Annotated in this window: 50 protein-coding genes and 1 riboswitch (1 of these 51 running past the window's edge); of the genes, 19 read left to right on the forward strand and 31 right to left on the reverse strand. The window is 61.2% G+C overall.

Features of this window, described 5'->3' with window-relative positions; all coding sequences use genetic code 11:
* The first annotated feature begins 78 nt into the window (after positions 1-78).
* From mdtD to yccS, 4 genes are all read left to right on the forward strand, one after another.
* Entirely contained in the window at positions 79-1,506 is a 1,428-nt protein-coding gene (mdtD, locus tag PMI31_RS18965) for a multidrug transporter subunit MdtD (RefSeq protein ID WP_008019881.1), read from the forward strand.
* Positions 1,507-1,611: 105 nt separating this feature from the next.
* Positions 1,612-2,949: an ATP-dependent RNA helicase DbpA gene (gene dbpA, locus PMI31_RS18970; protein ID WP_230853210.1), complete on the forward strand. Its 1,338-nt coding sequence runs from the start codon at positions 1,612-1,614 to the stop codon at positions 2,947-2,949.
* A 129-nt stretch (positions 2,950-3,078) separates the two neighbouring features.
* On the forward strand, positions 3,079-4,257 hold the full coding sequence (locus PMI31_RS18975; protein ID WP_008019883.1) for an NAD(P)/FAD-dependent oxidoreductase: 1,179 nt from the start codon (positions 3,079-3,081) through the stop codon (positions 4,255-4,257).
* 240 nt (positions 4,258-4,497) lie between these two features.
* Positions 4,498-6,690 carry a YccS family putative transporter gene (yccS, locus tag PMI31_RS18980; RefSeq protein WP_008019884.1) on the forward strand — a complete coding sequence of 731 codons (2,193 nt, stop codon included), beginning with the start codon at positions 4,498-4,500 and terminating at the stop codon, positions 6,688-6,690.
* A gap of 139 nt (positions 6,691-6,829) precedes the next feature.
* On the opposite strand, the gene PMI31_RS18985 is transcribed toward yccS, so the two are convergent.
* Complete coding sequence (locus PMI31_RS18985; protein ID WP_008019886.1) at positions 6,830-7,567, reverse strand: substrate-binding periplasmic protein; 738 nt, start codon at positions 7,565-7,567, stop codon at positions 6,830-6,832.
* Positions 7,537-7,746: a hypothetical protein gene (locus tag PMI31_RS30955; RefSeq protein ID WP_162130434.1), complete on the reverse strand. Its 210-nt coding sequence runs from the start codon at positions 7,744-7,746 to the stop codon at positions 7,537-7,539. The genes PMI31_RS18985 and PMI31_RS30955 overlap by 31 nt, the downstream gene beginning before the upstream one ends.
* 78 nt (positions 7,747-7,824) lie before the next feature.
* Here PMI31_RS30955 and PMI31_RS18990 point away from each other — a divergent pair, with 78 nt between their 5' ends.
* Positions 7,825-8,280: a GNAT family N-acetyltransferase gene (locus PMI31_RS18990; RefSeq protein WP_008019888.1), complete on the forward strand. Its 456-nt coding sequence runs from the start codon at positions 7,825-7,827 to the stop codon at positions 8,278-8,280.
* Between the two features lie 93 nt (positions 8,281-8,373).
* On the opposite strand, the gene PMI31_RS18995 is transcribed toward PMI31_RS18990, so the two are convergent.
* Genes PMI31_RS18995 through PMI31_RS19005 form a run of 3 tightly spaced genes read right to left on the reverse strand, consistent with a single transcriptional unit; the run spans position 8,374 to position 11,396 of the window.
* Entirely contained in the window at positions 8,374-8,670 is a 297-nt protein-coding gene (locus PMI31_RS18995; RefSeq protein ID WP_008019889.1) for a winged helix-turn-helix domain-containing protein, read from the reverse strand.
* Positions 8,671-8,720: 50 nt separating this feature from the next.
* A complete protein-coding gene (locus tag PMI31_RS19000; RefSeq protein ID WP_043302499.1) occupies positions 8,721-9,227 on the reverse strand; it encodes a M48 metallopeptidase family protein in 507 nt (168 codons plus the stop codon).
* 45 nt (positions 9,228-9,272) lie between these two features.
* The gene (locus tag PMI31_RS19005) at positions 9,273-11,396 is read right to left on the reverse strand and encodes a putative bifunctional diguanylate cyclase/phosphodiesterase (RefSeq protein ID WP_008019892.1); all 2,124 of its coding nucleotides are present in this window, start codon (positions 11,394-11,396) and stop codon (positions 9,273-9,275) included.
* Positions 11,397-11,719: 323 nt separating this feature from the next.
* On the opposite strand from PMI31_RS19005, the gene PMI31_RS19010 reads away from it, so the two are divergent.
* Positions 11,720-12,388, forward strand: a complete 669-nt coding sequence (locus PMI31_RS19010; RefSeq protein ID WP_008019893.1) for a polysaccharide lyase family 7 protein — start codon at positions 11,720-11,722, stop codon at positions 12,386-12,388.
* Between the two features lie 133 nt (positions 12,389-12,521).
* Here PMI31_RS19010 and PMI31_RS19015 read toward each other — a convergent pair whose 3' ends face one another.
* The 7 genes from PMI31_RS19015 to tkt all read right to left on the reverse strand — a co-directional run bounded on the left by PMI31_RS19015 (position 12,522) and on the right by tkt (position 19,593).
* Positions 12,522-12,959: a hypothetical protein gene (locus PMI31_RS19015; RefSeq protein ID WP_008019894.1), complete on the reverse strand. Its 438-nt coding sequence runs from the start codon at positions 12,957-12,959 to the stop codon at positions 12,522-12,524.
* Positions 12,960-13,218: 259 nt separating this feature from the next.
* A complete protein-coding gene (gene fba / locus PMI31_RS19020; protein WP_007975467.1) occupies positions 13,219-14,283 on the reverse strand; it encodes a class II fructose-bisphosphate aldolase in 1,065 nt (354 codons plus the stop codon).
* 240 nt (positions 14,284-14,523) lie between these two features.
* A complete protein-coding gene (locus PMI31_RS19025) occupies positions 14,524-14,856 on the reverse strand; it encodes an MliC family protein (RefSeq protein ID WP_008019895.1) in 333 nt (110 codons plus the stop codon).
* A 56-nt stretch (positions 14,857-14,912) separates the two neighbouring features.
* Positions 14,913-15,134, reverse strand: a complete 222-nt coding sequence (locus PMI31_RS19030) for a hypothetical protein (RefSeq protein ID WP_008019897.1) — start codon at positions 15,132-15,134, stop codon at positions 14,913-14,915.
* A 35-nt stretch (positions 15,135-15,169) separates the two neighbouring features.
* A complete protein-coding gene (locus PMI31_RS19035) occupies positions 15,170-16,333 on the reverse strand; it encodes a phosphoglycerate kinase (RefSeq protein WP_008019898.1) in 1,164 nt (387 codons plus the stop codon).
* Between the two features lie 24 nt (positions 16,334-16,357).
* Complete coding sequence (gene epd / locus PMI31_RS19040; protein ID WP_008019900.1) at positions 16,358-17,416, reverse strand: erythrose-4-phosphate dehydrogenase; 1,059 nt, start codon at positions 17,414-17,416, stop codon at positions 16,358-16,360.
* 179 nt (positions 17,417-17,595) lie between these two features.
* Positions 17,596-19,593, reverse strand: a complete 1,998-nt coding sequence (gene tkt / locus PMI31_RS19045) for a transketolase (RefSeq protein ID WP_008019902.1) — start codon at positions 19,591-19,593, stop codon at positions 17,596-17,598.
* Between the two features lie 261 nt (positions 19,594-19,854).
* Here tkt and PMI31_RS19050 point away from each other — a divergent pair, with 261 nt between their 5' ends.
* From PMI31_RS19050 to PMI31_RS19065, 4 genes are all read left to right on the forward strand, one after another.
* Positions 19,855-20,850, forward strand: a complete 996-nt coding sequence (locus PMI31_RS19050; protein WP_008019904.1) for an ArsR/SmtB family transcription factor — start codon at positions 19,855-19,857, stop codon at positions 20,848-20,850.
* A gap of 18 nt (positions 20,851-20,868) precedes the next feature.
* Positions 20,869-22,059: a methionine adenosyltransferase gene (gene metK, locus PMI31_RS19055; RefSeq protein WP_008019905.1), complete on the forward strand. Its 1,191-nt coding sequence runs from the start codon at positions 20,869-20,871 to the stop codon at positions 22,057-22,059.
* A gap of 269 nt (positions 22,060-22,328) precedes the next feature.
* Positions 22,329-24,008: an NAD-dependent DNA ligase LigB gene (ligB, locus tag PMI31_RS19060; protein ID WP_008019907.1), complete on the forward strand. Its 1,680-nt coding sequence runs from the start codon at positions 22,329-22,331 to the stop codon at positions 24,006-24,008.
* Between the two features lie 97 nt (positions 24,009-24,105).
* Positions 24,106-24,501, forward strand: a complete 396-nt coding sequence (locus PMI31_RS19065; protein WP_008019910.1) for a DUF1090 domain-containing protein — start codon at positions 24,106-24,108, stop codon at positions 24,499-24,501.
* Positions 24,502-24,630: 129 nt separating this feature from the next.
* On the opposite strand, the gene PMI31_RS19070 is transcribed toward PMI31_RS19065, so the two are convergent.
* A complete protein-coding gene (locus PMI31_RS19070; RefSeq protein ID WP_008019911.1) occupies positions 24,631-25,080 on the reverse strand; it encodes a c-type cytochrome in 450 nt (149 codons plus the stop codon).
* 128 nt (positions 25,081-25,208) lie between these two features.
* On the opposite strand from PMI31_RS19070, the gene mltA reads away from it, so the two are divergent.
* Positions 25,209-26,393: a murein transglycosylase A gene (mltA, locus tag PMI31_RS19075; RefSeq protein WP_008019913.1), complete on the forward strand. Its 1,185-nt coding sequence runs from the start codon at positions 25,209-25,211 to the stop codon at positions 26,391-26,393.
* Between the two features lie 124 nt (positions 26,394-26,517).
* On the opposite strand, the gene PMI31_RS19080 is transcribed toward mltA, so the two are convergent.
* Complete coding sequence (locus PMI31_RS19080) at positions 26,518-26,901, reverse strand: MAPEG family protein (protein ID WP_008019915.1); 384 nt, start codon at positions 26,899-26,901, stop codon at positions 26,518-26,520.
* 49 nt (positions 26,902-26,950) lie between these two features.
* Positions 26,951-27,784, reverse strand: coding sequence for an EamA family transporter (locus PMI31_RS19085; protein ID WP_008019916.1), 834 nt, complete (start codon positions 27,782-27,784; stop codon positions 26,951-26,953).
* Between the two features lie 278 nt (positions 27,785-28,062).
* Between PMI31_RS19085 and PMI31_RS19090 the strand changes: the two genes are divergently transcribed.
* The gene (locus PMI31_RS19090) at positions 28,063-29,232 is read left to right on the forward strand and encodes an MFS transporter (protein ID WP_008019917.1); all 1,170 of its coding nucleotides are present in this window, start codon (positions 28,063-28,065) and stop codon (positions 29,230-29,232) included.
* 139 nt (positions 29,233-29,371) lie between these two features.
* Here PMI31_RS19090 and PMI31_RS19095 read toward each other — a convergent pair whose 3' ends face one another.
* On the reverse strand, positions 29,372-29,773 hold the full coding sequence (locus tag PMI31_RS19095) for an acyl-CoA thioesterase (RefSeq protein ID WP_008019918.1): 402 nt from the start codon (positions 29,771-29,773) through the stop codon (positions 29,372-29,374).
* 198 nt (positions 29,774-29,971) lie between these two features.
* A riboswitch (S-adenosyl-L-homocysteine riboswitch) is annotated at positions 29,972-30,074 on the forward strand.
* A 23-nt stretch (positions 30,075-30,097) separates the two neighbouring features.
* Here PMI31_RS19095 and ahcY point away from each other — a divergent pair.
* The 4 genes from ahcY (at position 30,098) to PMI31_RS19115 (ending at position 35,606) form a co-directional block, all read left to right on the forward strand.
* Positions 30,098-31,507, forward strand: a complete 1,410-nt coding sequence (ahcY, locus tag PMI31_RS19100) for an adenosylhomocysteinase (protein ID WP_007975450.1) — start codon at positions 30,098-30,100, stop codon at positions 31,505-31,507.
* Between the two features lie 158 nt (positions 31,508-31,665).
* Positions 31,666-32,511: a methylenetetrahydrofolate reductase [NAD(P)H] gene (gene metF, locus PMI31_RS19105; protein WP_008019919.1), complete on the forward strand. Its 846-nt coding sequence runs from the start codon at positions 31,666-31,668 to the stop codon at positions 32,509-32,511.
* Between the two features lie 193 nt (positions 32,512-32,704).
* Positions 32,705-33,520, forward strand: coding sequence for a substrate-binding periplasmic protein (locus PMI31_RS19110; RefSeq protein WP_008019921.1), 816 nt, complete (start codon positions 32,705-32,707; stop codon positions 33,518-33,520).
* A gap of 223 nt (positions 33,521-33,743) precedes the next feature.
* The gene (locus PMI31_RS19115) at positions 33,744-35,606 is read left to right on the forward strand and encodes a DEAD/DEAH box helicase (RefSeq protein WP_008019922.1); all 1,863 of its coding nucleotides are present in this window, start codon (positions 33,744-33,746) and stop codon (positions 35,604-35,606) included.
* Between the two features lie 165 nt (positions 35,607-35,771).
* Here PMI31_RS19115 and PMI31_RS19120 read toward each other — a convergent pair whose 3' ends face one another.
* The 3 genes from PMI31_RS19120 to PMI31_RS19130 all read right to left on the reverse strand — a co-directional run bounded on the left by PMI31_RS19120 (position 35,772) and on the right by PMI31_RS19130 (position 38,969).
* Positions 35,772-36,368 carry a YceI family protein gene (locus PMI31_RS19120; RefSeq protein ID WP_008019923.1) on the reverse strand — a complete coding sequence of 199 codons (597 nt, stop codon included), beginning with the start codon at positions 36,366-36,368 and terminating at the stop codon, positions 35,772-35,774.
* A 32-nt stretch (positions 36,369-36,400) separates the two neighbouring features.
* Complete coding sequence (locus PMI31_RS19125) at positions 36,401-36,952, reverse strand: cytochrome b (protein ID WP_008019924.1); 552 nt, start codon at positions 36,950-36,952, stop codon at positions 36,401-36,403.
* A gap of 262 nt (positions 36,953-37,214) precedes the next feature.
* A complete protein-coding gene (locus tag PMI31_RS19130) occupies positions 37,215-38,969 on the reverse strand; it encodes a flavin monoamine oxidase family protein (protein ID WP_008019925.1) in 1,755 nt (584 codons plus the stop codon).
* A 223-nt stretch (positions 38,970-39,192) separates the two neighbouring features.
* Between PMI31_RS19130 and PMI31_RS19135 the strand changes: the two genes are divergently transcribed.
* The gene (locus PMI31_RS19135) at positions 39,193-40,599 is read left to right on the forward strand and encodes an adenosylmethionine--8-amino-7-oxononanoate transaminase (RefSeq protein WP_008019927.1); all 1,407 of its coding nucleotides are present in this window, start codon (positions 39,193-39,195) and stop codon (positions 40,597-40,599) included.
* A 180-nt stretch (positions 40,600-40,779) separates the two neighbouring features.
* Complete coding sequence (locus tag PMI31_RS19140; protein WP_008019928.1) at positions 40,780-41,499, forward strand: 16S rRNA (uracil(1498)-N(3))-methyltransferase; 720 nt, start codon at positions 40,780-40,782, stop codon at positions 41,497-41,499.
* A 93-nt stretch (positions 41,500-41,592) separates the two neighbouring features.
* Here PMI31_RS19140 and trhA read toward each other — a convergent pair whose 3' ends face one another.
* On the reverse strand, positions 41,593-42,210 hold the full coding sequence (gene trhA, locus PMI31_RS19145) for a PAQR family membrane homeostasis protein TrhA (protein ID WP_008019929.1): 618 nt from the start codon (positions 42,208-42,210) through the stop codon (positions 41,593-41,595).
* Between the two features lie 131 nt (positions 42,211-42,341).
* Between trhA and PMI31_RS19150 the strand changes: the two genes are divergently transcribed.
* A complete protein-coding gene (locus tag PMI31_RS19150) occupies positions 42,342-43,256 on the forward strand; it encodes a LysR family transcriptional regulator (RefSeq protein ID WP_008019931.1) in 915 nt (304 codons plus the stop codon).
* A gap of 109 nt (positions 43,257-43,365) precedes the next feature.
* Here the strand turns inward: PMI31_RS19150 and madM are convergent, their stop codons facing one another.
* The 11 genes from madM to PMI31_RS19205 all read right to left on the reverse strand — a co-directional run.
* The gene (madM, locus tag PMI31_RS19155; protein WP_008019932.1) at positions 43,366-44,130 is read right to left on the reverse strand and encodes a malonate transporter subunit MadM; all 765 of its coding nucleotides are present in this window, start codon (positions 44,128-44,130) and stop codon (positions 43,366-43,368) included.
* A 1-nt stretch (position 44,131) separates the two neighbouring features.
* Positions 44,132-44,548, reverse strand: coding sequence for a malonate transporter subunit MadL (gene madL / locus PMI31_RS19160; protein WP_008019933.1), 417 nt, complete (start codon positions 44,546-44,548; stop codon positions 44,132-44,134).
* Between the two features lie 65 nt (positions 44,549-44,613).
* A complete protein-coding gene (gene mdcH / locus PMI31_RS19165) occupies positions 44,614-45,525 on the reverse strand; it encodes a malonate decarboxylase subunit epsilon (protein ID WP_008019934.1) in 912 nt (303 codons plus the stop codon).
* Positions 45,522-46,142, reverse strand: a complete 621-nt coding sequence (locus PMI31_RS19170; protein WP_008019935.1) for a malonate decarboxylase holo-ACP synthase — start codon at positions 46,140-46,142, stop codon at positions 45,522-45,524. Before PMI31_RS19170 ends, mdcH begins: the two co-directional genes overlap by 4 nt.
* Positions 46,136-46,939 carry a biotin-independent malonate decarboxylase subunit gamma gene (gene mdcE, locus PMI31_RS19175; RefSeq protein ID WP_008019937.1) on the reverse strand — a complete coding sequence of 268 codons (804 nt, stop codon included), beginning with the start codon at positions 46,937-46,939 and terminating at the stop codon, positions 46,136-46,138. Before mdcE ends, PMI31_RS19170 begins: the two co-directional genes overlap by 7 nt.
* On the reverse strand, positions 46,936-47,787 hold the full coding sequence (locus tag PMI31_RS19180; RefSeq protein WP_008019938.1) for a biotin-independent malonate decarboxylase subunit beta: 852 nt from the start codon (positions 47,785-47,787) through the stop codon (positions 46,936-46,938). The genes mdcE and PMI31_RS19180 overlap by 4 nt, the downstream gene beginning before the upstream one ends.
* Positions 47,780-48,079, reverse strand: coding sequence for a malonate decarboxylase subunit delta (locus PMI31_RS19185; RefSeq protein ID WP_008001147.1), 300 nt, complete (start codon positions 48,077-48,079; stop codon positions 47,780-47,782). Before PMI31_RS19185 ends, PMI31_RS19180 begins: the two co-directional genes overlap by 8 nt.
* Positions 48,079-48,969: a triphosphoribosyl-dephospho-CoA synthase gene (locus PMI31_RS19190; protein WP_008019940.1), complete on the reverse strand. Its 891-nt coding sequence runs from the start codon at positions 48,967-48,969 to the stop codon at positions 48,079-48,081. Before PMI31_RS19190 ends, PMI31_RS19185 begins: the two co-directional genes overlap by 1 nt.
* Positions 48,969-50,639, reverse strand: a complete 1,671-nt coding sequence (gene mdcA, locus PMI31_RS19195) for a malonate decarboxylase subunit alpha (protein ID WP_008019942.1) — start codon at positions 50,637-50,639, stop codon at positions 48,969-48,971. Before mdcA ends, PMI31_RS19190 begins: the two co-directional genes overlap by 1 nt.
* A gap of 247 nt (positions 50,640-50,886) precedes the next feature.
* Positions 50,887-51,348: a chemotaxis protein CheW gene (locus PMI31_RS19200; RefSeq protein ID WP_008019944.1), complete on the reverse strand. Its 462-nt coding sequence runs from the start codon at positions 51,346-51,348 to the stop codon at positions 50,887-50,889.
* Positions 51,341-57,236, reverse strand: the 3' portion of a protein-coding gene (locus PMI31_RS19205) for an Hpt domain-containing protein (protein WP_008019945.1). 122 nt of this gene lie beyond the right edge of the window; the window shows 5,896 of its 6,018 coding nt (coding positions 123-6,018); the start codon falls outside the window, past its right edge; its stop codon occupies positions 51,341-51,343. The genes PMI31_RS19200 and PMI31_RS19205 overlap by 8 nt, the downstream gene beginning before the upstream one ends.

Here is a 57,236-nt window from a genome sequence, read left to right on the forward strand (position 1 = left end):
GAGCTGGCTTGCCAGCGAATGGGCCATCAAGGCCGCCAAAAGCTTCGCTGGCAAGCCAGCTCCTACAATAGAGGTCCAATGCCCAACCGCCCGCCTCTCGACGCTGTCACCGCCCGCTGGGTGCCGTGGGTCGTCGCCATCGCGTTTTTCATGCAGTCCCTCGACGGGACGATTCTCAACACTGCCCTGCCGGCCATGGCTCGCGACCTGGCCGAAGACCCATTGCGCATGCAGGGTGTGATCATCGCCTACATGCTCACGGTCGCCTTGCTGATTCCCGCTTCGGGCTGGATCGCCGACCGTTTTGGCACCAGGAAGATCTTCTTCAACGCAATCCTGCTGTTCAGTCTCGGCTCGCTACTCTGCGCACTGTCGAGCAGCCTGAGCATGCTGATCGGCGCGCGGGTGATTCAAGGGCTGGGCGGTGCTCTGATGCTGCCGGTCGGGCGGCTGGTGGTGTTGCGCGCTTACCCGCGCTCGGAGCTGGTGCGGATCATGGGCTTCATCACCATTCCCGGGCTGCTCGGCCCCTTGATCGGCCCAACCATGGGCGGCTGGATGGTGCAATACCTGACCTGGCACTGGATCTTCCTGATCAACCTGCCAGTGGGGCTGGTCGGTTGCTACGCCGTGTGGAAATTCATCCCGGACCTGCGCGGTTCTGAGCGCACCCGTTTCGATAGCCTGGGCTTCGTGTTGTTCGGTGCGGCGATGATTCTGATCACCATCGCCATGGAAGGCCTGGGCGAATTGCACCTGCCGCACCTGCGGGTGATGTTGCTGCTGTTTGGCGGCATGGCTTGCCTGGCGGCGTACTGGCTGCGCGCCGGGCATATCGAGAACCCGTTGTTTGCGCCGTCGCTGTTCAAGACCCGGACCTTTGCCGTGGGCATTCTTGGCAACCTGTTCGCCCGCCTCGGCAGCGGCGCCCTGCCCTTTCTGGTGCCGTTGTTGCTGCAAGTGGCACTGGGTTACTCGCCGTCCCAGGCCGGGATGAGCATGCTGCCGCTGGCGGCGGCGGCGATGATCGCCAAGTGGGTGGCGCGGCCACTGATCGAGCGTCTGGGCTACCGCATCGTGCTCACCGGCAACACCCTGGCGCTGGGGATCATGCTGGCCGCCATGGGCCTGGTCAGCGAGCAGACGCCGTACTGGCTGCTGCTGTGCCTGCTGGCGATCCTTGGCGCGATCAACTCCTTGCAGTTCACCGCGATGAACACCGTGACCCTGATCGACCTCGACGACGCCAGCGCCAGCAGCGGTAACAGCCTGCTGTCGGTGGTCGCGCAATTGTCCCTGAGCCTGGGGGTTGCGTGTGCGGGTGCGCTGCTAGGCGGGTTCACGGCGGAGATCGGAAACGACGGTGTAGACACGGTCCTGGGTGCATTTCAGCTGACCTTTGTGACCGTCGGAATCATGGCAATGTTGGCTGCAACTATCTTTTCCCAGCTCTCAAAGCAAGACGGACGGCGTGTCAAACGTCCGGAACAGCACATCGAACCTTAGGGCGAATGGCCACCGGGCTGGTACACTGCGCGACATTTTGTTTTGCAGGCCAGTCCCGTGACCACCATCGCCACCGAATTTAATACTTTGCCGCTGTCCGCCGCCATGCTGGCTAACCTCGACTCCCTCGGTTATGCCCAGATGACGCCGATCCAGGCGCAAAGCTTGCCGGTGATTCTCAAGGGGATGGACCTGATCGCCCAGGCCAAGACCGGCAGCGGCAAGACTGCCGCGTTCGGCATCGGCCTGCTGAACCCGATCAATCCGCGCTACTTCGGTTGCCAGGCGCTGATCCTGTGCCCGACCCGCGAGCTGGCCGACCAGGTCGCCAAGGAAATCCGTCGCCTGGCCCGTGCCGAAGACAACATCAAGGTCCTGACCCTGTGCGGCGGCGTATCCCTCGGCCCGCAGATCGCTTCGCTGGAACACGGCGCGCACATCATCGTCGGCACCCCGGGGCGCATCCAGCAGCACCTGCGCAAGGGCTCGCTGGTACTCCACGGCCTCAACACCCTGATCCTCGACGAAGCCGACCGCATGCTCGACATGGGTTTCTACGACTCCATCGAAGAAATCATCATGCAGGCCCCGGAACGTCGCCAGACCCTGCTGTTCTCCGCCACCTACCCGGTCGGCATCAAGCAGCTGGCCTCGAAGTTCATGCGCAATCCGCAGCAGGTGAAGGCCGAAGCGTTCCACGACGACACGCAGATCGAGCAGCGTTTCTACGAGATTTCCCCGGATGACCGCATGAGCGCGGTGACCAAGGTGCTTGGCCACTTCCGCCCGGCATCCTGCGTGGCGTTCTGCTTCACCAAGCAACAAGTTCAGGAAACTGTCGATCACCTGACCGCCAAAGGCATCTCCGCCGTCGGCCTGCACGGCGATCTGGAACAGCGTGACCGCGATCAGGTGCTGGCGATGTTCGCCAACCGCAGTACGTCGGTACTGGTCGCCACCGACGTCGCCGCCCGCGGCCTCGACATCGACTCGCTGGACATGGTGATCAACGTCGAGCTGGCCCGTGATTCGGAAATCCACATTCACCGCGTGGGCCGTACCGGTCGTGCCGGTGAGAAAGGCCTGGCCATCAGCCTGGTCGCGCCGTCCGAAGCGCAGCGTGCACAAGCCATCGAACAATTGCAGAAGACGCCGTTGACCTGGGATCAGGTGGACAACCTCACCTCCAAAGGCGGCGGCCCGCTGCTGCCGCAGATGAGCACCCTGTGCATCGCTGCCGGCCGCAAGGACAAGGTTCGTCCGGGCGATATTCTTGGCGCACTGACCGGTGACGCCGGCATCCCCGGTGCCCAGGTCGGCAAGATCGCGATTTTCGACTTCCAGGCCTACGTGGCCGTGGAGCGCGGCGTCGCCAAGCAGGCCTTGCAGCGCCTGAACGACGGCAAGATCAAGGGCCGTTCGTTGCGCGTTCGCATTTTATAAACAGTCACTGTGTAGGAGCCGGCTTGCCGGCGAAGGCGGCGTGCCTGGCACACCGCGCTGCTCAATTCGCTGGCAAGCCAGCTCCTACAGGGATTGTGCCTGTAGTGGAATTTGTGTGAGGACACCGTTTTGCGCTCTACCGAAGTCGTGATCATTGGCGCTGGCGCCGCAGGGTTGATGTGTGCATTGACCGCCGCCGGGCGCGGGCGCAAGGTGTTGCTGCTCGACCATGCCAACAAGGCCGGCAAGAAAATCCTGATGTCGGGCGGTGGCCGCTGCAATTTCACCAACATGTACACCGAGCCGGGCAATTTCCTCTCGCAGAATGCGCATTTCTGCAAATCCGCCCTGGCCCGTTACACCCAGTGGGATTTCATCGGCATGGTGGCCAAGCACGGCGTGCCGTATCACGAGAAAAAACTCGGCCAGTTGTTCTGCGATAACAAATCCAGCGACATCCTCGACATGCTGCTCGACGAGTGCGATCAGGTCGGCGTCAGCCTGCACCTGGACACCTCGATCCAGACCATCGAGAGGCTTGAGAAGGGTTACCTGCTGGACACCACAATGGGCCAGATCACCTGCGAATCGCTAGTGATCGCCACCGGCGGCCTGTCGATTCCGACCCTGGGCGCCACCGGTTTCGGCTATCAAGTAGCCAGGCAGTTTGGCCACGAGCTGCTGCCGACCCGCGCCGGCCTGGTGCCGTTCACCATCACCGATCAGCTCAAGGCGTTGTGCACCGAGTTGTCCGGTACCTCGGTGGATTGCCTGGTGAGCTGCAACGACCAGAGCTTTCGCGAGAACATCCTGTTCACCCACCGCGGCCTCAGCGGCCCGGCGATTTTGCAGATTTCCTCGTTCTGGGAGTCCGGCGATACCGTCGAGATCAACCTGATGCCGGATCACGACGTGCCGGACTGGCTGCAACAGCAACAGGCCGAACGCCCCAACAGCGAGTTGAAAACCCTGCTCGGGGAAGTTTTCACCAAGAAGATGGCCAACCTGCTGGCGGACAACTGGTTCGTCTCCAAACCGATGAAGCAGTACACCCACGCCGAACTGGCCGATATCGCGGAAAAACTGGCGAGCTGGAAAGTCGTGCCGGCGGGCACCGAAGGCTATCGCACCGCCGAGGTGACCCTGGGCGGCGTCAATACCAATGAAGTGTCGTCCAAGACCATGGAATCACTGAAAAGCCCGGGGCTGTACTTCATCGGCGAAGTGCTCGACGTGACCGGGCATCTGGGCGGGTTCAACTTCCAGTGGGCCTGGGCGTCGGGGTACGCGGCTGCGCAGTACGTCTGACGCACCGCGTTATCGTTCTTCGCTGGCAAGCCAGCTCCTACAGAATTGCGCTGGACCTGTAGGAGCTGGCTTGCCAGCGAAAGCAATTTATCTGACTCACCGAATTGCATCGTGTGCCAGCAGGCCGGCTCTTAGAACAAGGAAGGAACAGATTTTGCTGTCTGATGTGATCGGCGCCATTGCGTCGGCGTCATTAGTGGCTCAATTTAGCGTCATTGCCTCGGAAGGCCTTCGCATTTCATGTCATCGACTTCGTTCCGCCAGTCTCTGCGTCGCCTTTGGGCGCTGGATAAATTCAGCTACAGCGTGCGGGTATTCATTGCCCTGACCGGCACCATGGCGTTGTGCTGGTATCAGGACGAAATGGGCCTGCTGATCCCGTTGTTCCTGGGGATTATTGCCAGCGCCCTCGCCGAGACCGACGACAGCTGGCAGGGCCGCCTCAACGCGCTGGCCGTGACGCTGGTGTGTTTCGCCGTTGCCGCCCTGTCTGTCGAACTGCTCTTCCCCTACCCCTCGCTGTTTATCATCGCCTTCGCCCTGGCCGCGTTCTGCCTGACCATGCTCGGCGCCCTCGGCGAGCGCTATGGCGCGATTGCCTCGGCGACGTTGATTCTGTCGGTCTATACCATGATCGGCGTGGACCAGCGTGGCGGTGCGGTCACCGACGTCTGGCATGAGCCGGTGCTGCTGGTGGCCGGTGCGGCCTGGTACGGCCTGCTCTCGGTGTTGTGGCAGGCGCTGTTTTCCAATCAGCCAGTGCAGCAGAGCCTGGCGCGGCTGTTCCGCGAACTGGGCTTTTACCTGAAGTTGAAATCCTCGCTGTTCGAGCCGGTCCGGCAGATGGATGTGGAGGCGCGGCGCCTGGAACTGGCCCAGCAGAACGGCCGGGTGGTCGCGGCGCTGAACGCCGCCAAGGAGATCATCCTGCACCGGGTCGGTAACGGCCGACCGGGGTCGAAAGTCAGCCGCTACCTGAAACTGTACTTCCTCGCCCAGGACATCCACGAACGCGCCAGTTCTTCGCACTACCCTTACAACGCCCTGGCCGAGGCTTTCTTCCACAGTGACGTGCTGTTCCGCTGCCAGCGCCTGTTGCGCCAGCAAGGCAAGGCCTGCCGGGCCCTGGCCGAATCGATCCAGATGCGCCAGCCGTTCACCTATGACGCCGGTTTCGCCGAAGCCCTGAACGACCTGGATGCCTCCCTCGAACACCTGCGCATCCAGAGCAACCCGGCCTGGCGCGGCTTGCTGCGTTCACTGCGGGCACTGGCGGCCAACCTCGGCACCCTCGACCGCTTGCTCAGCGATGCGAGCAACCCTGACGCCCTGGCCGACGCCACCGACAGCAGCCTGCTTGACCGTTCACCACGCAATCTCAAGGACGTGTGGCTGCGCTTGCGCACGCAGCTGACGCCGACTTCGCTGCTGTTCCGCCATGCCCTGCGATTGCCCCTGGCGCTGAGCATCGGCTACGCCATGGTGCATTTGATTCACCCGTCCCAAGGCTACTGGATCATCCTCACTACGCTGTTCGTCTGCCAACCGAACTACGGCGCCACCCGGCGCAAACTCGGTCAACGGATCATCGGCACCGCCATCGGCCTGACCCTGGCCTGGGCGCTGTTCGACCTGTTCCCGAACCCGCTGATCCAGTCGTGTTTCGCCATTGCCGCCGGGGTGGTGTTCTTTACCAACCGCACCACCCGCTACACCCTGGCGACGGCGGCAATCACCTTGATGGTGCTGTTCTGCTTCAACCAGGTGGGTGACGGTTACGGGCTGTTCCTGCCACGCTTGTTCGATACCTTGCTCGGCAGCCTGATCGCCGGGCTGGCGGTGTTCCTGTTCCTGCCGGACTGGCAGGGGCGACGCCTGAACAAAGTGCTGGCCAACACCCTGGCCTGCAACAGCATTTACCTGCGCCAGATCATGCAGCAATACGCGGCAGGCAAAAGCGACGACCTGGCCTACCGCCTGGCCCGCCGCAACGCGCACAACGCCGACGCGGCGCTGTCGACCACACTGGCCAACATGCTGATGGAGCCTGGGCATTTCCGAAAGGAGGCGGATGTGGGGTTTCGCTTCCTGGTGCTGTCGCACACGCTACTCAGTTATCTGTCGGGCCTGGGCGCGCACCGTGAAACCCAACTGCCGGCGGACGTGCATGAGCACTTGATCGAGGGGGCCGGAGTGAAACTCGCCGCCAGCATCGACGAGATCGCCCAAGGGCTGGCGAGCAAGTCTTCGATAGCGATTCAGAGCGATGACGAAGAAGCACTGGCCAATGAACTGGAACAGATGCCCGATGAAATCGATGAGGGCCAGCGGCTGGTGCAGACGCAACTGGCACTGATTTGCCGTCAGCTCGGGCCGTTGCGGACACTGGCGGCGCATCTGATCAAGGACACCAGTGAGGATTCCGCTGTCTGAGCGGGCCTCTTCGCGGGCAAGCCCGCTCCCACAGGGTTATCTGGTGGTCACAAGTTTTGTGTTCGCCTTCGCCCACTGTGGGAGCGGGCTTGCCCGCGAAGAGGCCATCAGCAACAGCACAGAATCCGGATCAGTTCACTCACATCCCATGCTGCCGCATCAACTTGTCATAACTCCCGTCCGCCTTCATGGCCGCGATCTCGCGGTCGAAACCGGCGACGATCTGCTCATGCTGCGGATTCTTCAGGCTGACCAGAATGTGCAGGCTGTTCGCGCTCAAAGCCTTGGGCAGGAATTCCACGGCGTTGCGTACCTTGGGTGACTCGCGGGCCAGGTAGTAACGGGCAACGTACTCATCTTCCAGCGTCAGTTTGACCCGGTCGGCCGCGACCATGCGCACGGCCATGGCGAAGCTGTGAACCGGGACTTTCTGCAATGAGTCGTCCTTGTCGAACTCTGGCGAATAGGCGTAACCGCGCACGATGGCAATCGGATACGTGTGCAATTGCTGCAGGTTGTTGAACTCGATGGGCACGTCTTTGCGCTTGAGAAAGCGTACGCGATTGAGCAGGTACTCGCCGGAAAACTGGCCGAGTCTTGTACGCTCGTCGTTGTACCAGGCGTTGACCAGCACGTCGTATCGGCCCTCGCCCAATCCCATCAAGGCCCGTGCCCAGGGCACCTGTTCGAACTCACTGGCATAGCCGGCCCTGGCGAGCGCGGTACTGACAATGTCCGTGGCCAGACCACCGTTGACGAGCGTGGAATCCGTAAAGGGGGGCCAGGCATCAGCGACCAACCGCAGTTTTTCTGCCGCCGCTCCCTGAACCAGCAACAGCAATCCAATCAAGGCAAAAGCTCGATGCAATCGCGGCATGCTAGAAAATCCTTAGCGGGCGGATTGCCCGGCGTGTTTTCAGCCAAAACCCCAAGGCCCCGTACCGGCAAGACCCGGGTGTTAAACATTAGCTCATCGAAGCCATAGCACAGCGCTTCGATCCAGATTACACAAAGAAGACATCCGCGCGAGAAATGAATGATGGCATTTTGGTCCATGTCACAGATTCTTCCGCCATAAAGACTTCTGGCGTAAGTGCGCTTAGTATCGGAACGACGTTTTCAGGGAATCAAAACATGACAGTCGACTGGATCTGCAAACACCACAGCGACCTGGGCAAGGAGCAGTTGTACGCCATTTTGCAGCTGCGCGCCGAGGTGTTCGTCGTCGAACAGAAATGCGTTTACCAGGATATCGATGGCCAGGATCTGGAAGGTGACACCTGCCACGTGATGGCCTGGGACGGTAACCGGCTGGTGGCCTACCTGCGGCTGCTTGACCCGCAGTCACAGGGCGGCGACGTGGTGATCGGGCGGGTGATCATCGCCCCGCAAGCACGCGGCGCCGGGTTGGGGCATGAGTTGATGGAACAGGCACTCAAACAGATCGAGAAATACTGGCCCGGCCTGCCGGTCTACCTCTCGGCCCAAGCGCACTTGCAGGGGTATTACGGGCGGTACGGGTTTGTCGTGGCGGGTGAGGAATATGTGGAGGATGGCATTCCACACATCGGGATGCGTCGTTCCGGATAGCCCCTTCGCTGGCAAGCCAGCTCCTACAGGGATTGTGTGAATCCTGCAGGAGCTGGCTTGCCAGCGAAGACGTCAGCACTGATGCCGCAAATCTCAGGGATACTCCAAGATCGCCTTGATCTGCCGCAGGTTACGCTCGATCCACCCGCGATCGATCGCACCCCACTCGCGAATCCGGTAGCGTCCCGCATGGTTGCGCGCGCCCTCTTCCTGCTCGAATTCACAAATGATATCCAGATCCGCCAACGCCGCGATGGTGTCCTGTGCCGTGCGCCGGGGCATGCCGGTGACGTCGGTCAGCGCCGGGACGTTGCTGGCCAGCCCGCTGTCGATCAGGTACGCCACATACAACCGGCGATAGAAGCTGCTCTTGGTCTTGCTTACGTCCATCCAACGCTCCTGAAAAATCGTCCGGCCGCGGCCCGAGCCTGCGGCAGCTACTACGCGCCGGCAGGTGCCGGCAAATCCCGCCAGGTCAGGTACACCCGCACATCGAATTCCACCTGGTGATAACCCGGCAGCATGTGCTCGCACAGTTTGTAGAAGGCCTTGTTGTGGTCCGATTCCTTGAAGTGCGCCAGTTCATGCACCACGATCATTTTCAGGAACTCGGACGGCGCGTCCTTGAACAGCGAAGCGATGCGAATTTCCTTCTTGGCCTTGAGCTTGCCGCCTTGCACCCGGGAGATCGTGGTGTGCAGGCCGAGGGCACGGTGGGTCAGGTCCAGGCGGTTGTCGAACAGCACCTTGTCGATGGCCGGAGCATTACGCAGGTACTCCTGCTTGAGCTCCAGGGCATAGGTGTACAGCGCCTTGTCGCTCTGCACCCCGTGCTTTTGCGGGTAACGCTGGCTCAGGTAATCGCCCAGCCGACCGTCGGCGATCAGCTGGCGCACCTGAGCCTGCAAGGTAGCAGGATAGGCCTGGAGATATTTCAACACGGTCATCGGGGCGGCAATACACATCACTAAAAGGTCGCCAGTGTAGCGAATTCAGCAAGGCAGCGCGCTCCAGTCAAACGGCTGGACAAACCGTCCGGTGTCTTCGGCCATCATCGGCCGGGCCACCAGGAAGCCCTGCACATATTCACAGCCGTTGGCCTTCAGCCATTCATACTGCGCGACGGTTTCCACCCCTTCGGCAATCACCAGCATCCCGAACTGTCTGCACAGGTCGATCACACTGCGTACCAGCGCCGCATCCCGTACCGACTCCGGCAACCGGGCGATCAGATGCCGGTCGATCTTGAGGGTATCCAGCGCCAGGTCGCGCAAGTGCGACAGGGAACACGGTCCGGCCCCGAAGTCATCCAATGCCACGCGTACGCCCAGATTGTGCAGCAGGCGCAATTGCTTGCGGGTTTCTTCGGGGTTGTGCATCAAGGCCTCTTCCGTGACCTCGACTTCCAGATGATGCGGTTGCAAACCATGGCGCTCCAGTACCTGGCGCAACTCAGTGACCAGGTTGGGCATGCCGAACTGGGTACTGCTCAAACTGACGCCGAGCACCAGGTCCTCGGTAAACAAGGACTCCCAGGCTTTGCGTTGCCCGGCGCTGCGATGGTAGATCCAGCTGCCCAGACGACTGATCAGCCGCGCCTCTTCCAGCAGTGGCAAAAACAGCCCTGGGGGGACATCGCCAACACTCGGATGCTGCCAGCGCAACAAGGCTTCGAAACCACGAATCCGCCCGTCGGCAATCGCAACCTGAGGCTGATACACCAGATTGAAATCCCGGTTCTCGATGGCTGTGCGCACACTTTCTTCCAGCATCAACCGCGAGCGCGCCCGGCCGTTCATATCGTGATCGTAGAAGCGATATTGCTGGCGACCGGCACGCTTGGCTTCGTACATGGCGATGTCAGCCGCGCGCAGCATCCCGTCGAGATTGGCGCCACAATCAGGAAATGTGGTGATGCCGATGCTGGCACCCAGGGCGATATCGAGGCCGTCGACCTGCTGACAGATCGACACTCGCTCGATGAGCTTCTCGGCAATTTTCGCCGCCTGCTCGGGGAACTCCAGATCCAGCAGCGCGGTGAATTCGTCGCCGCCCATCCGCGCCAGAATGTCGAAGGGCCGCAAGCAGGCCTTCAACTGCTCGGAGACCCAACGCAGCACCCGATCGCCGGCATCGTGCCCGAGCGAATCATTGACGCGCTTGAAGCCGTCGAGGTCCAGGTACATCAAGACCCAGGCACTGTCGGAACGCTCACCGCGCAACAGCAGGTTCTCTACGGTCTGGTAGAAACCCCGGCGGTTGAGCAATCCGGTCAGCGGGTCGGTGACCGCCTGAAATTCCAGCTGCTGGTGCAGATGACGCACCACCGACATGTCCAGCACGGTCACTACCATCGCATGTTGCTCGGCAGGCAATGGTGCGCAGGACAAGGCCACCGGCACCTGCTGGCCGGGGGCCGTACGCAACAGGGCATCGTGCAGGCGCAGGGTTTCACCGCGTTTGTATCCGGCCAGCAACTCGGAGTCGGCCCAGATCGGGATATGCGGTTTTTGCAGGTAGTCCAGAAACTCCTTGCCTTGCAGTTCCTGCACCGTGGCATTGAGCAACCGCGACATCGCCGGATTGGCAAAGCGAATCAGGCCGTCCTCACCCAATACCAGAATGCCTTCGGCAGCGTTATCGAGCACCGACGCATTAAAGGCACGAGCGGATTCCAGATCATGACTCAGGCGCTGCAAGGCCCGGCGGTTTCGCTGGTGTTCGAGCAATGCCTGAACCTTGGGCGTGAAGACCTGTGGGTCGAACGGCTTGAACATGTAATCCACCGCACCGCTGGCATAGCCCTTGATCACCGCGTCCAGGGACTGTTCGTTGGCGGTCAGGAAAATGATCGGTGTGAGACGGGTTCGCTGGCTACCGCGCATCAGGCGCGCCACTTCATAACCGTCCATGCCCGGCATCTGCACATCCAGCACCACCAGGTCGATATCGTGTTCAAGCAACAAGCCGAGGGCCTCGAAACCCGAGGCGGCAGTAATGACCCGCCAGTCCTGGCGCTGTAACAACGCGCGCATGCTGATCAGATTTTCAGGGTAATCGTCGACGACTAAGAGGGTTGAGCTGCCTTCTATTGGCGTGGGTTGCGCGCATTCCATGCTGCTTCTCTAATTGCGGGGCGTCAGACCGGCTTCTCGTGAAAACCGGACAAATACTGTGCTTTCACTCTAGACCGGGTTCTGTAAAAGCAGAAGGTGTCAGTGAGCCATCATTTAATCATAGTGTCTTTTTACCGACTAACGGTCGATGGTTCAGGCGATGGAAATCGGGAAATATGGCGTTTCGACAGGATGTTGACGTCAACCACCCGTCAGACAGGCATTAACAAAATCTCCCGCTACGCTTATAAAGGCCGCCACAGAAGGTGCGGGCTAGAGCATCTGGCACGTCCGTGCAGCATGAATCAAGTGGAAGAACCGACATGATCGACCTTGCAACCTGGAACCTCAGCGTCCCCGTCGGCAGCCCGCCGTACACCGTCGAAACCTCCAAGCTGGTGGATGGCTTCAAGGATCAATACTTCCATTCCGACACCGGAACATTGTTTTTCTGGGCGCCCGTGACCGGTTCCCGTACCGAAAACGCGATTTACCCGCGCACCGAACTGCGTGAAACCTACAGCAATGGCACACTGAAAAACTGGTATTACCCGGACGCCGACAACTTGTTGCATGCCACGCTGGCCGTTAACCAGGTGCCGAGCTCCGGGAAAATCGTCATCGGCCAGATCCATGCCTATCAAAGCCAGAAACCGCTGGTGAAGGTCGAATACCAATACAAGACAGGTACAGCCACCGGCAACATCGTCGCCAAAGTCCGGATGCATCCCGATGACGATGTGGGCCGGGTGATCGTCGTGGCGACGGGGGTGAAGCTCGATCAGCAGTTCAACTATCTCATTCACCTCAGCCCCGGTGGAGCCTTGGGCATCAGCGCGGCCGGCTATCAATGGGATACGCAGATCAGCACAACCTGGCGCGAAAAACCGCTGTACTTCAAGGCCGGGGTCTATGTGCAGGACAACACCGGGTACACCAGTGAGGGTGGGAAGGTGACGTTCAGTAAACTGGACATTGATCACGATAAGTAACTTGATTTTACTTCCGTGAGTTTTCTTTGCTTCAAATCAACCGATCTATTACAAAAAAAGGGGCAATCACCGGACTGCCCCTGCCTGAATAAAGTTTGTGGGTGCAGCCTCACAACACTTTTTGCCACTCGGGTTAAACGGGTACATCCTCGTACACAAACTCACCTTCCACAGAACCCGCGTCCTCCAAAGCCGCCTTGAAACGGCCTACTGGATAGGCGCCGTTTTTGGTGAAGAGCAAAAACCCTACAACTTTCTTGGGTGATTGCACTTTATCAAATTCAAATTGAGTAGTTATCTGATCTTGACCTTCTCCGATATTATGCTCGACATTGATATCAAGGTTCGAAGGTGCGCGAACAGCCCAATAAACGTTGTGCGTTTCAACTTGACCATTATTATTTTCGAACACGAAATCGCCACTAACTCTCAAAAAAAATGAATCTTCCACGGGACTACCATAATCCTCTCTCTTCAACTCACCAGTCGTTCCATAAAACTTATGAACCACAGTAGATTTCAGTGTAATAAAAGCTCTTTTCTGTCCATCTTCCTTCTGTTGATCAGTCATTGCTTTAGCCTCAGCAGTTAAATGAAGCTAGAGAGTGCGCGGGCATGACTGCTCAAACAACTGTCATATCTGACAGCCAGTTATATTCTTTTATAATAACTTTGTTTGTTTATATATTTATTTGCCAGTTCCATTCGACGTAATTTCTCAAACAATTCCTCTTAACAACTGCTATTTCTGCCAATCCCAACATGGCATCTGTCAGGTATAAAAAAACCCGCCTGCTGGCGGGTTTTCCTGCGACTTATACGCTCAAGTCTTAGTTAACCTTGGCGTTCAACTCACCCTTCAGATAACGCTGATACATGCCTTCCAGCGAGATCGGCTTGATCTTCGAAGCGTTGCCGGCAGTACCGAAGGCTTCGTAGCGAGCGATGCACACATCGCGCATGGCGGTCACGGTGGCACCGAAAAATTTGCGCGGGTCGAACTCGCTCGGGTTGGTGGCCATCAGGCGACGCATCGCACCAGTGGACGCCAGACGCAGGTCGGTGTCGATGTTGACCTTGCGCACGCCGTGCTTGATACCTTCGACGATTTCTTCAACCGGTACGCCGTAGGTTTCCTTGATGTCGCCGCCGTACTGGTTGATGATCGCCAGCCACTCTTGTGGAACCGAAGACGAACCGTGCATCACCAGGTGAGTGTTCGGAATGCGCTTGTGGATTTCCTTGATGCGGTCGATCGCCAGCACGTCGCCGGTAGGCGGCTTGGTGAACTTGTAGGCGCCGTGGCTGGTGCCGATGGCGATAGCCAGGGCGTCCACCTGGGTGCGTTTTACGAAGTCGGCGGCTTCTTCCGGGTCGGTCAGCATCTGGCTGTGATCCAGAACGCCTTCGGCGCCGATGCCGTCTTCTTCACCGGCCATGCCGGTTTCCAGCGAACCCAGGCAGCCCAGCTCGCCTTCTACCGAAACACCACAGGCGTGAGCCATGGCCACGGTCTGCTGGGTAACACGGACGTTGTAGTCGTAGTCGGTCGGAGTCTTGCCGTCTTCACCCAGGGAACCGTCCATCATCACCGAGCTGAAGCCCAGTTGAATGGAGCGCTGGCAGACGTCAGGGCTGGTGCCGTGGTCCTGGTGCATGCACACCGGGATGTGCGGGAACTCTTCGATGGCTGCCAGGATCAGGTGACGCAGGAACGGTGCACCGGCGTATTTGCGAGCACCAGCCGAAGCCTGGACGATCACCGGGGAGTCGGTCTTGTCAGCGGCTTCCATGATGGCGCGCATCTGCTCAAGGTTGTTGACGTTGAAGGCTGGAACGCCGTAGCCGAACTCGGCTGCGTGGTCCAGCATCTGGCGCATGCTGATAAGTGCCATTGTGTGTATCTCTCCCGGTTGAGGGTCGTTAATCGTGCCAGCCTGCCGTAGCGGCGGCGGCTATTCAAGTTATTGCAGATCGGGGGTTGGCCCGGGCTGCGAATTCGGTCATTGCTCTACAGGTCAACACATCCCTTGTAGGAGCCGGCTTGCCGGCGATGGCGTCCTTTTGGACAGCGCATGCCTCAAGGGCCTCATCGCTGGCAAGCCAGCTCCTACAGGGGTTGCGTCAAGCCGTTGTTATTCGGCCTTGCAACCACGGCCAATCAAATCATTGGTGGCGACCCAGTAAACCAGGCCTTCCTCACCTTTTATGTGAAACGCCAGCATGTCATTGCTGTACAGCGAACCCGATGCACCCGGCTCCTGCTTCAAGCGATAGACCTGATCGGCGCCGCCCAGGCGTACATCTACTTCCTTGCGGCTGTCGTCGGTGTAACGCCAAACCACTTTGGCCTGGCTGTCGCAGGTCCAGGTGGTCCAGTTATCCACAGGTGCGGACGACTGGAACAGGTTCAACTGAGCACAACCCGCCAACAGCGCCAGCGCCGTAACGGCGATAAAACCTTTCATCCGTGTCCCTCGGCTGACGGCACACGCCGCCAGCCCTGAGTAAAGAGTCAGACCCGTCAAGGGCAGCCATGTTCCTTGGCGGGTGCCTGGGTCTCGTATTTGTCCAGGCCCTCGGGCCCGGAGCGCTTGTTGAGCACCGGGTTGGTTTCCGCCTGCCAGTCCGCCTGATAACAGCCGTTGCGTGACGCCGGCGCCTCGGGCTCCGGCGTGGCTTTCGGGCTGCTCCCGCAAGCCGCCAGTGAACCCGCGACGATCAACAGCGCTAACGTCTTGACCATGTCCACACTCCCTTGCCTGGTCAAACGGGCGACCCTCAGGCCTTGGCCCGGCTTTCCAGGACTTCGACGGCTGGCAGCACCTTGCCTTCGACGAATTCGAGAAACGCGCCACCACCGGTGGAAATGTAGGAGATCTGCTCGGCCACGCCATACTTGTCGATGGCAGCCAGGGTGTCGCCACCGCCGGCAATGGAGAACGCAGCACTGTCTGCGATGGCCTGGGCCAGCACTTTGGTGCCATTGCCGAACTGATCGAATTCGAATACGCCAACCGGGCCGTTCCACAGAATGGTTTTCGACGACTTCAGCAGCTCGGCGAAATTCGCGGCGGTCTGCGGGCCGATGTCCAGGATCATGTCGTCGGCAGCGACGTCAGCGATCAGCTTGACGGTCGCAGCGGCGCTTTCAGCGAATTCCTTGGCAACCACCACGTCCACTGGCAGCGGTACGCTGACTTTGGCGGCGATGGCGCGAGCAGTGTCGAGCAGGTCCGGCTCGTACAGCGACTTGCCGACCGGGTGACCGGCAGCGGCCAGGAAGGTGTTGGCAATGCCGCCGCCGACGATCAACTGGTCGCAGATCTGGCTCAGGCTGTTCAGTACGTCGAGTTTGGTCGACACCTTGGAGCCAGCAACAATGGCAGCCATTGGCTTGGCCGGAGCGCCCAGAGCCTTGCCCAGCGCATCCAGTTCAGCAGCCAGCAGCGGGCCGGCAGCAGCGATTTTGGCAAACTTGGCCACGCCGTGGGTCGAACCCTCGGCACGGTGCGCGGTGCCGAAGGCGTCCATCACGAACACGTCGCACAGGGCGGCGTACTGCTGGGCCAGTTCGTCGGCGTTCTTTTTCTCGCCTTTGTTGAAGCGCACGTTTTCGAACAGCACGATGTCGCCGGCCTTGACGTCAACGCCGCCCAGGTAGTCGGCCACCAGTGGCACTTCACGGCCCAGGGCGCGGCTCAGGTAGTCGGCGACTGGCTTGAGGCTGTTCTCGGCCGAGAACTCGCCTTCGGTCGGACGGCCAAGGTGCGAGCAGACCATCACGGCCGCGCCTTTTTCCAGGGCCAGCTTGATGGTCGGCAGCGAGGCCAGGATACGCGCATCGCTGGTGACAACACCGTCCTTGACTGGGACGTTGAGGTCTTCGCGGATCAATACGCGCTTACCTTGCAGATCGAGGTCGGACATCTTCAACACGGTCATGGGTCGCATTTCCTGGGTAGCTGTTTAGAGAGCAGTTTTTTTGGATGAAGCTATTTGCAGATAGTGTTCTGCAACGTCGAGCATTCGGTTGGCAAAACCCCATTCGTTGTCGAACCAGGCCAGGATGTTCACCAGCCGTGGGCCGGAAACTCGGGTCTGACTGGCATCGACGATCGCCGAATGTGGATCATGGTTGAAATCACAGCTTGCGTGCGGCAACTCGGTATACGCCAGCAGGCCTTTGAGCGGGCCGCTGGTGGCGGCTTCGCGCAGTATCCGGTTGACCTCGGTGGCGTCGGTCGCAGTAGCGGTCTGCATCGTGATATCGAGGCAGGACACGTTGACCGTCGGCACCCGTACGGCTTTGGCCTGAATTCGTCCGGCAAGTTCCGGCAACAGGCGTTCAATACCGCGCGCCAGACCGGTGGACACCGGAATCACCGACTGGAACGCCGAACGGGTGCGTCGCAGGTCTTCGTGGTGATAGGCATCGATGACCGGCTGATCGTTCATGGCCGAGTGAATGGTGGTGATCGACACGTAATCCAGGCCAATGGCCTGATTCAGCAGGCGCAGCAGCGGCACGCCGCAGTTGGTGGTGCAGGACGCGTTGGACACCAGCAACTCGTCGCCGGTCAGGCAATCCTGGTTCACGCCATAGACGATGGTCGCGTCGACGTCCGTCTCGCTGGCCATCGGCTGGGAAAACAACACACGCGGGGCGCCGGCGTCGAGGAAACGCTGGCCGTCTTCGCGAGTGTGATAAGCACCGGAGCACTCGAGCACCAGATCGATGCCCAGCGACGCCCAATCGATGCCTTCAGGGGTGGCACTGCGCAGGACCTTCACGCAGTCGCCATTAATATGCAGACAATCGCCGTCGACCTTCACTTCACCGGGGAACCGGCCGTGGGTGGAGTCGAAGCGTGTCAGGTATTCGATACTGGCCATGTCGGCCAGATCGTTGATCGCGACAATCTCGAACCCTGCCTTGTCGCCTCGCTCGAACAACGCACGCAAGACGCAACGACCAATCCGGCCGTAGCCGTTGAGTGCAACTTTGTAGGGACGCGGTTGAGGCATGGGGTTCTCGATAATACGCAGCCAGACGAAATTCTTGTGTGCAACGCAACCCTTGTAGGAGCTGGCTTGCCAGCGAAATGGCCATCAGCCTCAGCATGAATGTTGCCTGGGCGGACGCCATCGCTGGCAAGCCAGCTCCTACAGGGATTGCGGTGGCCGAGGCCACCGCATTCGCGTTTTTAGTCTTCCAGCAGCTCTTCAGCCTGACCCAGGATGTTTTCCAGGGTGAAGCCGAACTCTTCGAACAAGGCCGACGCAGGCGCCGACTCGCCGTAGGTGGTCATGCCAATCACGCGGCCTTCCAGGCCCACGTACTTGTACCAGTAGTCGGCATGGGAAGCCTCGATGGCGATACGGGCGCTGACCTGCAACGGCAGGACCGATTGCTTGTAACCGGCGTCCTGGGCGTCGAACACGCTGGTGCAAGGCATGGAAACCACGCGCACCTTGCGGCCCTGCTCGGTCAGTTTGTCGAAGGCCTGAACGGCCAGGCCGACTTCCGAGCCAGTGGCGATCAGGATCAGCTCAGGCTCGCCTGCGCAGTCCTTCAACACGTAGCCACCGCGGCTGATGTCGGCGATCTGCAGGGCATTGCGGGTCTGGTGCTGCAGGTTCTGACGCGAGAAGATCAGGGCCGAAGGACCGTCCTTGCGCTCCAGTGCGTACTTCCAGCACACCGCCGACTCAACGGCGTCGGCCGGACGCCAGGTGTCGAGGTTCGGCGTGCAGCGCAGGCTGGCCAGTTGCTCGATTGGCTGGTGAGTCGGGCCGTCTTCGCCCAGACCGATGGAGTCGTGGGTGTAGACGTGGATCACGCGCTGCTTCATCAGGGCCGACATGCGCACCGCGTTGCGGGCGTATTCCATGAACATCAGGAAGGTCGCGCCGTAAGGCACCAGGCCGCCGTGCAGGGCAACGCCGTTCATGATCGCGGTCATGCCGAACTCGCGCACGCCGTAGTACATGTAGTTGCCGCTGGCGTCTTCGGCGGTGACACCTTTGCAACCCTTCCACAGGGTCAGGTTGGAACCGGCCAGGTCAGCCGAGCCGCCGAGGAATTCAGGCAGCAGCGGGCCAAATGCGTTCAGGGCATTCTGGCTGGCCTTGCGACTGGCGATGGTTTCGCCCTTGGCAGCGACTTCGGCGATGTAGGCATCGGCCTTCTCGGCGAAGTCGGCCGGCAGTTCGCCGCTCAGACGACGAATCAGTTCGTTGGCTTCGGTCGGGAAGGCAGCGGAGTAGGCCGCGAAACGCTGGTCCCACTCGGCTTCGACCGCGCGGCCGGCTTCCTTGGCATCCCACTCGGCATAGATGTCGGCCGGGATTTCGAACGGACCGTGATTCCATTTCAGCGCCGCACGGGTCAGGGCGATTTCTGCGTCACCCAGCGGAGCGCCGTGGCAATCTTCCTTGCCTTGCTTGTTCGGCGAACCGAAACCGATGGTGGTCTTGCAGCAGATCAGGGTTGGCTGCGCGCTCTTGCGGGCCGTCTCGATCGCAGTCTTGATCTCTTCCGGATCGTGACCGTCGACATTGCGGATCACCTGCCAGTTGTAGGACTCAAAACGCTTCGGCGTGTCATCGGTGAACCAGCCTTCGACTTCGCCGTCGATGGAGATGCCGTTGTCATCGTAGAAGGCGATCAGCTTGCCCAGGCCCAGGGTACCGGCCAGGGAAGCGACTTCGTGGGAAATGCCTTCCATCATGCAGCCATCACCCAGGAACACATAGGTGTGGTGGTCGACGATGTTGTGGCCAGGACGATTGAACTGCGCCGCCATGACTTTTTCGGCCAGGGCAAAACCCACGGCGTTGGCCAGGCCTTGGCCCAGTGGACCGGTGGTGGTTTCTACGCCCGGGGTGTAGCCGAGTTCCGGGTGGCCCGGGGTGCGGCTGTGCAGTTGGCGGAACTGCTTCAGGTCGTCGATCGACAGGTCGTAGCCGGTCAGGTGCAGCAGCGAGTAGATCAGCATCGAGCCGTGGCCGTTGGACAGCACGAAGCGGTCACGGTCGGCGAACGATGGATTGCTCGGGTTGTGCTTGAGGTAGTCGCGCCAAAGCACCTCGGCGATATCCGCCATACCCATTGGGGCACCGGGATGGCCGCTGTTGGCTTTTTGCACGGCATCCATGCTGAGGGCACGAATGGCGTTGGCACGCTCACGACGGCTAGGCATCGCTGTTCTCCTGGGGGCTTGAATAAAACGAAACGGAAAAAAGGCGAGCATTTTCCCTCACCGGGCCGCCTCGGGGCAATGACAGATAGTCATCTGGAGGCGTTTTTCCAATGGATAACGACGTATTAACGTGATGAAACCTTTCTGCTCCGGCTTAGTTGACTGAACCTAACGTCAGGAAGTGCCATCTATCGAGCAATATCAAAACTTTTTGATATTGCTCTTGCGATGCCTTCGGCCCGTGACTAGACTGCCGGCCTTATGAATTTACGCGTGCCCTCCATTCAACATGACGATTGCGATGAGCTGGCGGCCTTGTGCAAGGCTGGCGGCGATCCCCTGCGGTTGAATGTTTTGCGCGCACTGGCCAACGACTCGTTCGGCGTGCTGGAACTGGCGCAGATCTTCGGCATCGGCCAGTCAGGCATGAGCCACCACCTCAAGGTACTGGCCCAGGCCGGCTTGGTGGCAACCCGCCGCGAAGGCAACGCGATTTTCTACCGTCGCGCCCTGCCCCATACCGAACTGCTGGGCGGCAAACTGCACGCAGCCCTGCTCGAAGAAGTGGACAACCTGACGCTGCCGAGCGACGTACAGTCGCGCATCGCCCAGGTTCATGGGCAACGCGCAGCCGCCAGCCAGGACTTTTTCTCACGGGTAGCGGAGAAGTTTCGCGCCCAGCAAGACTTGATCGCCGGCCTGCCGCAATACCGCGAAAGCGTGGTGGCCCTGCTCGACAAGTTGAGCTTCGACAAAGATGCCACGGCCATTGAAGTCGGCCCCGGTGATGGTGCATTCCTGCCGGAACTGGCGCGCCGCTTCTCGCAAGTCACGGCGCTGGATAACAGCACCGCGATGCTCGAGCTGGCGCGCCAGGTCTGCGAACGCGACAAGCTGACTAACGTTAGCCTGCAGTTGGCCGATGCATTGAACGGCGTCAGCCTCAAGGCCGATTGCGTGGTACTGAACATGGTGCTGCACCATTTTGCCGCGCCGGCCGATGCGCTCAAGCACATGGCCCACTTGCTGCAACCAGGCGGTAGCCTGTTAGTGACAGAGTTATGTAGCCACAACCAGAGCTGGGCCAAGGAGGCCTGCGGTGATCTCTGGCTGGGGTTTGAACAGGACGATTTGGCCCGTTGGGCCACCGCTGCGGGACTCGCTCCCGGGGAAAGCCTCTATGTAGGCTTACGCAATGGTTTCCAGATCCAGGTCCGCCATTTTCAGCGACCGACTGGCGACACTCACCATCGGTAAATTCAGGAAAACATCGAGATGAGCGAATACTCCCTCTTCACCTCCGAGTCCGTGTCTGAAGGGCATCCGGACAAAATCGCCGACCAGATTTCCGATGCAGTGCTGGACGCCATCATTGCCCAGGACAAACACGCTCGCGTAGCGGTGGAAACCCTGGTCAAGACCGGCGTGGCCATCGTTGCAGGTGAAGTGACCACCAGCGCCTGGGTCGACCTGGAGCAGATCGTTCGTGATGTGATTTGCGATATCGGCTACACCAGCTCCGACGTCGGCTTCGACGGCGCCACTTGCGGTGTGATGAACATCATCGGCAAGCAGTCCCCTGACATCAACCAGGGCGTTGACCGTGCCAAGCCTGAAGATCAGGGCGCCGGCGACCAGGGCCTGATGTTCGGCTACGCCAGCAACGAAACCGACGTGCTGATGCCAGCACCGATCACCTTTTCGCACCAGCTTGTGCAACGTCAGGCCGAGGCCCGCAAATCCGGCCTGCTGCCTTGGCTGCGTCCGGATGCCAAGTCCCAGGTCACCTGCCGTTACGAAGGCGGCAAGGTTGTCGGTATCGACGCGGTAGTCCTGTCGACCCAGCACAACCCTGAAGTCTCGTACAAAGACCTGCGCGAAGCCGTGATGGAGCTGATCGTCAAGCACGCGCTGCCTGCCGAACTGCTGAGCAAAGACACCCAGTTCCACATCAACCCGACCGGCCAGTTCATCATCGGCGGCCCAGTGGGTGACTGCGGCCTGACCGGTCGCAAGATCATCGTCGACAGCTACGGCGGCATGGCCCGTCACGGCGGTGGCGCGTTCTCCGGTAAAGATCCATCGAAGGTTGACCGTTCGGCTGCCTACGCCGGTCGTTACGTGGCCAAGAACATCGTTGCCGCCGGCCTGGCCGAGCGTTGCGAGATTCAGGTGTCCTACGCCATCGGCGTTGCCCAACCGACTTCGATCTCGCTGAACACCTTCGGCACCGGCAAGATCAGCGATGACAAGATCATCAAGCTGGTCCGCGAAGTGTTCGACCTGCGTCCATACGCGATCACCACCATGCTCGACCTGCTGCACCCGATGTATCAGGAAACCGCTGCGTACGGCCACTTCGGTCGCACCCCGGCAACCAAGACCGTTGGCGAAGACACCTTCACCACGTTCACCTGGGAAAAAACCGACCGCGCCGACGCCCTGCGTTCTGCTGCCGGCCTGTAAGACTTCCCCGCAACACCCGAAGCCCCGCACGGTTCGCGCCCTGCGGGGCTTTTTATTGGGGTTCGCTTTACACCGCGTCGCGGCCATCGCGGGCAAGCCCGCTCCCACAATAGACGGCGGCGTTCTGACTAACTCATAACCCTGTGGGAGCGAGCTTGCTCGCGAAGAGGCCGGCAAAGCCACTAGAAATACCCGGCAAAACACCCCCTCTCTGCGCCAACGGATATTGACCTAGCCTTCACGCACCTCACCGAGCAAGGACGCTCAAGATGCTTCCCGACCTGCGCCTGTTTTTCGCCGCGGTACTGACCTTTGCCCACCTGACCACCAGCGCTGCCGAGTGCCCGGGCTGGCCATCCGAACGCGCCCTGAACGAAGTCGGCAAGCTGCAACAGCAAATCGACCTCTGGGACGACAACTATCACCGCCTCGGGCGCTCACTGGTCGCCGATGAACTCTACGACCAGTCCCGCGCGCGACTCACCCAATGGCGCCACTGCTTCAACCTGAGCCCGTCCGCAGACCCCTTGCGCACTGCACGCGGCACACTGCCTCACCCCATCGCCCACACCGGTCTGGACAAACTGCACGATCGGCCCGCCGTGGAAAACTGGCTGCGTGGCCGGGCGGACGTCTGGGTCCAGCCAAAAATCGATGGTGTGGCGGTGACCCTGGTTTACCGCAACGGCCTGTTGGCCCAGGCAATCAGCCGTGGCGACGGCAAAAGCGGTCAGGACTGGACGGCTCCGGCACGGCAGATTCCGGCCATCCCGCAACGCCTGCCGCAGCCCCGGGACTTGCTCGTGCAAGGCGAACTGTATTGGCGCCTGACCGATCATGTGCAAGCCCAGGCCGGGAGCCTCAACGCTCGCGCCACGGTGGCGGGCCTGATGGCGCGCAAGGTCTTGAGCCCCGAACAGGCCGCCGGCATCGATTTGTTTGTCTGGGACTGGCCCCAGGGGCCGGCGAGCGTGCCCGCGCGTGCCGCGGCACTGAGTGCGCTGGGCTTTCCGGGTACCACGGCATACAGCCAGCCAATCACCTCCGTGATCGAGGCCGAACGCTGGCGTGAACACTGGTATCGCTCCCCCCAGCCCTTTGCCAGCGACGGCATCGTCCTGCGCCAGAACCAACGCCCAGCCGCCGAACGCTGGCAGGCCAGGTCACCTTATTGGGCCATCGCCTGGAAATACCCTTTCGCCCAGGCACTGGCCGAGGTCCGCCAGGTTCACTTCAAAATCGGTCGGACCGGGCGGATCACTCCGGTACTTGAACTGACCCCGGTGAAGCTCGATGACCGGCAGATCAAACACGTCAGCGTCGGTTCGCTGCAACGCTGGCAGGCATTGGACATCCGTCCGGGAGATCAGGTCGCCATCAGCCTGGCCGGACTAACCATTCCCAGGCTAGATAGCGTTGTATTGCGCAGCAGCGAACGCGCCGAAGTGAACGCACCGCTGGCGGCGGACTTTCATTTGTTGAGTTGCTGGCAACCGACTCCGGGCTGTGAGGGCCAGTTTCTCGCGCGCCTGACCTGGCTCAGCGGCAAACAGGGGCTGGCGCTGCCCAATGTGGGTCCGGGCACTTGGGAAAAACTTCTTGCATCAGGTCGCCTGAACGGTCTGCTGGATTGGTTGACGCTCGATGCCCAAGAGCTTGCTACCATTGACGGTTTCGGCGAGCGCAGCGCGGCTCGCCTTGCAGACAGTTTCAACCAGGCCCGGCAGCGACCGTTCGCGCACTGGCTGAAAGCCTTGGGAATGCCGCCGACAGGTCAGGCGTATCTCGGCGACTCGTGGCAGACACTGACGCAGCGAGACATCGAACAATGGCGGGGCGAAGCCGGAATCGGGCCAGGACGCGCGACGCAACTGAACGCTTTTTTCAGCGATCCGCAGGTCCTGGCCTTGAGTGAAACATTACGTGATGCGGGGATTGACGGCTTTTAGCGGTCAGCCCTGCGCCCAGCGGGAACCCAAAGAGGACCGCCGGGATCCAACAAGCCATCGCCACACCGGCCCGCTTGCTTTCTTACATGGAGCTTTTATGAAATTTCTTTCACCGCTCGCCCTGTTGACTCTTTGCTGTGTGCTGGCCACCCCGTTGATGGCAGACGAGGAAGCACCAGGGCTGACCGGTTGTGCCGCCAAGAAGCAAGGTATCGTCAACCAGATCGAATTGGCCAAGGTCCATGGCAACGCCGACCAGCAGGCAGGCCTGGAAAAAGCCCTGAGCGAAGTCGAAGCGAACTGCACCGACGCCTCGCTGAAGAAGGAACGGGAAAACAAGGTGCTCGACGCCAGGCACGAAGTCAGCAAGCGTCAGGCAGACCTCGACAAGGCCATGAGCAAAGGCGACCCCGACAAGATCAACAAGCGCAAAGACAAGCTCGCCGATGCCCGCAAGGAATTGCAGGACGCACTCGATGAGCTGGATAAGTAAGAACAGGCAGGATTCAAAGATCTTTGGCGCTATCCAGGCAGCATTCGCGAGCAGGCTCGCTCCCACAGGGGAATGCGATCATTGTGGGAGCGAGCCTGCTCGCGAAGACGTCAGACCGGGCAACGCCAATCAATGATCCCGAAACGCCTTATGACATGCACTGCAAGCATCTTCGACTTTCTGCACCGCCGGCCCCAGGTTGCTGGCCTTGTAGGGTTGAACCTGACTGGCGATCACCAATTCACCGGTGGCGGATTCAAGGTCACGGGCCATGGCCTGGAAGCGCGCCTGCTGCTCCCAGACATCGCTCTTGGCGCTGGTGTGATCTTCCTCGCGGACCTGCGGAAAATGTTGCCACGGCTCACGGGACAGCGCATCGAGCTTCACCGCACCCTCGGCGAACTTCGGACCATCGAATGGAATGCGCCCACGCAACATGCCACCCAGGTCTTCGCCAGTCTTGAGCATCTGCTTGAAAATGCTCTTGCGCTGGCCGAGCGGCGAGTTGGGGTCGACGCCGCCACAAGCGGACAACGTCAGGCAGGCCAGCAATACAACAGAAAGTCTTTTGAGAGTCATGGTGGCTTCAGGTCACGGGAAACGGCGGCCAGTATCCTCGCGTCATCGGCAAAGACCAATAGCCCTATTATCAATAAGGGTTGTTTGAGCGCATGGAGCGCCCAGGCAACCGGCAAAGGAATCACTCCATGAACAGCCGTTTCAAGGCATGGCGTCACAGCCTGGCCTGGACCCTGCCGATGGTGGCCCTGCTTGCAGGCTGCACCGGTGGCGAAAATCAAAAACCGAAAACCCATGCCCTGGCCACCTACTCCAGCGCCACATGGGAAGCGCTGCCGGCGGTGTCCGACAACGACCTGGTCGCCGGCTTCGGTTCGTGGCGCAGCGCCTGCACCCGACTCAAGGCCGACCCGGTCTGGGGCGGCACTTGCGCGGCGGCTGCCAATGTGCCGCAAACCGCCGGCGACATTCGCGGTTTTCTCAAGCAAAACCTCGATGTCTATGGCCTGCGCGCCGCCAACGACAATCCCGACGGCCTGATCACCGGCTACTACGAACCGGTCTATCCCGGCAGCCTGACCCAGACCAGCGCCGCCAATATCCCGGTCTATGGCGTCCCCGAAGACATGATCGTTGTCGCCCTCGACAGCATTTACCCGGAACTCAAGGGCAAACGCCTGCGCGGTCGACTCGAAGGTCGCGTACTCAAACCGTACGACGATGCGGCGACCATCGAAAGCAAAGGGGTCAAGGCGCCGGTCGTGGCCTGGCTGACCGATCCGATGAACCTGCAGTTCCTGCAAATCCAGGGTTCGGGGCGTATCCAGCTCGACAATGGTCGCCAATTGCGCATCGCTTACGCCGATCAGAACGGCCATCCGTATCGACCGATCGGCCGCTGGCTGGTGGAACAGGGCGAGTTGAAAAAAGAAGACGTGACCATGGGCGCCATCAGCACCTGGGCCAAGGCCAATCCGACGCGGATTCCCGAACTGCTCGGCAGCAACCCCAGCTACGTGTTCTTCACCCGCAACCCGGACAGCAACGAAGGTCCGCGCGGCTCGCTGAACGTACCGTTGACCGCCGGTTACAGCGCGGCTGTGGATCGCAAGGTGATTCCGCTGGGCAGCCTGTTGTGGCTGTCCACCACCAGGCCGGACGGCACAGCCCTGGTTCGCCCCGTGGCAGCACAGGATACCGGCGGCGCCATTGCCGGCGAGGTGCGGGCGGATCTGTTCTGGGGCACCGGCGATGCGGCCGGGCAACTGGCCGGAGACATGAAACAACAGGGGCAGATCTGGATGCTATGGCCCAAGGGTGCTGCGCTGCCGCAAGTGCCGCAGGTGGCTGATGCAGTGAAAAACAATCCGTGAGCATCTGTAGGAGCCGGCTTGCCGGCGATGGCGGTGGATCAGTCGGCAACGATGTTGCCTGACACCCTGCTATCGCCGGCAAGCCGGCTCCTGCAGGTCTACTTTGTCAGCGAAGTTCGTTTAGTTAGACTGACACCACAAAGAAACTCACAATCAACGCCATCCCCACGAACCACACCAACGACCGCAACGTCGCCCAGTCCGCCAGGTAGCAAATGATGTAGAGCAGGCGGCTGGTGATGAACAGCACGGCCAGCACATTGATCGTCACAAGTTCGGCATTGCCGGCCAAATGCGCCACGATCACCGCAGCGGCGAACGCCGGAATCACTTCAAAACTGTTCAGTTGCGCAGCATTCGCCCGCTTGCCGACGCCTTCCAGATTGTCGAGAAAGCCCCGAGGGTCATGATTGTCTTTCAGCCTGAACCCGCCACTGAGCTTGGCGATCCACGTGCATACATACGGCAGGAAGATCGCGATCAAAATGCACCACAGAGCAACCGTCATTACGCAGTCCCTTCTTCAAGTTGTAGAAAATCGAATCCATCCACAGCGATCAAAACTTCATCACCAGTATGCCAATCATTACAAGGCTACAGGCGAGTAACCGTGGCCCGCCAAACGGCTCTTTCAGGTAACGCATGCCGAACAGCACCACCAGAATCACACTGATCTCGCGCAGCGCTGCGGCCTCGGCAATCGACCCCATCTGCATCGCCCACAGCACCAAAGCGTAGCTGAACAACACGCAGAACCCGACCGCCAGGCCCAGCCGCCATTGCTCGCGCCAGAACAACTTGAATGCCGGACGCTTGCGCACCCAGGCCAGCAACGGAAACGGCCAGGCGCTCAGCAAGGTGACCCAGACCAGGTAATCCAGCGGATGGGCCCAGCGCCGCAACGCCTGGCCGTCGATGTAGGTGTAGCAACCGATGCACAGGCCGATCAACGCCACCACCGGCAACATCGACCACGGCAAACGCGCACCGCCGCCGCCCTGCCAGAGCAGGCACAGCATGCCGAACGGGATCAGCAGGATTCCGAAAATCTGCTGATGGGTCAGCACCTCTCCGGCAAAGATCAGCGTCAGCGCCAGCACCACCAACGGTGACAATCCGCGCATCAGCGGATAAACCAGCCCGAGGTCGCCGACCCGATAGGCCTGGATCAGTAAATAGCGATAGAGCAACTCGAATGCCGCCGATGCCAGGATCCACGGCCAGATCTCCAGCGGCGGCATGGCCAGGAACGGCAACATCAACGCGACAAAGAGCAGCGCCACGCTGTCCATGCAGGCCACCACCAACAGCCGCTCCGCACTGAACTTGATCAGGGTATTCCACGCCGCATGCAACAGCGCCGCCACCAACACCAACGCCGTTGCAAGCACGGCCTACTCCTTATTTTGTCCCGCCCCTTGTAGGAGCCGGCTTGCCGGCGATGACGACCTTAAGAACGCTATCGCCGGCAAGCCGGCTCCTACAAAGGCAATAGAGAATTGATTCGCCATATTTCAGTGGCTGTTTATACTGCAAGCCGCCACGCCGCACTCAGTTGCGCACAGACTAATTCCAATAAAAATACTGCCCTGCCCGCTCTCGTCGAGAACGGTCATCGGCATGCGTATGCCTGATCACAGCGTCAAGACTACCGACAGAGACCTTGCGCATGCCACTCGCTTTACTTGCCCTCGCTGTTGCCGCCTTCGGCATCGGCACCACCGAATTCGTCATCATGGGCCTGCTGCCCGACGTCGCCCGCGACCTCAGCGTGAGCATTCCCGATGCCGGACTGCTGATCACCGGCTATGCCCTGGGCGTGGTGTTCGGCGCACCGATCCTCGCCGTCGGTACCGCCAACATGCCGCGCAAGGCCACCCTGCTGGGCATGACGCTGATGTTCATCCTCGGCAACATGCTCTGCGCCCTGGCGCCGAATTACGCCACGCTGATGGCGGCGCGAGTGGTCACGGCACTGTGCCACGGCGCATTTTTTGGCATCGGTTCCGTGGTGGCCGCCGGGCTGGTAGCCCCCAACAAACGGGCTCAGGCGATTGCCATGATGTTCACTGGCCTGACCCTGGCCAATGTGCTCGGCGTGCCACTGGGCACCGCACTCGGGCAATACGCCGGTTGGCGCTCGACGTTTTGGGCGGTATCGGTGATCGGTGTGCTGGCCGCGATTGCGCAATGGGTCTGGCTGCCGAAAAACATCGCAATGGATAAAGCCAACCTGGCCAGCGAGTTCAAGGTGCTGGGCAAGGCCAGCGTACTGCTGGCCCTGGGCATGAGTGTGCTGGCCTCCACCAGCCTGTTCAGTGTGTTTACCTACATCGCGCCGATCCTGCAGGACATCACCGGCGTCAGCCCCCACGGCGTCACCATCATGCTGCTGTTGTTCGGCGTGGGCTTGACCGCCGGCAGCATGCTCGGTGGCCGCCTGGCGGACAGCCGCTTGCTGCCCTCGCTGGTGGGCATGGCGCTGGCGGTGCTGGTGGTGCTGGCGGCATTCACGCAAACCAGCCATTCGCCGATCCCGGCGGCCATCACACTGGTGTTGTGGGGAACGTTTGCCTTCGCCCTGTGCCCGATCCTGCAACTGCTGATCATCGATCAGGCCCATGAAGCACCGAACCTGGGCTCGACCTTGAACCAGAGCGCCTTCAACCTCGGCAACGCCGCCGGGGCATGGATTGGCGGACTGGTGGTGGCCAGCGGCACGGATCTGGCGGACTTGCCGTGGACCGGTGCGCTGGTCAGCGGGCTGACCGTGTCGACGGCACTGTTCTTCATCTATCGCCAGCGGCGCGCGGCGACTGTACTTGATGTGGCGGGTTGAGCGTCACCGGTGGCGGGTCATTTAGCTACGACGGGTATTCCTTCTGTAGGAGCGAGCCTGCTCGCGATGGACTTGAGAGCACCACTGGGTGTCAGGTACCCAGTGTTATCGTTAACGACCATCGCGAGCGTGCTCGCTCCTACACGCTGGCGTCATCCTTGAACTGGTCCTTGACGTACTTGATCTCGGTCCGGCCGTGAGGTGCCGGCAAGCCGTCTTCACCGAGGTTCACGAACACCATTTTTTCAACGGTGAGGATGCTCTTGCGGGTGATTTTGTTGCGCACTTCACACGTCAGGGTGATCGAGGTGCGGCCGAATTCGGTAGCCGTGATGCCCAGTTCGATGATGTCGCCCTGGCGCGAGGCGCTGACGAAGTTGATTTCGGAAATGTACTTGGTCACTACGCGCTGGTTGCCCAACTGGACGATAGCGTAGATCGCCGCCTCTTCGTCGATCCAGCGCAGCAGGCTGCCGCCGAACAAAGTGCCGTTAGGGTTGAGGTCTTCGGGTTTTACCCATTTGCGGGTGTGGAAATTCATATTCACTCCTGAGCGTCTTGCCGAATGATGGGCGGTATCTTGGCAGACCCCGAGCTAGAGCTCTATTCACCATCGACTATGGTCGCGATTACCGTTCGGACATTGACTGACAGAAACGCTTTGGAAGATCAGCATAGCCCGCTATAATCGCCCCCGTTTCAAAACGGTAACCTCTACTGGATACCGTTTTCCCGCCACCTGTCCGAGGGGCGCTGCAGCAGGCTAGACCTGTCAGGCTCGGATGGGGCGTTGCCAGGCCTTGATCGGCCCGACACTAAACGCACAACGGCGCCCATTCGCATACATTACGAATGGAGGCTCTTCATGAGCGCTGTTATCACGCCTGCAGATTTTACCGACTACAAAGTTGCCGACATGTCCCTGGCTGCCTGGGGCCGTCGCGAAACCATCATCGCCGAATCCGAAATGCCAGCCCTGATGGGTCTGCGTCGCAAGTACTCCGAAGAGCAACCGCTCAAGGGCGCGAAGATCCTCGGCTGCATCCACATGACCATTCAGACTGCCGTGCTGATCGAAACCCTGGTTGCCCTGGGTGCCGAAGTGCGCTGGTCGTCCTGCAACATTTTCTCGACTCAGGATCAGGCCGCCGCTTCCATCGCCGCTGCCGGTATCCCGGTTTTCGCCTGGAAAGGTGAAACCGAACAAGAGTACGAGTGGTGCCTGGAGCAGACCATCCTCAAGGATGGCCAGCCATGGGACGCCAACATGATCCTCGACGACGGCGGCGACCTGACCGAGCTGCTGCACAAGAAGTACCCACAGGTACTGGATCGCGTCCACGGCGTGACCGAAGAAACCACCACCGGCGTTCACCGCCTGCTGGACATGCTGGCCAAGGGCGAGCTGAAAATCCCGGCCATCAACGTCAACGACTCGGTGACCAAGAGCAAGAACGACAACAAGTACGGCTGCCGTCACAGCCTGAACGATGCGATCAAGCGCGGCACCGACCACCTGTTGTCCGGCAAGCAGGCGCTGGTGATCGGCTACGGTGACGTGGGCAAGGGCTCCGCTCAGTCCCTGCGTCAGGAAGGCATGATCGTTAAAGTCTCCGAAGTCGACCCGATCTGCGCCATGCAAGCCTGCATGGACGGTTTCGAAGTGGTTTCGCCGTTCATCGACGGGATCAACAACGGCACCGAAGCCAGCATCGACAAGGCACTGCTGGGCAAGATCGACCTGATCGTGACCACCACCGGCAACGTCAATGTTTGCGATTCGAACATGCTCAAAGCCCTGAAGAAGCGCGCCGTTGTCTGCAACATCGGCCACTTCGACAACGAAATCGACACCGCTTTCATGCGCAAGAACTGGGCATGGGAAGAAGTGAAGCCACAGGTTCACAAGATCCACCGTACCGGTGCGGGTGATTTCGACCCACAGAACGATGACTACCTGATCCTGCTGGCCGAAGGCCGCCTGGTTAACCTGGGCAACGCCACTGGCCACCCGAGCCGCATCATGGACGGTTCGTTCGCCAACCAGGTTCTGGCGCAGATCTTCCTGTTCGGCCAGAAGTACGCCGACCTGTCGCCAGCCCAGAAAGCCGAGCGCCTGACCGTTGAAGTACTGCCGAAGAAACTCGACGAAGAAGTGGCCCTGGAAATGGTCCGTGGCTTCGGCGGCGTGGTGACTCAACTGACCAAGACCCAGGCCGACTACATCGGCGTGACCGTCGAAGGTCCGTTCAAGCCGCACGCCTACCGCTACTGATCGGACGGCTCTTCCTGTGTAGGAGCGAGCTTGCTCGCGATGGACGTTAACGATGACGCGTGCAGTCTGGATAAATGCGTTGTCCTGGCGTTTTTCGCGAGCAGAGCTCGCTCCTACAAGGGCCAGCGTCCGCTTTACGTGTTTCCAAGGATATGACCATGTCCCAAGAACGTCGCTACAGCTTCGAGTTCTTCCCTACGAAGACCGATGCTGGGCAAGAAAAGCTGCTCGCCACTGCTCGCCAGCTGGCTGCGTACAACCCCGATTTCTTTTCCTGCACCTACGGCGCCGGCGGTTCGACCCGTGATCGCACGCTGAACACCGTGTTGCAGCTCGAAAGCGAAGTCAAAATCCCTGCCGCTCCGCATCTGTCCTGCGTGGGCGACAGCAAGGACGACCTGCGCGGTCTGCTGGCCCAGTACAAGGCCGCCGGCATCAAGCGCATCGTTGCCCTGCGCGGTGACCTGCCTTCCGGTATGGGCATGGCCAGTGGCGAAATGCGCCACGCCAATGACCTGGTTGAATTCATTCGTGAAGAAACCGGTAATCATTTCCACATCGAAGTCGCTGCTTACCCGGAAATGCATCCGCAAGCGCGCAACTTCGAAGAGGATGTCGCCAACTTCGTGCGCAAAGCCAACGCTGGCGCCGACAGTGCGATCACCCAGTACTTCTTCAACGCCGACTGCTACTTCTACTTCGTGGAACGCGTGCAGGCGTTGGGTGTGAATATCCCGATCGTGCCGGGCATCATGCCGATCACCAACTACAGCAAGCTGGCGCGCTTCTCCGATGCCTGCGGTGCGGAAATCCCGCGCTGGATCCGCAAGCAACTGGAAGCCTACGGCGACGACACCCAGAGCATTCAGCGCTTTGGCGAACAGGTCATCACCGAGATGTGCGAACAACTGCTGCAAGGCGGCGCTCCGGGGCTGCACTTCTACACGCTGAACCAGGCTGAAGCGAGCCTGGCAGTGTGGAAAAACCTGAAGTTGCCGCGTTGAAGCAACGGCCAGTTCAAAACTGAAAGCTACAAGCAAGATCAATGGATCGCATTCTTCGGCAGCTCCTTCAGGAGCTTTCGCAGGCTGCGATCTTTTGCTTTCAATGCACTATTAATGTGCGGCAATCCACGGAGTTAGAGCATCTGCAGTCAGTTTCTGGCTCTTTCCGGTTTCTCGTCGTAATCTCAAGCACATGCCTTTGATCACGCAATTAACCGCCGTGTTTGTCTTCACTTGCCTGAGCTTCGCCGCCTGGGGCGAGAAGCTGCGCATTGTCACGGAGCCGTGGGCGCCTTATGTGTATGAGGACAACGGCAAATCACTGGGCTTGGACTACGAAACCACCGCCATTGTCTTCAAGCGCCTGGGCATTGAAGTGGAATGGCAGTTCCTGCCATGGAAACGCTGCCTGTCGATGCTTGAATCAGGGCAGGCCGACGGCGCGCTGGACATCTTTCACAGCGATGCGCGTGATGCCACCCTGCTCTACCCCAGCGAACCACTGTCTGAAGTCCAGTTCGTGATGTTCTACGCCAATGACCGGCCCCATCCGTTTCGCACCCTTGATGACTTGCGCGGCCTGACCATCGGCACTTCGCCGGGTTACCTGTACAGCAAGGACTTCAGCGATTCGACGCTGTTCACCCGCGAGCCGGCCCCCACCCATGAAGCCAACTTCGGCAAACTGGTGCGCGGACGGATTGACCTGCTGATTACCGACCGCCGGGTCGGCCAGCATTTGCTCGATGAACTGGGCATCCGCGACAAGATCACCGAAAATCCCACGATCATCAGCCAGCAAAGCCAGTTCCTGGCGGTGCGGCGCAATGCGGGCATGGACCTGCTCGTGCAGCGTTTCGGTGCCGAACTCAAACGCTTCAAGCGCGAACCCGCCTACGCCGAACTGAGTGCCCGCTATGGTGCGGAACCGGCGGCCAGCGTGAAGACTGAAAAGGCCACGGCTGCCACGGAAAAAACCGTTGAGCAGCAGGAAAGCAGCGCGCAGTGATTGCTCTGTTATACTCCGGCCTTCCCGCCAGGCTCACGCCCGGACGCTCGGAATCGTTCAAGGCATCTCAACCCCGCTACTGCGCAGCTTCACAGCCCGCGCGAGCGCTTGCAGGCGAGCCTTCGAGACCCAGCAGGACCGGACGGGATAGCGTCTTCTTAAACGCCATTCGCGCCAGGCAAGACTCCCATTGGGCCAAGCCCTAACTAAAACAGGATTTCTCATGTCCTTTGCTTCCCTCGGTCTCTCCGAGGCTTTAGTCCGCGCCATCGAGGCGGCGGGCTATACCGAGCCTACTCCGGTGCAACAGCGGGCCATTCCCGCCGTGTTGCAAGGTCGCGACCTGATGGTCGCGGCACAGACAGGTACCGGTAAAACCGGCGGTTTCGCCCTTCCGATCCTGGAGCGGTTGTTCCCCAACGGTCACCCGGACAAATCCCAGCGTCACGGCCCGCGCCAGCCGCGCGTACTGGTCCTGACCCCGACTCGCGAACTCGCCGCGCAAGTGCATGAAAGCTTCAAGGTCTATGCCCGTGACCTTAAGTTCGTCAGCGCCTGCATTTTCGGTGGCGTCGGCATGAACCCGCAGGTTCAGGCCATGTCCCGCGGCGTTGACGTGCTGGTGGCCTGCCCTGGCCGCCTGCTCGACCTGGCCGGCCAAGGCAGCGTCGACCTGTCCCACGTGGAAATCCTCGTGCTGGACGAAGCCGACCGCATGCTCGACATGGGCTTCGTCCATGACGTGAAGAAAGTGCTGGCGCGTCTGCCGGCCAAACGCCAGAACCTGTTGTTCTCGGCGACCTTCTCCAAGGACATCACCGACCTCGCCGGCAAGCTGCTGCACAACCCGGAACGCATCGAAGTCACCCCGCCGAACACCACGGTCGAGCGCATCGAACAACGCGTATTCCGTCTGCCGGCCAGCCACAAGCGTGCCTTGCTGGCCCACCTGATCACCGCCGGCGCCTGGGAACAAGTGCTGGTGTTCACCCGCACCAAGCACGGCGCCAACCGCCTGGCCGAGTACCTGGACAAACACGGCCTGAGCGCCGTCGCGATCCATGGCAACAAGAGCCAGAACGCCCGCACCAAAGCCCTGGCCGACTTCAAGGCCGGCACCGTGCGCATCCTGGTGGCCACCGACATCGCCGCCCGCGGCCTGGACATCGACCAGCTGCCACACGTGGTCAACTTCGAACTGCCGAATGTCGATGAAGACTATGTGCACCGTATCGGTCGTACCGGCCGTGCCGGTCGTTCGGGCGAAGCGATTTCGCTGGTAGCCCCGGACGAAGAAAAACTGCTGAAAAGCATCGAACGCATGACCAAACAGAAAATCGCCGATGGCGACCTGATGGGCTTCGATGCCAGCGCCGTGGAAGCCGAAAAACCTGAAGTGCGCGAGCGTCCGGACATGCGTAACCCACGCAATCCACGCGGCCCGCGCGGTGACGGTCCGAATGGCAGCGGTGGCGGTCGCAAGGACAAAGGCAAGGACAAGGGCAAGGAAAAACCGGCCGGCGAACGCGGTGAGCGACCTGCCCGTCAGCAAAAGCCTCGCGAAGGTACCCCGGCCCGCGAACAGCGTCCGAGCCAACCGCCACGCGCTGCTGCTGACCGTGCCCCGGACGAGTTCCTGGACGACGATATCGATAACTTCGGTAACCGCGTCGACTACGTGCCGCAGCAGAAACCCGCGCAAGGCCGTGGCCGTCGTCCGGGTGCTCCGGCACAAGGCACCGCAGCAGGTTCGGGTGCTCCACGTTCCGGCAAACCGCAAGGTCGCCAGAGCGGTCCGCGCAACAGCGATGGCGCCAGCACCGGCACCCCACCGGCCAAGCGCAACGGCCCACGCAGTGGCGCACCGCGCGACGGCCAGGCCCGCCGCGAAGACTCGCGCAATCGCCGCCCGGCCCGTGACGACCAGTCACGCTCCGAGCCGGCCGTGCAGAACCCGCGCGGCCCGGCACCGAAGATCATGCACAAGGAGTCGAAGGCCGACCGCTTCCCGACACCTGAGCAGCTGGATCAACTGCCAAGCCGTCCTCGTGGTGAGAAACCAGCGCTGCTGACCCGCAATCGCTGAGTTATCGCCGCAATAAAAATGCCCCTGATCGCGAGATCAGGGGCATTTTTTTATGCATCAACACAGAACCTGTAGGAGCCGGCTTGCCGGCGATGGGATCACCCTGATTCCTGTGGGGTCGCCAATTACGCCTTCGCTGGCAAGCCAGCTCCTACAGGCTCAGCATTACTTCGCTTTCACACCTTCAAACGTCACGTACAGCTCGACCGCATCGGACGCTGGACCCAGGTTTTTTTGATTGCCGAAATCGGAGCGCTTCAGGTTGGCAGTACCTTCGAAACCGGCACGGTAGCCGCCCCATGGATCCTTGCCTTCGCCCAGGAAAGTGGCCTTGACCACAATCGGCTTGGTCACGCCTACCATGGTCAGATCACCGGCTACGTCAGCAGTGTCTTTGCCTGCGGCATTTTTACCCGTTGGTGTGACGCTGGTGGAAACGAAGGTGGCTTTGGCAAACTTGCCTGAGTTCAGGAGATCATCATCGCCGGATATATGCTTGTCGCGCTCAGCATTGTTGCTGAAAACGCTGGCGGTGTTCACGTTGAACTCGACCTTGCTGTCTTCAGGCTTGGCGGCGTCGAAGCTGAACTTACCGTCGATGTCCTTGAAGGTACCGGTGATGAAGCTGTAGCCCAGGTGGCTGATCTTGAAGTTGACGAAAGCGTGCTGACCTTTTTTGTCGACGATGTAGTCAGCCGCCATCACGTTGGCGGACAGCAGAGCGGAACCGATTGCCAGAGCGGCGAGAGTCTTTTTCAACATGCTTTGTTTTCCTTGGGAGTCGAGGTTGAATTTCAGGCTTCGCGACCCAGCATTCGCTTGAGGGTCGCATCACGGTCGATAAAGTGGTGTTTCAATGCTGCCAACGCATGGAGGCCGGAAAAAATTACCAGCACCCACGCCAGATAGAGGTGAATCGCACCGGCGTTATCTGCCTGGTCCGGCAGTCCGGAAACCAGGGCAGGCACTTCAAACCAGTCAAACACCGGAATCCCGACATCCTCTGCCGTGGAAATCAGGTAACCGGCAATCATCACGGCGAACAGGCAGATATACAGAAAGGCATGGCCGAACATGGCGCCCAGACGCGTCATGCGGCTGTAGCTGGTCAAGGCCGGTGGCGGTGGGCTGATGAAACGCCACAACACGCGCAGCACCATGATGCCCAGCAGGATCAAGCCAATGCTCTTGTGCAGTTCCGGCCCGTCCTTGCGCCATGGGTCGTAATAGTCCAGGCCAACCATCCACAGCCCGAGGGCGAACAAACCGAACACGGCCAGTGCCACGCCCCAGTGCATGAAGATGCTGACCCAGCCGTAGCGGGAGGTAGAGTTACGTAGCTGCATTGCCTAGATCCCTGTAAGTGCTGGCCCAAGACTATCGAGTTATCTATCGAATTAAATCGGAAAATTTTGCCTTGAAATATCGAGAAATACGATCAAGAGTCTGAAACAGGCGAATTAAGGAAAGATTAAAGGGCAATGTGTATACAAAAATGTAGCCCAATTCAATAACACTTCCTGCAAGAGGTTTATTCGATTGTGAATCCGGATTTCTCCGGGCATAAAAAAACGCGACATTTCTGCCGCGTTTTTTTGACTCCAGGGCTTACTGCGCCTTGGTATCCGTTGCCGGAGTTGCAGCAGGTTTGGCAGCCGGCTTCTTCGCCGGCTCAGCCTTCTTGACCGGTGCCTTGGCCGGGGCTTTTTTCGCCTCGGTCTTGGCTGCCGTTTTGGCCGGAGCCTTTTTGGCTGGCTCGGTTTTTACCGGGGTCGCAGGCTTCGGTGCTTCCACCGGGGCCGGCGCGGCGGCCGGGGCTGGCGCCGGAGCAGGCACTGGTGGTGCAACTGGCTCAGGTGCCTTGGCCGGCTCTGGCTTCTTCTCGTCATCCGAGCCGCCGAACAGGTTGCTGAAGAAATTGCCTTTCTTCGCCGCCACCGCCCCAGCGCCCGCCGCAGCGGCGGCCGGGACCACTTTCGCCGGTTCGAACGACTTGCCCGCCGCCAGGTCTTCAACCTGGCTGGCTGCACGCTGGCCAGTGCGCAACGCACCTTCCAGAGTGCCAGGGTACAGGGTGTCGGTGTGCTCGCCGGCAAAGGCTACACGCTGGACCGGACGTTCCCACAGGCGCCAGAACTTGCTGATCTGGCCAGGACCGAAGGCCAAGTAGGCACCGCCAGTCGACGGGTCGGTGCTGTAACGACGGATTTCATAACCGGTGAACGAACCGCGAGCCTGTGGATAGAACGCATGCAGGCGGATCAACACCTGATCGACCATCTGCTTGTCGCCGAAAGCCTGCATCACCCGCGCGTTGTCGCCAGACAGGTTGATCACCACATTGGCACCGCCCTTCAGGGCAGGTTCGACCCACAACATGCCCAGGCCGGCGTTGCTGTAGATTTCGCCAGACATGCGCGCCTTGGACTCCCACACCGGCGTCTTGAACTTCAGCATGATCTGGTCGCGCCAGCCGTAGTTGGTGCCCTTGATCGCCGCCAGGTGCTGGGCGTCCAGCGCCGGGGTCATCTGGATCTTGTTCAGGGCGCGCAGCGGCACGGCCAGCACGGCGTAGTCAGCCTTGTAACTGACGTTGTCGACCTTGACGGTCACACCATCCTTGTCCTGAATGATCGCCGAGACCGGGGAGCTGGTCTTGATGGTTTTCAGCTGCTTGACCAGGGCCTGGGCCAGCACCGGACTGCCGCCGACCAGGCGCGATGCACGCAGGTCACGATCGGAGACGCCACGGTAAACGCGGCTCTGCTGTGCGAAGTACAGCAGCGACAGGCGCGAAGGCTCGTCGTAGCGGGTACGGATCTGCTGGTTGATCAACTGGCGAGCGGTGGCCGGCAGGTTCTGCTTGTCGAGCCAGCTCGACACGTTGATCTGATCCAGCGCGTGCAGCGTGTTGTTGGCAGCCGGGTTCTGCGGGTCGTCGATCGAGCGGGCCAGATCGTCCACGGTCTTGTCGAAGCGCTTGAGCACCTCGGCGGTGGCCGGTTGTTTGGTCGCCAGATCGGCGGCGGAGAAATACTCGCCATCGATCAGGTAGCCTGGGGTCCGCACGAACTCAGGGGCCGGCGTGGTGCTCAGCTTGAAGTTCGATACGTACTTGTTCAGCACCGGTTGGGTCTTGTCATTGCCGATCCACTCGCCGGTGGCCATGCCGGAACGACCGCCCAGGCTCGACTTGGCTTCCAGCAGAGTGACCTGCCAGCCCTTGTTCTGCAGCTCGTATGCGGCAGTCAGGCCCGACAGGCCGCCGCCGATCACGATCGCGGTTTTATCCTTGGCCAGCGCAGACACGCTGAACAGCCCCAACATCACCAGCGCACAGGCGCGCAGCCAACCGACAGACATTCAGCGAACTCCGGAATTACACGAGGAAAACAGCAGTTTTTGCGAGCCAGACGGCTCAAGAACCGCGAAGGATACGTCAGCCTTCAAACACCCGCCAGCAACGTCTTTCGGCCTGGATAAAGTAGCTCATTCGACACAATGGGTTGTCCCCGTGGCACGCATTGCATAGGCTTGCGCGATTGTTTGTCCGCGCAGGTAACGGACCGCCTCCAGGAGAGTGAAAATGGGCCTGAATAATCAGTGGATGCAACGCGATCTCGCCGTGCTGTGGCATCCCTGCACCCAGATGAAAGATCACGAACAACTGCCGCTGATCCCGATCAAGCGCGGGGAAGGCGTGTGGCTGGAAGACTTCGAAGGCAAACGCTACCTCGATGCGGTCAGCTCCTGGTGGGTCAATGTGTTCGGGCACGCCAACCCGCGAATCAACCAGCGCATCAAGGACCAGGTCGATCAGCTCGAACATGTGATCCTTGCCGGTTTCAGTCATCAACCGGTGATCGAACTGTCCGAGCGCCTGGTGAAGATGACACCGGACGGCCTGACCCGGTGCTTCTACGCCGATAACGGTTCGTCCTGCATCGAAGTCGCGCTGAAAATGAGCTTTCACTACTGGCTCAATCGCGGTCAGCCGAACAAGAAACGCTTCGTCACCCTGACCAACAGCTACCACGGCGAAACCATGGCGGCGATGTCGGTGGGTGACGTGCCGCTGTTCACCGAGACCTACAAAGCGCTGTTGATGGACACCATCAAGGTGCCGAGCCCGGACTGCTACCTGCGCCCCGAGGGCATGAGCTGGGAGGCGCATTCGCGTAATATGTTCGCGGCCATGGAGCAGACCCTGGCCGAAAACCACGACACGGTCGCGGCGGTGATCGTCGAGCCGCTGATCCAGGGTGCCGGTGGCATGCGCATGTACCACCCGGTGTACCTCAAGCTGCTGCGCGAAGCCTGCGACCGCTACGGCGTGCACCTGATCCACGACGAAATCGCCGTCGGCTTCGGCCGCACCGGGACGATGTTCGCCTGTGAACAGGCCGGTATCCGCCCTGATTTTCTGTGCCTGTCCAAAGCCCTGACCGGCGGCTATCTGCCGCTGGCGGCGTGCATGACCACCGACGAGGTCTACAGCGCCTTCTACGACGACTACCCGACCCTGCGCGCCTTCCTGCACTCCCACAGCTACACCGGCAACCCGCTGGCGTGCGCGGCGGCCCTGGCGACCCTGGACATCTTCGAAGAAGACAACGTCATCGAGAACAACAAGGCCCTGGCGCAACGCATGGCTGCGTCGACGGCGCATCTGGTCGACCACCCGAACGTGTCCGAAGTGCGCCAGACTGGCATGGTGCTGGCCATCGAGATGGTCAAGGACAAGGCCAGCAAAGAAGCTTATCCGTGGCAGGAACGTCGCGGCCTGAAGGTGTTCCAGCACGCCCTGGAGCGTGGTGCGTTACTGCGCCCATTGGGTAGCGTGGTGTACTTCCTGCCGCCGTATGTGATCACCCCGGAGCAGATCGACTTCCTGGCTGAAGTGGCCAGCGAAGGGATCGACATTGCGACCCGTGACAGCGTCAGCGTGGCGGTGCCGAAGGACTTCCATCCGGGGTTCCGTGATCCGGGTTGATTGATTTCAACCGCAATCCTGTGGGACCTGGTAGACCAGCTTTCGCTGGCAAGCCAGCTCCTACAAGGATTGGTGTGTGCCACAAGTTTTGTGTGCGGCACCTAACCTGTAGGAGCTGGCTTGCCAGCGATAAGGTCGGCACGACCTTCAGATGACTTGCACCTTTTTCAGAGACCCATCATGAGACTCTCCCGCTTCTTTATCGACGCCCCTTTGAGCACCGGCGAGCACGAATTGCCCGAAGCCCAGGCCCACTACATCGGCCGCGTCTTGCGCATGGCCGAAGGCGATGCGCTGCAACTGTTCGATGGTTCCGGACATGAGTTTCGCGCCACCCTGGTCGAAGTCGGCAAAAAGCGCGTCGTGGTGCAGATCGATGAAAGCTTCGCCGGGCAGATCGAATCGCCGCTGCGAATCCATCTCGGCCAAGGCTTGTCCCGAGGCGAGCGCATGGACTGGGCGATTCAGAAAGCCACGGAACTGGGCGCCACTGAAATCACCCCTATCTTCACCGAACGCTGCGAAGTGCGGCTCAAGGACGAGCGCGCCGACAAGCGCCTGCTGCACTGGCGCCAGGTAGCAATCAGCGCTTGCGAGCAATGCGGGCGTTCACGGGTGCCGGTGATTCATCCGCCAATGCTGTTGGCCGACTGGCTCAAGCAGGCACAAGCCGAGTTGAAACTGGTGCTGCACCCGGTGGCCGAACCGTTGGTGAGCCACGCCAAACCTTCAAATCTGGCATTCCTGATCGGTCCGGAGGGTGGTTTGTCCGATGCCGAAGTCGATCAGGCCAAGGCCAGCGGCTTCCACGCCGCCCGCCTCGGTCCACGGGTGCTGCGCACCGAAACCGCGCCGGTTGTTGCACTGGCGGTGGCCCAGCAGCTTTGGGGTGACTTCTAGTCCGCCTTCGCTGGCAAGCCAGCTCCTACAGAGATAGGGTGGCCGACGCCAATCCCGTAGGAGCCGGTTTGCCGGCAACGGCCGCGAAGCGGTCTAGAGGACATAAAAGAAAATCGCCACAAAATGCAGCAGGCTCCCGGCGATGACAAACAGATGCCAGATCCCGTGGGCATGCCGCAGCCGGTCGTCCAGGGCAAAAAAGATAATCCCCACCGTGTACAACACCCCGCCTGATGCCAGCCACGCAAATCCGGCGCCGCCCAGCGCGGCAAGCAGCGGCTTGACTGCCACCAACACAATCCAGCCCATCACCGCGTAAATCACGATCGACAGAATCCGCGCTTCCGAACGCGGCTTGATCTCCTGCAGGATGCCGATCAGCGCCAGCCCCCAGACAATCCCGAACAACGTCCAACCCCACGCCCCGCGCAGGGTCACCAGGCAGAACGGCGTGTAGCTTCCGGCGATCAACAGATAGATCGAAAAGTGATCGACCTTCTTCATGATCGCTTTCTTGCGCCCACGCACGCTGTGGTACACGGTCGATGCGCTGTAAAGCACCAGCAGGGTAAAGGCGTAGATCGCCATGCTGACAATCTTCCACGGGCTGCCGTCGAGGCTGGCAAGCACAATCAGCCACACCCCTCCGACAAACGCCGCCACTGCCCCGACCAGATGCGTCCAGGCATTCAATCGTTCCCCGTGATACATGCGTTGCTCACCTCGAATTTCATCACCACAACGCGCAAGGCTCAGGCTTGGAGCGTAAAAGCGCAATGTTTCTGTACGACGGGCCCGGCGTAATTGGGCACAATCGAGTCATTCCAGAAAGAGTCCGGCCCATGCTGATCGATGAAGAGTTGACCCTGAAAAAACTCGAGGTGTTCCTGGCCTTCATGCGCACCGGCAACCTGGCACGCGCCGCCGCCGAATTGCAGACCAGCAATGTCAGCGTGCATCGGGCGATCCATTCCCTGGAAAGCGCCCTGCGCTGCCCGTTGTTCAAGCACGAAGGCCGTAGCCTGACGCCGCTGGAAAGCGCCTATGTGCTGGAAGAGCGGGCACAGAAGCTGATTCAGGATGTCGTCGAAACGGTGCGCCTGACCCGCGAAGCCGCCGGGTTCTCGGCCGAACGGTTCAAACTGGGTTCGCTGTATTCACTGACGGTGAAGACCGTGCCGCAGCTGATCATGGGTTTGAAGATCCGCCGCAGCGAGCTCAACATCGACCTGATTCTGGGCTCCAACATCGACCTGCTCTACAAGCTCAAGAACATGGAAGTCGATGCGGCCTTGGTGTCGCTGGACGAGAGCGTCAACGATCCGGATTGCGAGCACATCCCGCTGTTCTCCGACGACATATTCCTCGCCACGCCCGCCGACTCCAGGTTTGCCCAGCGCACCGAAGTCGACCTGGCCGAGGTCCGCGACGAAACCTTCATCACCCTGACCCAGGGCTTCGCCACCCACCAGGACGGCAAGCGGGTATTCGAGCAGGCAGGGTTCGAGCCGAAGGTGGCGATGCAGGTCAACGACATCTTCACCCTGCTGAGCATGGTCAGTTCGGGCGTGGGTTATGCGTTGCTGCCGGGGCGGATTGCGGCGGTGTACGAGAACCGGGTGAAGCTGATCCCGTTGCAGGAGAAGTACCGCTTGCAGCAGCACATTGGCGTGGTGTTCCTGAAGGCCAAGGAGAGAGATCCGAACCTGCTGGCATTGCTGGCGGAATGTCGGATGTATGCCAATCGGCAGGTTTGAAATCGAGCCGCGCCCATCGCGGGCAAGCCGGCTCCTACGTGGACTGCGTAAATCCTGTAGGAGCCGGCTTGCCGGCGATGGCGTCAGATCAGGCAATACAACTCGCGGTTTAGCCGACAATCCCGCGAACAATAAAGAACAACAACGAAGGCCCCAGCAAGCAGCCCAACCCGGTATGGAACGTCGCAGTCAACGCGCCATAAGGCACCAACCGCCGATCCGTCGCCGCCAGACCGGCGGTCACACCACTGACCGTCCCGGCCAGCCCACCGAACACCATCGCCGAGCGCGGGTTATCCAGGCCCATCCAGCGCGCCGCCATCGGCGTACCGACCATCACCAGAATCGCCTTGATCAGGCCGGTGGCAATCGATAGCGCCACGATATCGGAACTGGCGCCAATGGCCGCTCCGGTGACTGGCCCGACAATGTAGGTCACCGCACCGGCGCCGATTGTGGTCATGCTCACCGCATCGCGGTAACCGAAGGCCCAAGCCATGCACGCGCCGACAATAAACGGCAGCACCGTGCCCAACAGCAGCGCGATCACGCCAATCAAGCCGGCCTTTTTCGCTTCGGTGGCCTGCACCTCGAATGCCGTGGCGACGATGGCGAAGTCCCGCAGCATGGCGCCGCCCATCAACCCGATGCCGGAAAACAGCGTCAGGTCCGCCAGGCCTTTTTGCCCACCGGTCATTGTGCCGCCAACCCAGGCGAGCACCAGGCCGATGACGATGGCAATCGCCGAGCCGTGGATACGCCCGAAGGTCAGGCGTTTGGAGATCACCACTGACACCCACATGATCACGCCGACGAAGGCGAATGCAGTGACCAGACCGTTGTGTTCAAGGCCGTTCTTGATGAGATCCCACATATCAGCGACCTCCTGCCGGTGCGCCAACCGCCGTTACATCCGCCGGTTCATCGGGCAAGGGTTCGCCTTTGTGGGTCCGGCTGATCAGGGCAATGGTGCAACCGCAGACCACCACCGAACCGATCGCCGCCAACACTGCCACCGGACCACCGTGCAGCGCCGTGACCACGTTCTGTTGCGCCGCCATCGCCACCACCACCGGGATGTACATGGCGCCCCAGAAGCCGACGCCCAGCTCGCAATCCCTGGTCATGCCGCCACGTTTTTGCATCCACAACCGTGCGCAAATCAGCAGGATCATCGCGATCCCGACGCCGCCGACGTTTGACTTCACACCCAGCAACACACCGAGCATGTCCCCCATGATCACCCCTGCCAGCGTACAGATCGCCAACAGCGCCACACCGTAAATAATCATTGTTGTAGTCCTCAAAGTGCATTTCGAATGTTGTTTTTGTTGTTCGAAGCCTTAAGCCGGGTGATTTAAGAGTGGCGGCTTCCCTCCTCACGCATCAGCGCCTGCAAGGTATCGAGCCGCGCACCGTCGAAGGCAATCACGGTGCCCTGCTCGAACACCCGGCGCGCCAGCCCGGTCAACACCGCACCGGGCGGCAGTTCGATCTGTAGACGTACCCCGCGTTCGTAAGCGCTTTGTACCGTGCCGCGCCAATCGACGATGCGGCACATGTTGAAGGCCAGGTCGTCACGCAAGGCTTCCGGCTTGATCAGTGGACGCGCACGACTGCCGCTCAGGTAACCCGTCTTCGGAGTTTGCAGCGGCACATTGGCGAAGGCGTCGGCCAGTCGTTGCGCGGGTGCCTCGAGCAATGGGCAATGGGACGGTACGCTCACGGCCAGACGCTTGGCCAAGCCTGCACCGCAACCTCTCGCCAACTCGGCCACCGCCTTCATCGCCGCGTCGCTACCGGCAATCACCACCTGGTTATCGGCGTTGATATTGGCCAGATAAACCGGCATTCCTGCGCTATTCACCCGGGCCAGTATTCCGTCCACCGTGGCCAGGTCCAGACCAATGATGGCGGTCATGCCGTAACCTTGTGGATAAGCCTGCTGCATCAACTCACCGCGCAGGCTGACCAGATGCAGCGCATCGCTGAAACTCAAGGCACCGGCCACCACCGCGGCCGGGTAGGCGCCGATCGACAAGCCGGCCACGTAGTCCGGGCTCATGCCCAACTGGCGTGAAGCGGCGACACCGGCGATCAGCAGGCAAAGCTGAACCGCCCTCGTCGAAAGCAATGCCTCGGCAGAATCCAGCTGCATCACATCCTCACCGAGCAGGTCACTGGCCTCGATCAGCGTTTCCCGAGGCAAACGCGCCAGCATGCCGGGTTGTTGCGCGCCCTGGCCAGGGAACACCAGCAAGCTGCTCACGCCGCTTGCTCCTGTGGATTCCACGGATCGCTGACCAGGCTGGCTTGAGTGGCACTTTTCAACAGGACCCGCGACGAAGCACCGGCCCACTCGCGCAGGGCGACGGCGCCCGACGGTGTCTGCAATTGCAGGTCAACGCGGCACACGGCCGTGTCAAGAATGGCCACCAACGCCTGCGCATCGGCACGACTCAACGGACGTGGCGTACGCAGGATCAGATCGAGATCGCTGCCCTCGTGTAATGCAGCAAACCCGCTGGCCAACTCGAACCCGGCACTGCCACTGACGCCCCAGACCCAACCACTGTCATCGAGGTGCGGGCGCAACTGCGCCAAAGCTTGCAGCGCCGGGAAATCACGCGGGCCTTGAATATGGCACAGCGCTTCCGGCCGTACTTGCCGCGTGATGGCGGCGACTTCCATCACCGCGGCAAATCGCTGTTCGCGCAACGACCCGCGCACGCCCACCGCTACCTGCCCCACCGCGCTCAAGGCGCGACGGACCACCACCGGCTGGCCAGCACTGATCGACTCGATCACCCACGCAGGCGCATCCGCAGGCAACTGCTGCGGGGTCATACCCCACAGCAGGTCGTGAGCCAGAAGCCCTTTCACCACTGCGCTCTCAGCAATTGGCGAACCTTGCTCGACGCCGCACGGTTGGCCGCACCAAGACGACCGCTGAGATCTGCGCCCTTCTCGGCGATATCACCCATCGCCTGACCCAGGCACTCGGTCACCCGCGCCAGATCCGCCGAAGTCGGCTGCTCGATCTGTTCCACCGACAAGGTTTCCCACAGCAGCCCGAGGCTGGCATAGCTGTCGATGTCATAGGCCATCGGCGGCACGCTGGCGGCGAAGGCTTCGAGTTCTTCAACGCTGCGCAAGGTCACCCGCGCTGCCGATGCCTTGCCCATCGCATGTACCATCACGCCCGGATCGCGCAGGGCGATCAAGCGATTGGCCTGATAGCCGTGGGCCAGAAACGCCCCCGACATTGCCTTGCCCACCAGCAAACCGATAACCGCATGGCCGGCGAGACGGGCACGGGCATAACTGTCCGCCGCACCGGCCAGCGCCTGATGAATGCCAAGGGCTTCCTCGCGTCGACCGTAAGCCTGGCTCGGCACATCGACGATGGCGATCAGGGCGCGTTTCTGTGCCTTGTTCTGATCGGCGGCAATGACTTCATCCACGGCCTTGGCCAGGCCCCAGCCTTCGAGCAAACCCACTTCGCCGTTGCGTGCGCGGACGAAGCGGTTTTCGGGGTCAGCCACCACGGCGATGAAACGCACAGGCTGATCGTCCAGTACACCGTCCGCGACCTTCAGCGAAACAGGCAAGCCCTCGACCGGTTTCGCCCCGGCACTCAAGGCGTTGAACCAGTTCAAACCACGCAGGGAATAAGAACTCATGGGCGTTCTCCTTGGTACAGATCGCGAACCACCGACGGCTCGATTTGCGGTTCGGCGTCCAGACGCGCCAGGCGCTGCAGGAACAACCCGGCCTGACGGCTGCGGGGTTGCGCCGGCAAACCTTGCTTGAGCCATTCACCGACCTGCTGGCGGATCTGCGCCACGTCGTCAGCGACATAGCCGTCCGCCAGCCCACTGGCGAAGCGCTGCTCACCACCGGTCAGGCTCCAGATGAAAGGCCGGTCGCGGGAGTCGTATTCCTCGAGTCCGGCTTCCTGCTCGATTACCTGCGGGCCGTTCAGGCCGAGCCGCGCTTCCTGGGTCACCAACAGGTAGCTGCACAACCCGGCGGCAATCGACATGCCGCCAAAGCAACCGACGCTGCCCGCCACGACACCGACCACGGGTTGGTACTGCTGCAAGTCGACAATCGCCGCGTGGATGTCGGCAATCGCCGCCAGGCCGAGGTTGGCTTCCTGTAACCGCACGCCGCCGGTTTCCAGCAGCAACACGGCGCGGGTCGGGATGCCGTTGCGGTTGTCTTCGGCGGCCAGTTCCAGTGCGCCGGCAATCTTTGCTCCGCCGACTTCACCGAGGCTGCCGCCCTGGAACGCACCTTCGATGGCCGCGACCACCACGGGCAGGCCATCGAGATTGCCCTTGGCGATCACCACGCCGTCATCGGCCTGCGGCACCACGCCCTGGCGCGACAGCCATGGCGACATGATGCGCTGGAACGGGTCGAGCAATTCGCGGAAGGTCCCGGCGTCGAGCAGGGCCTTGGCCCGTTGCCGGGCTCCGAGTTCGACGAAGCTGTGCTTGTTCAGCAGGGATGCGCTGTCAGTCATGGCCGATCTCCTCGAAGCCCTGTTCCAGACGCAGGCGCACTACGCCCGGTGTCGCTCCGAAATCGTGGATGTCGATGGCCATCGCCGGCGGCGTCTGGCCGTCGAACATCCGTGCGAACAGATGCTGCCAGCGTTGTTCGCTGCCATTGACCGAGGTCTGCACGTTGATCGTCAGCTTGCCGGCCTGACCCGGTTCGATCAGCACTTCCAGATCGCCCGAGCCGACACAACCCACCAGCGTGCGGCCGCGTGGTGGCTGCCCGGCGGGGAATTCAAAGGATAAAGTTTCCATCAAAACGCTTCCCTTCTTGAATGGCAGAGGATGAGGCCGTCGTCCGACTCGATACAGTCGATGAACAGGCAGGCTGCGAGCAGGTCCGCAGCACCACCGGGCGAGGCATTCAACGCGATGAGTTGTTGGTCCAGCTCATACAGGCGGCGACGTCCGCCGAGGCTGGCACTGCCACCCGCATCGAGCACCGCCTGGGCGCCCCGCTGCATGGTGTTCAACCCCTCTTCACCCGCGCGGTAAAGCACGCAGGTGTCAGCCAGATTGGTCATGATCGCCAGCAGCGCATCGAGCCTGGCATTTTGCTCGCCATGACCGGCGGCGCGGCTGCGCAGAAGTTGTGGCAGAGCACGTTGGGTCACTGCGGGAAAACCGAGTTGTGCTTCTTCACGGGCTCCACGCGCGCCGTAGCGTTGGGCAACTTGCGCACCGTGACTGAGCGGACGCGGTGCAAAACGGTCGTCAAACAAGGCCAGCCGCGCAGCACGTAATGCCACGCTATTGGCGCTGCAGGACTGAGGCTCCAGCGCAACGGCCGTGACCAACAAGCCCAAGGCCCAGATCGCCCCGCGATGGGTGTTCACACCGCCGGTGGTGTCGAGCATCGCTTGCTCGCCTTCGCGACCGATGCGGCCCACGGCTTCGCGCAGCGGCAAGCCGACTTCGCCGAACTCGATGGCTGCTTCAGCCATTTCTTTAAAAGCCGGCCACAAGGACAGCGCCGAAGCGTGCATCAGCCCCAGGTGCAAATCGGTGTGGGCGCCATTGCCGCGACGGTCGACCAATGCCGGTTTCGGCGACAGATCAGCCTCGTCGATCAGCGCGTCCACCGCTAGATCCGCCAGCCGTTCGGCCAGGCTCAGGGTTTTGGTTTGCAGGTTGAGTGCGTGCATTACCAACTCCTGAACTTGGCGGGCGGGTTATAGAGACCACCGGACCACTCCACCAGGTCGGCCACGCTTTTCGCCGCGAGCAGTTCGCGGGTGGCGTCGGTGCGGCGGATGCCGAGGTCTTCGGGCAAGGCGATCAAGCCTTCACGGCGCATGCGTGCAGTGTCCTTGGGGTTGTGACGCAGGCCGATGGCAGTCACCCCGGCGACGGCGGCGATCATCGCCTGGCGCTCTTCCAGCGAGCGCGCCTTGTACAGATAGGCGATGCCTTCTTCGGTCAGCAGGTGGGTAACGTCGTCGCCGTAGACCATGATCGGTGCCAGGGGCATGCCGCTTTTCTTCGCCACATCAACTGCATCGAGGGTTTCAACGAAGGTCGGCTTGCCGCCCTCCTGGAAGGTCTCGACCATCTGCACCACGAGTTTTTTACCGCGCTCGAGCATCGGCTCTGCCACATCAGTGTTGCGCATGTCGAGCCAGGCTGGCGTGCCGTGACGACGACCGCGCGGGTCGTGGCCCATGTTCGGTGCGCCGCCGAAACCGGCCAGGCGCCCGCGGGTGACGGTGGAAGAATGACCATCGCCATCGACTTGCAAGGTCGCGCCGATGAACAGGTCCACGGCGTATTGCCCGGCCAGTTGGCTGAACATCCGATTGGAACGCAGGGAGCCGTCACGCCCGGTAAAGAACACATCCGGCCGCGCCGCAATGTAGTTCTCCATCCCCAGCTCGGTGCCGAAGCAATGCACGCTTTCGACCCAGCCGCTTTCAATCGCCGGAATCAGGGTCGGGTGCGGGTTGAGCGTCCAGTTGCGGCAGATCTTGCCCTTGAGGCCGAGGGATTCGCCGTAGGTTGGCAGGATCAGTTCAATGGCAGCGGTGTTGAAGCCGATACCGTGGTTGAGGGACTGCACATTGTGTTTTTCGTAGATGCCACGGATCGCCATCATCGCCATCAGCACGTGCACGGGTTTGATGTGCCGTGGATCGCGGGTAAACAGCGGTTCGATGTAGAACGGCTTGTCGGCCACCACCACGAAGTCGACCCAAGAGGCGGGAATGTCTACGCGCGGCAGGTCGCTGACGTCGTCCACCAACTGGTTGACCTGGACGATGACGATGCCGTCGCTGAAGGCCGCCGGCTCGATCAGTGCCGGGGTGTCTTCGGTGCTCGGCCCGGTGTAGATGTTGCCGGCGCGGTCGGCCATGAACCCGGCCGACAACACGACGTTGGGAATCAGGTCCACCACCAGCCGTGCGTAGAGTTCGATGTAGGTGTGGATCGCGCCGATTTCCAGCAGGCCGTCTTCGAGCAACTGGCTGATGCGCAGGCTTTGGGTGCCGGCAAAAGAGAAGTCGAGCTTGCGGGCGATGCCGCGTTCGAACAGGTCCAGGTGTTCGGCACGGCCGACGCTGGGCATGATCATGTGCAGGTCATGCAGCTTCGCGGGGTCGGCCTTGGTCAGGGAGCGCGAGAGGAAGTCCGCCTGCTTCTGGTTGTTGCCTTCGAGCACCACACGGTCGCCGGGCAGGATCAACGCCTCCAGCGCCGCGACGATGTTGTCGGTGGGCAGCACCACACCGTCGGCAAGACCTCGCACCAGCTCGAGGCGCCGCTGCTTTTCGCTGCGCCGCCGCGTCCATCGCGAGTCGGGGGATATTGTTGTTGTCATGACCACTCCACGGGTTCGCTGTCGTGGGGGTCACATTAGGAGTGTTGGGTGACGGCATCAATCAAGCAGAGCGGTGGATTGTTACGCTCAGGTTAATGATCGAGATTCATGTCGTTCATGCTGGCCTCTTCGCGGGCAAGCCCGCTCCCACAGTGTCCGTGTGTTACCCAAATTCAACGGCAACCAATAACCCTGTGGGAGCGGGCTTGCCCGCGAAGAGGCCGGTGCGGTCAACGCAAGATTGCGATCAGATGGTCAATCCGGCTTCCACCAACAACGCCTCCAGCGCCAACAGATCCGGCACCTTGGCCACTTGCTCGCCCACCTGCACCGCCGCCTGCTCCAGCGGGCACAACGGCACATCCACGTAACTCAACTGGCTATCGAGCTTGCAGGAGCGCGGAATCCCCTGCACCAGCAGCGCGATGAATTTCAGCTCGGGCCGCCCGCCGAGGGTGTTGAGGATGACGATCCGCGCGCGTTCGCCGATGACGATTTTCTGTGCGCATGCCGACTCGAAACTTAGCAGCGGAATCTGCCGGTCGCGCCACGTCACCAGGCCCAGGTACCAAGGCGGAGTGTCGAGATCGAAAGTCCCCGGCGGCTGGTAATCGATCAGTTCGGCCACGGCGACGTTGGGCAGGATCAGGATGCGGTCGGCCAACGGCAGCAGCAGGCCGGTGAGGTTGCTGGTGCGGTGCTCAAGCATGGGTCTTGCTCCACAAGGCGATGCTTTCGAGCAGCACCGATTCCTGGTACGGCTTGCCAAGGTAGTCGTTGACGCCAATGGCCATGGCGCGATCGCGGTGTTTCTGTCCGGTGCGCGAGGTGATCATGATGATCGGCAGGTGTTGCAGGCGTTCGTCGTTGCGCACCTGGGTCGCGACTTCGAAGCCGTCCATGCGAGGCATCTCGATGTCCAGCAGCATCAGGTCGGGCATGTGCTCTTCCAGCAGCAGCATGGCATCGACACCGTCCTTGGCGGTCAGCACGTTCATGCCGTGGCGCTCGAGCAAGCGGCTGGTGACCTTGCGCACGGTGACCGAGTCGTCGACCACCATCACCAGCAGCGGACGATGCGGTTCGGCCTCGACTTCCTGCCCCGCCGGACGCTCGGGGACACGGGCCTGCATGGCGCGAATCGGCGCCAGCAAATCGAGGATCAACACCACCCGGCCATCCCCGAGAATCGTCGCCCCGGTCACCCCTTGCAGAGCCGCAAACTGCGGCCCCAGGCTCTTGACCACGATCTCGCGAGTGCCGGCCATGGCATCCACCTGAACGGCGATATGCCGTTCGTTGCACTGCACCAGCAACACCGGCAATGGCAGGCTCTGGCCCAACAGTTTCGGGCGCGGGCTGGTTTTCAACAGCTCACCCAGATAGCACAGCTCGTAACGTTGCCCGGCGTATTCGTAGGTTGGCGAATCGAAACGGAAATAGCCTTCGAGCTCGTTGGGCAGGACGCGAACGATGCCGTCGATGGTATTGAGCGGGATGGCGTACTGGTCCTCACCGCACTGCACCATCAGCGCCCGGTTGACCGATACGGTAAACGGCAGGCGAATGCGAAAATGCACGCCCTGCCCGGGCACCGAGTCGATGCTCATGGTGCCGCCCAGTTGCCGCACCTCTTCGTGCACCACGTCCATGCCGACACCGCGACCGGAAATCTGGGTGATTTTCTCGGCGGTGGAAAACCCTGGCTGCAGAATGAACTGCAACACATCGTGATCACTGATGACGCTGTCCGGGGCCAGCAAGCCGCGCTTGATCGCCTTGCGCCGCACCGCGTCCAGCGGCACACCGGCCCCGTCGTCGCGGATGTCGAAAATGATGTCACCGCCTTCGCGCAGCAGATCGAGGGTGATCTTGCCCTTGGCCGGTTTCCCCGCCGCCAGCCGCGCGTCGACGGACTCCAGGCCATGGTCGATGGCGTTGCGCAGCATGTGTTCCAGCGGCGCGGCCATGCGTTCGAGGACGTTGCGATCCATCTCGCCTTCGGCGTTATCGACGATGAAATCCACGTCCTTGCCCAGTTCGCTGGACACCTGCCGAACGATGCGCTGCAAACGCGGGAGCATGCGTTCGAACGGCACCATGCGCGTGCGCATCAAGCCTTCCTGCAACTCGGTGTTGATGCGGCCCTGCTGTTGCAACAGGTTTTCCGCATCCTGATTGCGTCGTTCGAGGGTTTCCTTGAGGTCGAGCAAGTCAGAGGCCGACTCGAACAGCGCCCGGGACAGTTGCTGCAACTGTGAGTGGCGGTCCATTTCCAGCGGGTCGAACTCTTCGTAGCCCAGACGTTCGCCGTCGACTTGCTGGCGGCTGAGGATCCGCCCCTGGGTTTCGGTATCGAGGCGGCGCAATTGGTCGCGCATGCGCTCGATGGTGGTTTCCATCTCGCTCAGGGCAATGTGTGCATCGTTGACCTGTTGTTCGATCCGCCCCCGGAAGATCGATGTCTCACCGGCCAGGTTGACCAGATCGTCGAGCAGCTCCGCCGAGACCTTGACCATGTCCGCCCCGGTATCGGACGGCGGCGCCAGCGGCTCGGCCTTGGGCGTGGCCGACGACGCAACCGGTGCGGGTGTTTCAGGTTCTGCCGGATGACTGAAGTTCTTGATCGCATCGATCAAGCGATCGGCGGGCGGCATCGGCTCACCGGCGCGGGCCGCGTCGAGCATCTGCGCCAGGCGGTCATGGCTGCGCTGCAACAGCGCGAACAAGGGCTCCGTCGGTTGCAGCACGCCAGTGGACAAGCCTTCGTAGAGGAACTCCAGTTCATGGGCCAGATCGCCAATCGCAGCGATTTCCACCATGCGCGCACCGCCCTTGAGGGTGTGCAGGTCGCGCAGCAGGGTTTCCACTTCCTGGCGATTCGAAGGCTGGGCCTGCCAGCGCTCCAGCGCCGCACCGGAGCTTTCGATGATGTCGAAACCTTCCTCGAGGAAGATCTCCAGCAATTCCGGATCGTGCGCAGCCGAGTCGTTATCGGTCGCTTGCCGGGCCGCTTCGGCGACACCCGCATGACCTTGGCGGTAGGCACGAATGGCTTCGATCAGCTCAAGGGTATCGTCCAGCGGCTGGTTGAGGTGCAACTGTTCAAGGTACAACGCCAGTCGGTCATGGCTCTGTTGCAGCAGCACCGCCAGTGAATCGCTGAAGGCGTAACGACGGTCCAGCAGGCCCTGGTAAAGGCTTTCCAGTTCATGGGCCAGATCGCCGACCGGCCCGACCCCGGCCATGCGCGCGCCGCCTTTGAGGGTGTGCAAATCCCGTTGCAGCGACGACAGCGGCGCGGCGTTGTCCGAGTCGCGCAACCAGCGCTGCAAGGCTTGACCGGCGCTTTCGAGGATATCCACCGCTTCTTCAAGGAAGATCGCAACGATTTCATTGTCCACGCCGACAACGCGGTCCTCTGTAGGAGCTGGCTTGCCAGCGAAGGACTCACCCGCACTGCGTTTACCCAGTGAAACCGCGTCATCGTTAACGTCCATCGCTGGCAAGCCAGCTCCTACAGGGGGTAGCGTACGCTCAAGTTCCTCGGTGGCAGAACCCAGTTCGCGGATGCTCAGGCTCCGGCTGCCATCGCTGCGGATCAGGCCCATGGCCGACGGATCAAGGCTCTCGTCGAGCAGCTCGCGCAAGGCCCTGATCCGTTGCGGCTGCGGGTTGATTTCCTGGCCGGCGGCCAGTTCGTCGAGCATGTTGATCAGCGCTTCGTGGGCATGCTGGGCTTCATGGAAAAACCGTTCACTGACCGCCAGGCTGCTTTCTTCCACGGCACCGTACAGGTCGAGCAACGCTTCGCACAGCTCGTCCACCGGGTACAGGTCGGCCAGATGGGCGCCTTCGCCGAGGGTGGTCAATTCGTCCAGCAGCGCACTGAGCTCCTGACGCTCGCCGGGGTGTTGCTGCCAACGTTGCAACAGGCTTTCGGCGTCCAGCAGGATGTCCATGCCCTGGGCGAGGAAGTTGTTGATCAGTTGCGGGTCGCGCTTGATCCGAAGCCCCGTGTTCGGTGTGCTCAGGAGCTTTTCCAGACGCTCGGTCAGCAGCACCCTGGCTCGCTCGGTCAACCCCCGGGCACCGGGAATTGCCGCCAGCGGATCTGTCTTGAGCTGACGTAAACCGAGGCGGAACAGTCCTTCTGCTTCCAGCAGCAATTCGACTTCATCCAGATCCAGCGTGATCAGGTGCGCCTTGTATTCCCGGGCCAGTTGATCCAGCGGTGCAGCCAGTTCGGCAATCGGCAACACACCGGCCATGGAGGCACTGCCCTTGAGGGTGTGCAAGGCGCGCTGCAATTCGTCACTGGCCTGCAACGGCAGATGTTCGGCGGCCTGATCAAGGAAGCGATTGAGACTGCCCAAGTGGGTTTCGGCCTCTTTGCGGAAGATCTCCAGCAACAGCGGGTCGAGGGCCGCGACATCTTGCGTATCCTCATCGGACACCGGTTCCTCGCCCTTGGCCAGGGCATGGGCGCGGGCGGCCAACTGGTCGACATCGTTGCGCTGGCGCTGGGCATTGGCGGCGTATTCGGCCACCAGCTCCGGCAGCAGATGCAGCACATCGCCGATCAGTTGCTGCACCGTCGCGCCCGGCTCCACGCTGTTTTCCAGTACGCGGTTGAGCAGGTTTTCCACGGCCCAGGCCAGCTCGCCCAGCACCAGGGCGCGCACCATGCGGCCACTGCCCTTGAGGGTATGGAAGGCGCGGCGCAGCTCACTCAGGGCCGAGCGGTTGTCAGGATTGATCGACCAGCGCGGCAAGTACTCGCGCAGGATTTCCAGGACTTCGTCGGTTTCTTCGAGGAACACCTCGCGCAGCTCTTCGTCCACCGGCTCTTCGCCCGAGGGCGGCGGCAGCAGGCTGCCCGGGGTGTTCAGCGCGGGCGGGTTGAGGCTCGAAAGCGGGCTGGCGAGCACGTCTGCCAGGCTCTGGACGATCTGCGGATCATCCAGCTCCTGCATCATCTGCATCACCTGCGCTTCGCTCGGGTTGAGCACTTCATCTAGTACCGGCACATGCTGCTCACTGGGGAAAAACCCGAGGCTCGCCAGGCTTTTTTGCGCGACATCGAGCAGGTTTTCGCCCTGCGCTTGCGGGTCGTCGCTGAGGCGCTCGAGGTAGTACTCGATGCTGGTGATCACGTCGGCCAGGCTGTCCAGTTCCTGCCAGCCCGGTTGACCCGGCTCGAGCAACAGGTGCTCGCGAATGAAGTGATTGCAGGTTTCCACCAGGCTCGCCGCGCGGCTCAGCGGAATCATCGCCAACGCGCCGCGCACCTGGGTCAGCAAGGCTGGCAGCGCCTGCAAATGCTGACGGTCCCAATCGGCGTCGATGTAGTCGACGATCATGTCCTTGGCCTGCTGCAAACAGATGCGGGCCTCCTTGATCACGATCTGGTGGATCTGCGTCAGGTCGGTGGTCGGCAGGCGGTTGTCGTCCTGGCTCTCCGGCTCCACGGTACCGACCATGCCGGCCAGCGTCGCTTCGACGTACAACAAGGCCCCGGCAACGTCCATGAGGATGGCATCGTTGGGTTCGCGCTGGCCCTGAGCGAGGCTGAGCACCACCGCCAATTGATCGATGATCACCTTGCGCGGCTGGCCGAAGCCCAGGACCGCCAGGGTGTCGGCAATCTGCCGCAGCGGCGCCAGCAGGCTGTCGAGGTCAGTGGTGTGCTGGCGGTCACTGCGCACGAATAGATCCAGACGTTCCTTGACCCGCACCAGCTCTTCGCACAGCGCTGCCAGCACCGAGCGCATGGCGTCACGGTCGGGACCGGCCAGCCGCGCGCGTTCTTCATCGACCATCGCGCTGTCGGGCAGCGCGTCGTCCAGTGAGTAGCGTTCTTTCATGGTCAGCATCTGCCCGGTGGGATGTTCGGCCTTGGCAATGTAGAACAGCAAACTCTTGAGCAGCTCCGGCGGGGCCGGCTGGTTGATGCCGTGCATGCCTTGTTCGAGCAGGCGCTTGAGTTCCTTGTCGGCATCCTTGAACAGGCTGCGCAAGGCCGGGCTGTTGGCAATCACACCGCCCTGCATGCCTTCGACCAGCGCCGATGCCACTTGCCACAACGGGCTCAGGGGCGCGTTGCCGCACAGCGCTTCGAGGCGGGTGAAGACCTTGGCCAGGTAGTCGAGGTTGGTGTCGTTGTCCTGTTCGCGCAGGAACCCGACCAACGCAAGCTGGAGCATTTGCCGCAGCTTGCGCAGCACATTGGGCAACTCGTCCGGTTCCAGCTGCGCCAGCGTTTCTGCGTCCAGCGCCGGCAACTCGGGCAACAGCGGGCTGAACAGGCTGGTTTCCGACAGCAGGCTTTCGCCTCGGGCGCTGCGCAGGTCGTTGATCAGGGGCAACACCACCAGTGGCAAGTCGCGGCGCGCGCCTTGCACCCGGTCCAGATAAATCGGCAGTTGCCCGAGGGCCTGCATCAGCAGGTGCAGCGCCTCGTCGCGATGGCTGACACGGTTGCCCTGCAAGGCCATGGCCAGTTGTTCCATCTCTTCGGCGAGCAGCGCCGCGCCGTAGAACTCGACCATCTGCAGACTGCCGTGGACCTGATGGATGCACGCCAGGCAATCATCC

The organism is Pseudomonas sp. GM55, assembly GCF_000282395.1.
In the GTDB taxonomy this organism is placed as follows: domain Bacteria; phylum Pseudomonadota; class Gammaproteobacteria; order Pseudomonadales; family Pseudomonadaceae; genus Aquipseudomonas; species Aquipseudomonas fluorescens_CC.

What these genes read in the sequence shown, in the direction of transcription:
- ligB (WP_008019907.1), top strand. Translation starts at nt 22,329, where the DNA reads ATGCTTCCCGACCTGCGCCTGTTTTTCGCCGCGGTACTGACCTTTGCC.
- PMI31_RS19200 (WP_008019944.1), bottom strand. Translation starts at nt 51,348, where the DNA reads ATGCTTGAGCACCGCACCAGCAACCTCACCGGCCTGCTGCTGCCGTTG.
- PMI31_RS30955 (WP_162130434.1), bottom strand. Translation starts at nt 7,746, where the DNA reads ATGGACCAAAATGCCATCATTCATTTCTCGCGCGGATGTCTTCTTTGT.
- mdcE (WP_008019937.1), bottom strand. Translation starts at nt 46,939, where the DNA reads ATGAGTTCTTATTCCCTGCGTGGTTTGAACTGGTTCAACGCCTTGAGT.
- PMI31_RS19130 (WP_008019925.1), bottom strand. Translation starts at nt 38,969, where the DNA reads ATGTCTGTCGGTTGGCTGCGCGCCTGTGCGCTGGTGATGTTGGGGCTG.
- PMI31_RS19005 (WP_008019892.1), bottom strand. Translation starts at nt 11,396, where the DNA reads ATGGAATGCGCGCAACCCACGCCAATAGAAGGCAGCTCAACCCTCTTA.
- PMI31_RS19000 (WP_043302499.1), bottom strand. Translation starts at nt 9,227, where the DNA reads ATGACCGTGTTGAAATATCTCCAGGCCTATCCTGCTACCTTGCAGGCT.
- madL (WP_008019933.1), bottom strand. Translation starts at nt 44,548, where the DNA reads ATGATTATTTACGGTGTGGCGCTGTTGGCGATCTGTACGCTGGCAGGG.
- PMI31_RS19065 (WP_008019910.1), top strand. Translation starts at nt 24,106, where the DNA reads ATGAAATTTCTTTCACCGCTCGCCCTGTTGACTCTTTGCTGTGTGCTG.
- PMI31_RS19095 (WP_008019918.1), bottom strand. Translation starts at nt 29,773, where the DNA reads ATGAATTTCCACACCCGCAAATGGGTAAAACCCGAAGACCTCAACCCT.
- tkt (WP_008019902.1), bottom strand. Translation starts at nt 19,593, where the DNA reads ATGCCTAGCCGTCGTGAGCGTGCCAACGCCATTCGTGCCCTCAGCATG.
- yccS (WP_008019884.1), top strand. Translation starts at nt 4,498, where the DNA reads ATGTCATCGACTTCGTTCCGCCAGTCTCTGCGTCGCCTTTGGGCGCTG.
- PMI31_RS19010 (WP_008019893.1), top strand. Translation starts at nt 11,720, where the DNA reads ATGATCGACCTTGCAACCTGGAACCTCAGCGTCCCCGTCGGCAGCCCG.
- dbpA (WP_230853210.1), top strand. Translation starts at nt 1,612, where the DNA reads ATGCTGGCTAACCTCGACTCCCTCGGTTATGCCCAGATGACGCCGATC.
- trhA (WP_008019929.1), bottom strand. Translation starts at nt 42,210, where the DNA reads ATGTATCACGGGGAACGATTGAATGCCTGGACGCATCTGGTCGGGGCA.
- PMI31_RS18995 (WP_008019889.1), bottom strand. Translation starts at nt 8,670, where the DNA reads ATGGACGTAAGCAAGACCAAGAGCAGCTTCTATCGCCGGTTGTATGTG.
- PMI31_RS19030 (WP_008019897.1), bottom strand. Translation starts at nt 15,134, where the DNA reads ATGGTCAAGACGTTAGCGCTGTTGATCGTCGCGGGTTCACTGGCGGCT.
- PMI31_RS19125 (WP_008019924.1), bottom strand. Translation starts at nt 36,952, where the DNA reads ATGCAGCTACGTAACTCTACCTCCCGCTACGGCTGGGTCAGCATCTTC.
- mdcA (WP_008019942.1), bottom strand. Translation starts at nt 50,639, where the DNA reads ATGACAACAACAATATCCCCCGACTCGCGATGGACGCGGCGGCGCAGC.
- PMI31_RS19025 (WP_008019895.1), bottom strand. Translation starts at nt 14,856, where the DNA reads ATGAAAGGTTTTATCGCCGTTACGGCGCTGGCGCTGTTGGCGGGTTGT.
- PMI31_RS19185 (WP_008001147.1), bottom strand. Translation starts at nt 48,079, where the DNA reads ATGGAAACTTTATCCTTTGAATTCCCCGCCGGGCAGCCACCACGCGGC.
- madM (WP_008019932.1), bottom strand. Translation starts at nt 44,130, where the DNA reads ATGTGGGATCTCATCAAGAACGGCCTTGAACACAACGGTCTGGTCACT.
- PMI31_RS18990 (WP_008019888.1), top strand. Translation starts at nt 7,825, where the DNA reads ATGACAGTCGACTGGATCTGCAAACACCACAGCGACCTGGGCAAGGAG.
- PMI31_RS18985 (WP_008019886.1), bottom strand. Translation starts at nt 7,567, where the DNA reads ATGCCGCGATTGCATCGAGCTTTTGCCTTGATTGGATTGCTGTTGCTG.
- PMI31_RS19050 (WP_008019904.1), top strand. Translation starts at nt 19,855, where the DNA reads ATGAATTTACGCGTGCCCTCCATTCAACATGACGATTGCGATGAGCTG.
- PMI31_RS19115 (WP_008019922.1), top strand. Translation starts at nt 33,744, where the DNA reads ATGTCCTTTGCTTCCCTCGGTCTCTCCGAGGCTTTAGTCCGCGCCATC.
- PMI31_RS19190 (WP_008019940.1), bottom strand. Translation starts at nt 48,969, where the DNA reads ATGCACGCACTCAACCTGCAAACCAAAACCCTGAGCCTGGCCGAACGG.
- metF (WP_008019919.1), top strand. Translation starts at nt 31,666, where the DNA reads ATGTCCCAAGAACGTCGCTACAGCTTCGAGTTCTTCCCTACGAAGACC.
- PMI31_RS19070 (WP_008019911.1), bottom strand. Translation starts at nt 25,080, where the DNA reads ATGACTCTCAAAAGACTTTCTGTTGTATTGCTGGCCTGCCTGACGTTG.
- PMI31_RS19140 (WP_008019928.1), top strand. Translation starts at nt 40,780, where the DNA reads ATGAGACTCTCCCGCTTCTTTATCGACGCCCCTTTGAGCACCGGCGAG.
- metK (WP_008019905.1), top strand. Translation starts at nt 20,869, where the DNA reads ATGAGCGAATACTCCCTCTTCACCTCCGAGTCCGTGTCTGAAGGGCAT.
- PMI31_RS19080 (WP_008019915.1), bottom strand. Translation starts at nt 26,901, where the DNA reads ATGACGGTTGCTCTGTGGTGCATTTTGATCGCGATCTTCCTGCCGTAT.
- PMI31_RS19035 (WP_008019898.1), bottom strand. Translation starts at nt 16,333, where the DNA reads ATGACCGTGTTGAAGATGTCCGACCTCGATCTGCAAGGTAAGCGCGTA.
- ahcY (WP_007975450.1), top strand. Translation starts at nt 30,098, where the DNA reads ATGAGCGCTGTTATCACGCCTGCAGATTTTACCGACTACAAAGTTGCC.
- epd (WP_008019900.1), bottom strand. Translation starts at nt 17,416, where the DNA reads ATGCCTCAACCGCGTCCCTACAAAGTTGCACTCAACGGCTACGGCCGG.
- PMI31_RS19150 (WP_008019931.1), top strand. Translation starts at nt 42,342, where the DNA reads ATGCTGATCGATGAAGAGTTGACCCTGAAAAAACTCGAGGTGTTCCTG.
- PMI31_RS19120 (WP_008019923.1), bottom strand. Translation starts at nt 36,368, where the DNA reads ATGTTGAAAAAGACTCTCGCCGCTCTGGCAATCGGTTCCGCTCTGCTG.
- mltA (WP_008019913.1), top strand. Translation starts at nt 25,209, where the DNA reads ATGAACAGCCGTTTCAAGGCATGGCGTCACAGCCTGGCCTGGACCCTG.
- PMI31_RS19180 (WP_008019938.1), bottom strand. Translation starts at nt 47,787, where the DNA reads ATGACTGACAGCGCATCCCTGCTGAACAAGCACAGCTTCGTCGAACTC.
- PMI31_RS19135 (WP_008019927.1), top strand. Translation starts at nt 39,193, where the DNA reads ATGGGCCTGAATAATCAGTGGATGCAACGCGATCTCGCCGTGCTGTGG.
- fba (WP_007975467.1), bottom strand. Translation starts at nt 14,283, where the DNA reads ATGGCACTTATCAGCATGCGCCAGATGCTGGACCACGCAGCCGAGTTC.
- PMI31_RS19110 (WP_008019921.1), top strand. Translation starts at nt 32,705, where the DNA reads ATGCCTTTGATCACGCAATTAACCGCCGTGTTTGTCTTCACTTGCCTG.
- mdtD (WP_008019881.1), top strand. Translation starts at nt 79, where the DNA reads ATGCCCAACCGCCCGCCTCTCGACGCTGTCACCGCCCGCTGGGTGCCG.
- PMI31_RS19015 (WP_008019894.1), bottom strand. Translation starts at nt 12,959, where the DNA reads ATGACTGATCAACAGAAGGAAGATGGACAGAAAAGAGCTTTTATTACA.
- PMI31_RS19090 (WP_008019917.1), top strand. Translation starts at nt 28,063, where the DNA reads ATGCCACTCGCTTTACTTGCCCTCGCTGTTGCCGCCTTCGGCATCGGC.